Consider the following 57,075-nt stretch of genomic DNA (forward strand, 5'->3'; position numbering starts at 1 on the left):
TCTTCAACCACCAACCATAATTTAAATATACTTTAGGAATTTCATCATTATCAATATCTATTCCTAATTTTTCCATTTTGTCAAACCATTTATCTCGTTTTGATTTTGGTAATTTTGTACCACAAAAAGGGCAAAATTTAATTGAAATACTACTTGTGCCACCATCGTGAATAATAATTCCATATTCATCAAATTTAGGATAATACGAGATAAGCACGTCTGGGCAATCATAAATATTGTTATGAATCTTGCAATTTAATTTCGTTGCCTCTTTCATTTGAGAGCAACAATGTTTTACCTTAACCATTTTTCCTTTATTTGTGCTATTTGCTTTTTTTCAAATTTTTACTTTGAAATTTCATCTTTTATCTTTTGATAAAGCTCCAAAATTTCATCTTTTTTGATGATAAAACTATTTTTATTTGCGATCAGATAGGCTGAGCTTTGCATGATATCGCCAGCCACTTTTAGCCCATTTTGCTTCATGGTTGAGCCAGTCTCGACCACATCGACGATCGCGTCACTTAGCCCAACAAGCGGTGCTAGCTCGATCGAGCCATAAAGCTTGATGATCTTGACGCCAACTGCAAGCTTGGCAAAATAGTTTCGCGTGATATTTGGCATTTTTGTAGCGATCTTTAGCTCAGACCTTGAAAAATCAAGCTCATCTTCGTTTTTTATGCCGATGCAGACCTTGCACTTGCCTATTTGTAGATCAAGCAGCCTCACCACATTTGGCTTATGCTCTTCAAGCACATCAAGGCCGACCACGCCGATATCTGCAGCGCCTTCGGTGACGTATGTTGGTATATCTTGGTTGCGAACCATTAAAAATCTAAAATTTCCCTCTTCAAGGATAAGCTTTCTATCCTCAAACATAAAGCTAGAACCAAAAATTTTTCTAAAAATTTCAAGTGTATCTTCTGCGATCCTGCCCTTTGGCAAGGCTACTGTTATCATTTTAAAATTTCCTTTTTCTCGTCGATTATTTTTTGCATGGCACGAAAGATCAGCATCTTGTCGCAAATGGCATTTTTAAAAAATTTAGATAAAAAGTCACCATCTCCGCCAGTAAAATATACTTTTTTGCTGCCTGCAAGCTTTGAAATGAGCGTGATAATGGGCTTTATGATGCCATAGCTCACAGCGTCGCTCGTCTTTTGAGGCAACGCATCGATGTCTATTTGCGAATTTAGTGTCACATCAAGGCGTGGAGAGATGCTTTTATAGGTATTTAACATAGTTGCGATGCCTGGCAAGATGTAGCCGCCAAGATGAAGTGAGTTTGCCATTATATCGACAGTAATAGCACTTCCAGCATCTACTATAACGCCATCATTTATCATATAACAACCCGCTTTTCTATCTACGCCTAGACCTTGATAGATCGTGTCTATCTCAAAGTAAGGCTCCAAATTTACAAACATTTCATCCTTATCTATCATCCGCAAAATTTCTTCATTTACACAGATATAATAGACCTTTTCGTCTGGCTTGTAGTTTTTAAATTCACTAACTTTTATGTGTGTGATCTTGCCATTTTGCAAAAAAGAGGCGTTGGTGTTGCCGATATCACACAAAATCATAACAGCTCCAACCTTCTTCTTTAAAGTAGTTTAGAGATTTTGAGCAAATTTGAGAGTTGTAAAAAATAACACGTTTTTTGATCTTAGTTTGAAATTTCTCTTCAAATTTAGCGCAAATTTCATTTATCTCACCGGCTTCTTTGAGCAAAAGCCTACTCTTTGCACTTCTTAAAAAAACGATCTCGTAGAAATTTTTTGTATCAACACCAAAAAACGCCTCAAGCGAGCGTTTCTTGGTAAATTCGCTAAGCTCAAGCCTTTTTAGATCCCTTAGCAAGATCTTTTTAGCTTCAAAAAGCTCCCAAATTTTTTGGTTCATTGTCCCAGATTAACATACTCGTTATCGTAGTAAAATGCGCCATTTCCCATGAAGCTTTTATCTTTTATCTCATCGCTAAATTCATAAATTTCAGCTCCACTAAGGTCTAAATTTGTCTTTATAACATAGCCTGTTTTTTCGATGACATAGAGCTTATTGTTGATGATAGTAGCCGCTGAGAAGATAGCAAATTTGAAATTTACCTTATTTTGCTCTTTTAGCATGAGGTCTGTTCTTACTATCGTGCCATCTTTTTTAAAGATGTAAATTTCATCGTTATGAACTAGCACGTCTTTGATCTCACCGTCATAATAAACTGTCTGGCTTGGGTTGATGACGATTAGTTTTTTAGCTGTTGCTGCGATTAGATTATCGCCCTCAACGCCTAAAAATATGATGTTGTTAAAGAAATTTTCAGAGCTTACGACAACGTCGCGTAAAATTCTACCAGTCTCTTTTTGTACGATGTAAATTTTACCATCAAGCGCTGGATAGACGATGAGTGAGCTCATAAAGTAAGGTGCCACAACTCTTGAATCAACCGCTGCGATGTCAGATGAGCTATACTCCATTAGTGTCGTAGCTGTGTTGATATCGATTAGATAGATGTGGTTTGATGCGCTGATAGCTGCAAGTTGGTTTTGATCAAGCGAAGCTGCTACGATCGCAGTTGGAAATTTACCGCTATAAACGCTGTGGCCACTAGGATCAGTCACGTTTAGGTCTCCATTTATACTAGCCGAGATGACAAAGCCGTTGTTTTCGTTTAAGAAGTTGAAATTTTCAGGCAAAGTAACGCTTTTGTTTAGCCCATTTTTAGTGATGATGTTGCCATTATCCAGCGTTGCGCCATTTGCATTTGCTGATTTGATGTAAGAAGGAAGATCTTTTGACAAAGATATCTCACCAGAAGTTTGCGCAGGCTCAAAATATTGTCTTTTTGTGCCGCATCCGCTTAGAACTAAAGCCAAGGCAAAAGCCAAGAATAGTGTAAGTTTTTTCATTATTTTATTCCCTGATAGTGTTTTAAATTTTTAACTAAAGTTTGTAGTTGTGAGTCAAGTGCGATCTTGTTAAATTCGTCGTTTGCCTCTTTGATCTTGTTTTCTTTTAAAAGCTCAAAACCTTTTAAAAGTGCGTTATATTCTTTTAAAATTTCAGCATTTGCATCACCAGTTTGTGAAAGGATGATATCTTTTACGATCGGATTTACCTTTAAATTTGCAAGCTCGCTAATGCCTTTTGTATCATTTTTATCAAGCATCTGCCCAAGTGAAAAAAGTGCATACATATTTGGCTCTTTCTCCTTTAAAACATTTAAAGCGCTTGCGTCATTTGGATTTAAGATAAGCTTTGAATAGGCTAAATTTGCCTCCTCAACTCTGTTGTCGTTTAAAACCTTACTAGCGTAAAATCCAATGAGTGCGACGATAGCTGCCACGCATAGCACGATCAGCAAAGTTTTGTATTTCCTAAAAAAACGCTCTCCCTTTATCATACTCTCAAGAAACTGCTCTTGGGCGTCGATCTCTTTTTTTATCTCGGTTAAGTCTTCTTTTATAGCCAACGTTTTTCCTTGCTTTTGAAAAATTTTAATTCGCAGATTTTAGCATAATTAAATTAAAAGTAGCCCAAAATTAAAGCTTGAATGTGATATAATGCCTCAAAATCAATTAAAAGGTTGCTTAATAATGCAAATAGACGACACTCTTTTAAATAAATTAGAAAAACTCTCCGCATTACAAATTAATGATGAAAAAAGAGAAGAGATCAAGAAGCAATTAAGTGAAATCGTATCTTTTGTCGATGTTTTAAACGAGCTCGATCTAAGCAGCGATGAGGCCGTAGTCAGCTCTATAAAAGGTGGCACTCCATTAAGAGAAGATGAGCCACATTTAAGTAACGTTGTCGATGAAATTTTAAAGCACGCCCCTTCACGCGAGGGACACTTCTTTGCCGTGCCAAAGATCATAGAGTAAAATATGGATCTAATCGAACAACTAAGAGCGCAAAGCTCGGATGTCCAAACCAAAGCATCAGAGAGCAATCTCTCTGGTGACATCCAAACGCTTCTAAAAACCGTTGTTTTCAATAAAGCCAGTGACCTCCACCTAGTCTCAAGGTCTGAACCTCAGATAAGGATAGATGGCACTTTAAGGCCGCTTGAATTTGGCGTGCTAAGCGGCAAAGATATAGAAAATTTATGCTACGCTCTAATCACAGATGCCCAAAAGAGCGAACTTGAAAACAATAAAGAGCTTGACTTTGCCATAGAGCTTCCAAATATCGGTCGCTTTCGTGGTAACTACTACTACACGATGAATGGCGATCTAGCGGCAGCTTTTCGTATCATACCTATCGATATCCCTTCGCTTGATGATCTAAAAGCACCACAAATTTTTAAATATATCACCAAACGAGAAAAGGGCCTTATTCTGGTTACTGGACCAACAGGCAGTGGTAAATCAACAACGCTTGCTGCGATGCTTAATGAGATAAATTTAAATTATAGAAAGCACATCATCACCGTTGAGGACCCAGTCGAGTTTGTGCATAACAACAAAAAAGCCCTATTTTCACATAGAAATATCGGCACCGACACACACTCTTACTCGAAGGCGCTAAAATTTGCACTTCGCGAAGACCCAGATATCATACTTGTGGGCGAGATGAGGGATAGAGAGACGATCTCTACGGCTATTACAGCAGCTGAGACTGGACACCTAGTCTTTGGCACTCTTCACACAAACTCAGCTATACAAACTATAAACAGGATCGTTGATAGCTTTGATGGAAGCGAGCAGCTTCAAGTAAGAAATATGCTTAGCGTTTCGCTAACTGCTGTCATCTCACAAAGTCTGATACCAAAAATAGGCGGCGGAAGGTGCGCTGTGCATGAAATTTTGATAAATAATATGGCGATATCAAACTTGATACGCGAAAACAAAGTGCATCAAATTTACTCTCAAATGCAGCTAAATCAGCAACAAACTGGCATGAGCACGCAGACTCAAGCGCTGATGAAAGCACTAAAAGAGGGCTTGATCACAAAAGAAAACGCGCTAGCCTACTCAACTAGCCAGCAAGAACTTCAAAATTTAATAGGAACTGTATGATGGATTTAGTAACTTGGTTTGACATTATCGTCATCGCCCTTGTCCTGATACTTGGCGTAAAAGGCATAATAAACGGGCTTATAAAAGAGGCATTTGGGCTTATTGGACTTATTGGTGGCCTAGTTGTCGCTAGTAGATTTTCAGATGTAGCTGAGAGCTTCATAAGCAAAAACATCTATAAATTTGAAAATCCTTCATTTTTACAATTTGTCGCATTTATCGGACTTTGGCTGGTCTTTTGGCTAGTTTGTCTGCTAGTTGGCAAATTTTTATCAAAGATAGTCTCAGTAAGCGGACTTGGCTTTTTAGATAGACTTGGTGGATTTGTCATGGGAAGTGGCAAAATTTTCCTCACATTTTCTGCAGTCGTCGCCGTAATGTCAGGCACTTCGCTAAATAAAATGATCGAGCCATACTTCACAAACAGCAAGGTCTATCCGCTCCTACTTGAAACTGGTAGATGGATAACAAATATCGATGTAAAAAACATCAAAAATGAGCTAGATGAGATGGTAGTAAGACCAAAGGATACAAACAAGAGTGATGCATTTATATCAATGGATGCAAATGCAAGCACAAACACCGACACAAATGTCACCAAAGGGGAATAAAGATGATAGAAAATTTAGAATACGATGCCTTGCTTGAGAAATTTAAAAGAGTTCTTCGCGACAACGGTTTAAAATATACAAAACAACGTGAAATTTTACTAAAAACGCTTTATAACAACGACGAACACTTTACGCCAGAGAGGCTATATCTTTTTATAAAAGAGACCTATCCTGAGCTAAATATCGGCATAGCAACTGTTTATAGGACGCTAAATTTACTAGAAGAATCAGAGATGGTAACATCAATCAGCTTTGGCTCACAAGGCAAGAAATTTGAGCTTGCCACAAAGCCACACCACGACCACATGATATGCAGAAAGTGCGGCCTTATCATAGAGTTTGAAGATCCTATGATAGAAAAAAGGCAGATAAGCATCGCAAAAGAGCATGGCTTTAAACTAACTGGTCACATGATGCAGCTTTATGGAATTTGCGAAAAATGTTCAAAAAATAATATAAAGGGAAAGTAAGGTGATATTTGACAACCAACACGAAATTCAAAGATTAGAAAGCATAGATGAGCTTAGAAATTTAGGCATAAATCCATATCCACATTTTCTTAGAAGAGATATGAATATCTCTAAATTTAGACTTAAATTTAACTATATAAAAGATACAGAAGAGAAAAAAGCAGAGGGGCAGCTAGTTGGCCTTGCAGGTAGGATAAAGCTGATCCGTGACGCTGGTAAAGCGGTCTTTGCAAACATCGAAGACGAAAATGGAAATTTACAAATTTACTTTAGCAACAAGACGCTTGATCCAGAGTGGTTTAAAATCGTTAAGAAATATGTAGAAATAGGCGATATCGTCTATGTTAGAGGCTACGCTTTTATAACAAAAACTGGCGAATTTTCAATGCATGTAAATGAGCTTAGCTTAGCTACAAAATCAATAAGTCCGCTTCCTGAGAAGTACCACGGGCTAGTTGATGTTGAGACAAGATACCGCCAAAGATATCTTGATATGATAATGAACCCTGAAGTTAGGGCTGACTTTAAAAAGCGCTCGGTGATTATAAGCACGATTAGAAGATTTTTTGAAGAAAAGGGCTTTTTAGAGGTTGAAACTCCGATGCTTCACCCAATAGCTGGCGGCGCAAATGCAAAACCATTTGTGACATTTCACAACGCTCTTGGAGTTGAGAGATACCTAAGGATCGCACCTGAGCTATATCTAAAACGTCTTGTAGTTGGCGGTTTTGAGGCTGTTTATGAGATGAATAGAAACTTCAGAAATGAGGGTATGGACCTAACCCACAACCCTGAATTTACAAGTATCGAGTTTTACTGGGCATACCATAACTACCACGATCTAATGGGCATCACAGAGGATCTATTTAATGTCATTTTAGAAAAACTTGGCATGGAGAAAGTGATAAATTTTGATGGCATGGAGATTGATTTTAGCAAGCCATTTAAACGCATAAGCTATAAAAAAGCCTTAGTTGAGATAGGCGGACTTGCCGAAGATGTGGTAAATGATAAGGATAAAATTTTAACAAAACTAAGAGCTGATGGCTTTGAAGCAAACGAGAAGCTTGATCTTGGCCACTTGCAGGCTGAACTCTTCGATAACTACGTAGAGAGCAAGCTAATACACCCAACTTTTGTCATCGACTATCCGATCTCTATAAGCCCACTTTCAAGAAGAAGCGACACAAATCCTGACGTGGCAGAGAGATTTGAGCTATTTATCGCTGGTAGAGAGCTGGCAAATGGCTTTAACGAGCTAAATGATCCGATCGATCAATACAACCGCTTTAAAGCGCAGATCGATGCTAAAAACGCAGGCGATGACGAGGCACATGAGATGGACGAGGACTATGTAAAAGCCCTAGGATACGGCATGCCACCAGTTGCAGGCGAAGGCATAGGCATCGATAGGCTTGTCATGCTTTTAACAGATAAAAAATCAATACGCGACGTTGTCCTCTTCCCAGCGATGAGGCCACTAAAAACTGAGACAAAGGAGAACGAAAAATGAGTTTGCAAAGCTATGATAAAGATATTTACGACCTAGTAAATTTAGAGTTAAAACGCCAGTGTGACCACCTTGAGATGATCGCTAGCGAAAATTTCACATATCCAGAAGTCATGGAAGTAATGGGTTCAATCCTAACAAACAAATATGCCGAAGGCTATCCTGGAAAGAGATATTATGGTGGCTGCGAATTTGTAGATGAGATCGAGCAAATCGCGATCGATAGATGCAAAGAGCTTTTTGGATGCGAATTTGCAAACGTTCAACCAAACTCAGGCTCACAGGCAAACCAAGGCGTTTATGGAGCTTTGCTTAACCCAGGCGATAAAATTTTAGGCATGGATCTAAGCCACGGCGGGCACCTAACTCACGGCGCAAAGGTAAGCAGTTCTGGCAAGATGTATGAGAGTTTCTTTTACGGCGTCGAGCTTGATGGTCGCATAAACTACGATAGAGTTATGGATATCGCAAAGATAGTAAAACCAAAAATGATCGTTTGTGGCGCTAGCGCATACACAAGAGAGATCGAGTTTAAGAAATTTAGAGAGATAGCTGACGCTGTTGGCGCGATACTCTTTGCAGACGTTGCTCACATCGCTGGCCTAGTCGTAGCTGGCGAGCATCAAAATCCTTTCCCACACTGCGACGTCGTAAGCTCAACTACGCATAAAACTCTAAGAGGCCCAAGAGGCGGTATCATCATGACAAACAACGAAGAGTACGCTAAAAAGATAAATTCTTCTATCTTCCCGGGCATCCAGGGCGGACCACTAGTTCATGTCATCGCTGCAAAGGCAGTTGGCTTTAAGCACAACCTTAGCCCTGAGTGGAAAATTTACGCTAAACAAGTAAAAGCAAACGCTAAAAAACTTGGCGAAGTGCTAATAAGTAGAGGCTTTGAGCTAGTGAGTGGCGGCACTGATAACCACCTAATCCTAATGAGCTTTCTAAACCGCGAATTTAGCGGAAAAGACGCAGATATCGCTTTAGGAAATGCTGGTATAACTGTAAATAAAAATACAGTTCCAGGCGAGTCAAGAAGTCCGTTTATCACAAGTGGCATACGTGTAGGCAGCCCAGCTCTAACAGCTCGTGGCATGAAAGAGGCTGAGTTTGAGCTAATAGCAAACAAGATCGCCGACGTGCTAAGCGACATCAACAACGCATCTTTACAAGAGAAGATCAAGGGCGAGTTAAAAGAGCTAGCTCATAAATTTATAATCTACGATAAAGCGACATTTTGATGCAAAGTATTGATACATCTCTTATAAAGATAATAACGACCCACTACTACATCAAACGTGACACGATCGTCAATAAGATAGAGTATAAGGGCAAAATTTTCTTTGATAAATTTGAAAAGATCAACGAACCACTAACTTATAGTGTCATGAAAGAGCATGAGGATGGCAAAGCTATAATCGCCCACTCGCTAATCAATGCAAGCGACAAGGTCGAAAACATAGTCTTTGACTACAACGGCAGAACTCCAGATAGGTTTTGGCATAGAGCGCAGCTTCTTTTAAGAGAAGAAGGCTTTATAAATTTCACAGCCTACGAGACCAAGACCCCAGGACATTTACACCTTTATGTGCATAAAGGTCACACTACGCTAAATGAAGCTTGCACGCTTGCAAATATGCTAAGCGCAAAGCTCTCGCAAAAGTTAGCCAAAGAGTGGAGAATGTTCCCAAATCAAGATATGCCAAAAGAATTTAACATCCTAACTTTGCCATATAACCTCTATCAAAAAGAGCGCGGGGCAAGTTGGTCAAAATATATGTAAGGAGAGATAATGGAAAACGAAGAGTTAAAAGATATACTTTTAGAAAAAGATGATGAGGCAAAGGGCGCAAAACTAAAGAAACTTCTTATGTTTATAGCAGCTCTTGTTATACTATTTTTAATCATCATCGTAGCCATGAAGCTTATAAACTCAGGCGACTCAACACAAGCACAAAACGAAGCTGACTCAAGACTAGTTCTGCCTCCAGTGCCAGCAGAGCAGCCAGTCGATACTCAGGTGCCTGCACAAGATACAAATTCAGATGTTAAAAAAGGCGATACTCAACTTTTCGAGCAAGTGCCTATCGTTCCTGAAAATAAGCAACAAGATGATTTTGAAGATATGATCAAAAAGCTAAAAGATAAAGAAGGTGCAAAATCAGCTCCTAAAACTGAAGAGCCAAAAGAGATAGTAAAAGCTGTCGAGCATCCAGCTGAAGCACCTAAAAAAGCTGAGACAAAGGTAGAAGCTCCAGCTAAAAAAGCTGAAACAAAAAGCGAAGCTAAAGCAGAGAAAAAAGCTGAAGCAAAGCCAGCCAAAACTGAGGCAAAAGCAGAGAAGAAAGCTGAAACTAAAGCTGAGAAAAAACCTGAAACAAAGGTAGAGAAAAAGGCTGAAACTCCTGCAAAAGCAGAAAAAGCTGAGAAAAAAGCTGAAGCTCCAGCAAAGGCTGAGAGCGTCGCAAAAGGCTCTTATGTTCAAGTATTTGCAACTAGCAAATTTAACCCAAATGCCGACTATATGAAAAAAATAGCAGCTAAAGGTTATAGCTACAAAACTATAAAAGCTGGCGAGCTAACTAAAATTTTAGTTGGTCCATTTGATGAAAAAGGGCTACAAAAAGCCGTAAATGACATAAGAAAAGATGTCAATAAAGACGCTTTTGTCTTTAGAGCAAAATGAAAACCTTCGCAGTTTTTGGAGATCCGATAGCTCACTCGGTATCTCCAAGACTACACAACAAAGCCATTGCCGATCTAGCTCTTGATGCCCTATATACTAGGGTTTTGCTAAAAGATGGCAATGAGCTAATCAATAAATTTAAATCCCTAAAACTAAACGGCGCAAATGTCACGCTCCCGCATAAAGAATTTGCTCTAAATTTAGCCGACGACGCCTCAGAGGCAGCACGTAAAATAGGCTCTGCAAACACTTTAGTGCTAAAAAATGAGAAAATTTATGCCTACAACACTGACGCACCTGGCTTTTTAAAAGCGATATCAAATTTCAAAGAGGCAAAAAGCGCCATCATCCTTGGAGCTGGAGGCACCGCAAATGCCCTAGCCTACGCACTTAAATCACAAAACATAGATGTTTGCATACTAAATAGAAGCAAGGCAAGACTTGATAAATTTAAAGATCACTATGAGTGCTTTAGCTGGGATGACTATAAAGAGCACAAATTTGATCTAGTGGTAAATTCGACCTCAGCAGGGCTAAAAGATGATCTTTTGCCAGCACCAAAAGAGATTTTAGATGGCATTTTAAAAAGCGCTAAATTTGCATTTGATGTGATATATGGCAAAGAGACGCCATTTTTAAAAGAGGCAAAAAGGCAAAATTTAGCATGCAAAGACGGAGCTGATATGCTCTTGTACCAAGCGGTTTTAGCGTTAAATTTATTTTATAATGGCAGCCTTGATGAGAAAAAGATAGAAATTTCTATGCGAGAGGCTTTGAGTTTATAAATTTTAAAATTTAAATTTTATTTTTAGAAAAATTTACCTCATATTACAACACTTTGTTGCTTTTTTATTTTGTTAATTTTGCTATATCTTTCAAAGTATATCCCTAATACTACGCATTTTATATCTATTCAAGAAGCTATTTGTGACATTTTATAATATAACGTTATATTGTACTCTAGTACAATTGTGACATATTTTCAAAGGGATATAATCAAACTTAGAATATAAAACTACATAAAAAGGGGAATTTATGGCAAGTATTATAGGCGTGGTTAAAAGTGTTTCAGACAAAAATGCAAGGGTTGTAAATAACCTAACAAAAGAGGAGAGAGCGCTAAATGTAAGCGATATACTCTTTCAAAATGATACTATCATCTCAGATGATGCAAATTTTAAAGTTGAAGTTGCCAAAGTTGGTGGCTCGGACAAAGTTTTTACTGGAAAGCGTGTCGATCTTACAAATTTCGCAGATGATAGCTCTAGCGCACAAAGTAGCGGTAACGACGAGATCGCTAGCTTGCAACAAGCCATCTTAAAAGGTGAAAATTTAACAAATTTAGAAGAGACAGCAGCTGGTGGTGGTAACCAAGCTGGCGGTAACGCTAGTGATGGTGGCGTTAGTCTTGGAGCAGCTAGCTTTGCTCAAGGTGGTCACTACTCAAACATAAATGCAAATTTTCAAAATCTAAGCGACATATCAAGAGCTGAAGCGCCAAGCGTGAGCTCTGTATCAGGCTACGCAGATGCTGGTGCAAGCGGCACAGCAAGACCTGATGAGATAGAAATTTTACACGTTGATAAAGAGATATTTGCCAAATTTGCAGCCACAGAGCTAGATATAACAAATATCGTAAAAGCAAGGGTTGATGAGGCAAAAGCTAAGATCGAGATAGCTAAAAACGCAACATACGATAACGAAACTTTTACCAAAGAGTACTCATGGAGCTATAAAAAAATGCCAGATGGCTTTTTAGACAAGACAAACAAGGCAGTCGCGACTAATCACCTTGACTGGATGGATATAAAAAACACAACCAACGATAACCTAGTAGATCTAAGGATAGGCGGAAGGGAATTTGCACTATTAGGTGGCTCATCAGGCAACAACGTCGTCTTAGGTGGTGGCGATGAAAGAGCGCCTAGTGAGATTACGGTCGATGACACCGTAGCACTTGGCAACGCTTCAGGCAACAACATCATAAGCTTTGAGACAAATGACCCTACATTTCGTGCCTCTATCGAGAGCGATGCTACAAGCGGAGATAACACCATCTTATCTGGCGGAAGCAGGCTAAATGCCGGCCTTTACGCAGTGTCTGGTCACAATGTAGTAGACGGCAGCCACTCATCTAGCATAGAGGTAAAAATAGGCGGTAGGTCGTATTCAGACGCGGGGTCAGCGTGGGGGATAAACGACAAAGATGACTCTTTCATCTCACAAGCTGACAATACCGTGCTTGGAAGCGACAATGCTGATTATGTAAGTTTTATAAACGCAGCAGGAAACAACCTTATCGATCTAGCTGGCGGCAATGATGAAGTCTTTATCTCAGATAGAGCTGGCGGCACAAATGCTACCATATATTTAGGTGATGGCGATGATGTTTTATCAGCAGGACCGGTAACTAGCTACTATACACATGTAAGGCAAAATTTAAATATCGATGGTGGAGCTGGCAATGACGAGATAATAACCATCAGCAAGCAAGGCACCTACCATATAAATGGCGGAAGTGGTGACGACACGATAATAATGAGCGCGAACAACTTTAATGGCGTAGTTGATGGCGGTGAAGGCTATGACACGCTAAAGCTTGCCACGCAAGGGCAGGCTGAGACTATCGACTTTAGAGCACTTGCTAACGGCGAGCTCGACGCTAAGATCAATAACATAGAAGAAATTTCATTTGACACAAGACAGAGCGTAAGCTACGATGGCATTAGCGGTGACGGCTCAGGCGTACATATCAAAAACATAAACGCGCAAGACATTCTTGATATCACGGACGATAAGGATGTGGTGCTTAAATTTACAAGCGGCAACACAAGCGGAAATTCGCTTTCGCTTGATGGCTTTAGTATCTCAAGCGACCAAGGCGGCGCGCAAGCTGGCTACACTAGATATGAAAGCAAGCTAGTTAGGGTGCTAAACGACGACACTGGCGAGCTCTCAGCTCCAATGACTGTAAAGATCGATATAGAAAATACAACAACAGTTGATCTTTAAAATTTAGAAGTTAAATTTAAAAAACCCTTTCTCGAAACTGAGAAAGGGTAAAATTAGGATGGTTTATTTTTCAAAAGCTTTTTGCAAGCTAAATGGAAACGCCTGATAGCCCATAGCATTTGTCATCTTTATCTCGATGCTAGGCTCTTTTGCACCCCACTCAAACTCATCGATGTGCGGGCTAGGAAGTCCTACTGGGCGACCTTTTGCGATGTCAAACTGCATGCCAGCAACGGCTGAATAGACCATCACGCTATCAAGGTCATCTTGATACTGCGTAAGGCTAGTAACCGAGCTATACCACTCTTTACCGCGCTCTTTGCCGTACTCCCAGATCTGCTCAACGGTCTTTTTGTTCTCATCGATCTTATAAACGACCGCGCGAGAGTACTTCATGCCAGCGATGGCTGGTTGCTCCATGCCCCTTGTGTCGCCGTTGTCAAAGACACTTAGATAAATTTCGCCTTTTTTAGACTTGCTATCTATCCTAAATGCCGTATGTTGCGTCCATTGCCAGTCAAAACCGCCCTTCTCGCTCTCGTATCCTGGGCATTTTGAGTACTCATCTTCGCAGACGATCTTGTTGCCTTTGCTATCAACTGGCTGAAGCAGCTTATCTTTAAATTTATCACTCCAGCCCTTGTGAGCGCCCATGATCCATTTTACTTGTTTATCACGGCCGATCTTTATAACTGCGTCTTGATGGCGGCTTGAGATGATGATGCTATCATCGCTTGGGTCGTAATCCACACTATTTACGTGTGCCCAGTTACGTCCTGGACCAGCGCCAACTATGTCGCCCCATTTATCGTGTGTATCCATAGACTGAAGTTCATCAGAGCTTGCTGTGTGGCCTGCTTTTTTAGCGTCTATGTTTAAGCAAACTGCACCTTGATCAAGTGTTTTTAGCACGATATCGCGGTAAGGATCTAAAATTTCATATAGTCTAAAGTCATCAACTACGTTGCCGTCGCGGTCAAGCTCAACGATGACGTCGCGCACTGTTCTTACGTTTTTGCCATCAGCCCTTTTGTAGTCGGCATTTGCCACGCGCAAGAAGTAGTGTCCGTTTTGTGCTACGTCCATTGAGTGTGAGAAGTCGTTGTAGCTAGCTGGTAGCTCGCGGTTGAAAATTTCTCTACCCATGATGTCGTATTTTGCGTATCTTTGGCCGTAACCCCAAGTCATCGCGCCGTCGTCATTTTGCTTAAAGCCCATCATAACGCCAGCGTGAAATGGCTGTTTTAGGTCGTAAATTTTGCTTGGTTCAAGATACCATCTAACCTCGCCTTTTGTATCAAGGATGAAGTTATTTGGGCTGTAGTTCCACTCGATCGCACCGCCAGCTGGGTTGTTCCAAACGACTTTTGTGCCCTTGCCTGTTTTATTTACAAAGTTATTTACATAGTAAAGGCGGTTTGCAAATTTAGCGCTAGCAGGCTTAGTAACCTCGATCTTGTCAAATAGCGCTCCCTTTTGATTTGGCGTGCCAGCGCTCTCTAGGTAGATAGCTGGGGCATAAATTTTATAGCTCTCTTTTATATGCTCAGTCTTGCCCTTGTAGCTCTTGTCGTACTCGACCTCAACGGTGTTTTGATAGTCAGGATACATGCCAAAAACTGGGATGCCGCCATGTGTGCGAAGATGCTTGTCAGCCACTTTGTAGCTTATAGTTTGACCACCTTGTTTTGGCACGATAGTGACCTTAGCGTTGCTTAGTGTGTAGCCGCCATTTTTGATGACTGCTGTAAGAGGCGCTGTGTCGTATGGATTTACTACTACTTCGCCGATAGCTCCTGTTATAGCGTAGTCAAGTTTAGCTCCGCTTGGACCGCCTATCGCAAAAGCAGCCGTACAAAGTGCAGAGGCTAGTGCAACACAACTCAAAGTCTTTATCATAACATCTCCTTTAAATAAATTTTATAAACTCTACTCATAAAGCTTATAAAATTTAGAAAAAGCCTTGGCAAAAACCAAGGCCTCAATCAGTAAAAGGAATAACAAAAATGATTTGCTTTGTGTGTAATTGTAGTAAATCTTTATAACATAAATTTAACGCTAAGATTAATAATAGCTTAAAATTTAAAAATATATTTAAAATTTATTAAATAGCGTATTCAACCTCGTTATCTTCGCCATTTATGAGGTCAAAAATTTTAGCTTTTAGCTCAAAATACTTTAGATCATGCACGCCAAAATTTGGATTGATTATCTCTTTTATAATCACGCCATCGTGCAGGATCACGATCTTATCAGCCAAAAATAGAGCCTCATCAATATCGTGCGTGACAAAGATAGTGGTTTGAGTCTTTGACATCTGCTTTAAGCTTTTTTGTAAATTTGTCCTTGTTATTGGATCAAGTGCAGAAAATGGCTCGTCTAAAAACAGCACCTCAGGGCTTAAGCTAAGCGCCCTTGCTATAGCGACACGCTGCTTTTGGCCGCCACTTAGCGAGTGTGGGAAGAGCTCGGCCTTATGAGAAAGGCTAACAAGCTCCAGAAATTTGCTAGCTCTCTTTTCTTGTTCAAATTTATCCTTTATACCAGAGCATTTTAGGGCAAATTTGATGTTGTCTTTTGCGCTTAGCCATGGCATTAGTGAGTAGGTCTGAGTGATGATCTGGCGCGATTTGTCTAGTGAAATTTTCTTTGTATAAATTTTATTTTGCATCGAAATTTCACCGCTACTAAGCTCGCTCGTGCCGCTTAGGATGTTTAAAAGTGTCGTCTTGCCAGAGCCACTGCCGCCAAGCAAAACGCAAAATTCATTCTGCTTTATCTCTAAATTTATCCCTTTTAAAATTTTAGCGTCCCCAAAAGATTTGGTTAAATTTTTTATCTTTATCATCGTCCAAGCCTCTCCCCTGCGTATCTTTCAATGAGCGAAAAGATGAAATTTATCACGATGCCTATCACGCCGATCACAAAAATCACCGCCATTACACTATCTATCCTAAGCTGGTTTCTAGCGTCTATTATGAGATATCCTAGCCCGCTTTGCGCTCCCACCATCTCGCCAACTACTAAATTTATCCAAGCAAGGCTCGCTGCTAGCTTTAGCCCTGAGATGATGCTAAAAAGGCTTGCTGGCATGATGACGCCAGTGATTATTTGCATTTTGCTAGCTCCAAAGCCACGAGCCGCCAAAACAAGCTCATTTGGCACGCTTTTTACGGCATTTATAGTAAGAAGCAGCATAGGGAAAAATATCGCATAAGCGATGATGAAAATGGTCGGTTTATCGCCGATACCAAAGGCAAGGACTATCAAAGGTATCCACGCAATCGGCGAAATAGGACGCAAAAGCCCGATAAGTGGCTCAAATGCGTTTGCAAATTTAGGAAAAAGTCCAAATATAAGTCCGACCAAAACCGCAACAAGCGAGCCGACGAGAAGTCCTATGACGTATCTAATGAGTGAGTCAGTGACGCCAAGAAGCAGTTTGCCGCTTTTTGCAAGCTCGAAAAATGCGCCTACCACCTCTTTTACGCTTGGTACTAAGTCCCCACTAAAAGCTTGCCAGATAAGCAAAGCTAGGGCTAAAACGAGAATTTGAAAAAGGTATTTCATCTTTGCTCCAAGTATGAGTTTATATCTAAATTTGCTAGTTTTTGATTGCCTAAATTTTTGCTGATTAGAAATTCTTTTAGCTCCTCTAGCTCCTCTGCCCTTAGGCTTAGATCATCGTAGCTTACGATCTCTTTATCAAGCACTAGCTTTAATAAATTTGCATTTTGACTTAAGATCTCATTGCCCAAAAGTGCGCTTTTTTCGTGATCTTTTGTGATAAAGCTTGCTGCTTTTCTAAAAGCATCTAAAAGCTCGTTAAAATAAGGCTTTGAGAGAATTTCTTCTTGAAAATTTAGTGTGCAGCAGATGTGGTTTGGCTTTATATCTTTTGAAAAGAGTAAATTTTTCGCCCTGCCTTTAAAATTTACCGCCATTTGCCCAAATGGCTCAGCCACGATGTAAGCATCTATCTGATGACTAAGAAGCGCAAAAGGCATCTCAGGTGGCGCCATCTCAATGATATCTGCGCTCATATTTTCACGCTTTAAGATCGTATCAAGTAAAAAATAGTGCATGCTAAATTTTGAAGGCACAGCGATCTTTTTGCCAGCAAGCTGCTTAAGACCGGCCACGTCGCTTCTAGCCACAAGGGCTGAGCCATTTTTGTGAGCTGATAGCACAGTCTTTATCTTTGCGCCATTTGCTCTTAGCATAAGACCTAGTGGAGCTAGCATAAAAGCCCCGTCAATCGCCCCTGCCCTAAGCGCCTCAGCTAGATCAACCCAGCTGGCAAATTTAATAGGCACTATCATGAAATTTTCACTTTTATGAAGCTTTGAAGCGATGATGCATAGATGATCGCTTATCGGCACAAAGCCTATTTTTACGCCGATCTTTGGAGTGCTTGCTAGAGCTTTTTGGCTACTAAGAGCCAAGAAAGAGCCTAAAATTTGTAAAGCATAACGCCTGGTCATAAATTTTCCTGAATTTTATTTTAAGTGTGTAATTATAGTAGCCAAAGCTAAAATTTACACTAAATTTATCCTAAATCAATCTCTGTGAAAATTTTTGATGATATAATCCAAGACTTATCCAAAAGATAAAATTTACTTGCATAAGGAGCAAAAATGCAAACAAACGACGAAATTTTAGGCATCAAGATCCAGAAATACGGACTTGATAAAGAGGCTAAGCCAAATGAAAAAGGCTTTTATGACTACAAAGACGAGGCAGAATTTACAGACTACTCAAATGCTATCTCACTTTATAAAAAAACCTTTCCAAATAAGCAAAAAGTAATAGAAGAAACACCTGATCCAGCCGTTAGCGAAATGCTCCTAAAAATGCAAGATATGGGGATCGAGACTGTTTTTGATAGATTTGACAAGCAAAAGCCACAATGCACATTTGGCATGGCTGGAATTTGCTGTAAGATCTGCTTTATGGGACCATGTAAGATAACATCAAAGGCAACTCGTGGCGTGTGCGGCGCTGATGCAGACGTCATCGTGGCTAGAAATTTACTCCGTCACGTAGCTGGCGGTGCTGCGGCTCACGGCGCAAGAGGCAGAGAAAACATGCTAGCTCTTAAAAACGCAGCAACTGGCAAGCTAAATATCCCAATAGAAGGCGAAGAGAAAGTGCGTGCAGTTGCAAAAGCTTTTGGGCTTGATGAGAGCAAAAGCATAAACGAGCTTGCCTCACAGATCGCTGATATCTTACTTGAAGATCTATCTCGCACCTTGCCACAAGAGCACAAAGCCATAAAGACCTTTGCTCCAAAAGAGCGTCAAGAGGTGTGGAAAAAGCTTGATATCTTGCCAATAGGCGTCTATCACGAGGTTACAGAGAGCCTTCATAGAACAAGCACAGGCACAGATGGCGACTGGCGAAATGTAATGAAGCAGTTTTTCCGCACAGGTCTAGCTTACGCTTGGTCAAGCACGCTTGGCACATCTATTGCGATGGATTGTCTATTTGGTCTGCCAAAGCTAAATGACTCTAAGATAAATTTAGGCGCTATCAAAAAAGGCTACGTAAATATCGCGCTTCACGGACACTCTCCACTTTTAGTAAGTGTCGTCGTTAAGCTTGGCAAGAGCGAGAAATTTCAAAATTTAGCCAAAGAGAAGGGTGCGCTAGGCATTCAGTTTTATGGTGTTTGTTGCAACGGACTTTCGGCTATGTATCGCTACGACGGCGTTATACCACTTTCAAACGCAGTTGGCGCAGAGCTTGTCGTTGGCACAGGAGCGCTTGATCTTTGGCTAGCTGATGTGCAAGATGTCTATCCTACCGTTATGGAGGTAGCAAGGTGCTTTAAAACGACAGTCATCACTACAAGCGACTCTGCAAGGCTTCCTGGAGCTGAGCACATAGGTTTTGATCATCATCACTCAAATATGAGTGAAATTCACGAGATCGCAGAGAAAATTTTATATAGAGCACTTGAGAGCCATGAAGCTAGAAAAGGCATACCAGTGCATATCCCGCAATACGAAGTCGAAGCTAAAATGGGCTTTTCACTAGAAAATGTAAATAAAATTTTTGGCTCAATACAGGTTATCGCTGATGCGATAAAAGAGGGCAAGATACTTGGACTTGTAAATTTAGTCGGCTGCTCAAATCCACGCGTAGTCTATGAAAAAGCTGTCGTAAACGTAGCTAGAACGCTTCTAAAAAACAATGTCTTAATCATGACAAACGGCTGCGCCTCATTTCCACTACTAAAAACAGGACTTTGCAATGCAAATGCGCTTGAATACTGCGGCGATAGCTTGAGAGAATTTTTAGCCCCTTATAAGATCCCACCGATCTGGCACATGGGCGAGTGCTTGGACAACGCTAGGGCTTCAGCGATGTTTAATGCGCTTAGTCAAAACTTAAGCACTGACATCAAAGACCTGCCATACGCATTTTCAAGCCCTGAGTGGTCAAATGAAAAGGGCATAGATGCCGCACTTGGCTTTAGACTACTTGGAATTTCATCTTACCACTGCGTATTTGCCCCAGTTCAAGGCTCAAAAAATGTTGAAGATTTTATGGCAAATGGTACATTGCCGATCCTTGGCTCAAAAATGGTAGTAAATCTTGATCCTGTCGCACTTGCTGAAAATATCGTAGCTGACATGAAGGCAAAACGAGAAAAACTTGGCTGGAGAGTGTGAGATAAATTTACACGCTAAGCACTTTAGTCTGCTCCAAAAAGCCACTTTGGCGGAGCAGATCTTAAATATGATGAAATTTGTCTCTAAAATGCTTTTGTGATTTTGTCAAAAAATAAAGCAAAGTCTTATCTTAGAAGATTTTTTTGCATCACAACTTTAAACATTTATATAAAACTCTAAATTCATCTAGTTTTGCAATACTGCCTCTCTTAAAAACCTATACTCTTTAAAAAATTTGCGGAGTGATTTTTGCTCTTTTGGACCGATCTTGTAGCTTATAAATTTCAAATACCACTTGATATCTTGCTCGCTTATGTCACGGCTTTTAGCGTACTTGGCTAAGATGTAGTTTGGGATCTTTACGTTTTTTTGTAAAAATTTTGCGACCAGCCTTTTGTAAAACGAGCCATTTTTTACATAAGAAAATCTACCAAAAACAAATGGCAGATTTGTCTTTTCGTGCCAAATTTTACCAAGGTCATAAAAGCACTCTTTGCCCTCGCTTAAGTATGCCTTTAGCGCCCTGTCGCCTATGATCACCTCGCCATTTAGCTTAAGCACCTTGGCTAGGGCGTTTGAGCTAGCTGAAGCAGGATCTGGCTTTGGGGCTGAGTTTTTGCGCACAAGCACGCTTTTTACATCTTTTCTGGCGACTATTCCAAAATTTAGCTTCTTTAAATTTGCCTTTTTGCTAGCTATGCTTGAGATCACCGCAGCGTCGATCTTTCTGGCATTTAGGGCTCTATTTAGTTTGCTTGGCACGCCCTTTTTAAACTCGATCGCCTTTTTTATCTGAGAGCTTAGTGGGGCTGATTTTAAAAAAACGTGAAATGGGAGTAAATTTAGATAATCAATCTTTCCAAATATCATTTTTCATCTTTTACAAGCTCAAATTTAACCATCTCATTTTCGTTGCAAACGTCGCGAAATAGCTGGGTTAAGCTCTCTTTTGTGGCACCATCCAAAGCATTTTCATTTTTTAGCTTTATAAGCGTTGGCTCATTTATCTCACAAAGGCAGTCAAAGAGTGCGTCTAAATTTTTGCCGTAGTACTCTGGCAGGTCAAATTTCTTCGCAAAATACTCATGCATCTTCTCTTTTTCGAGCATATTTTTGGCATCTAAGATCACGCTTTTCATTGCATCCTCTTCTCATAAAGCAGGTAAAAATGCTCGTAGTGATCGGGCGTGTAGTAGATAAGCCCGTCGTTTGAGTATAAAATTCTCTCAGCGCCACGCCTGCCGCCATTATAATTCACATCACACTCAAACCACTTCCTACCATCAGCCTCAGGCAGCCTCTTTTCTCTGTTTGAAAATCTATCTCCACCGATGCTTTTGCCGCCGCTTATCTGCCATAAATTTCCGCTTTTTGCGTCCCAGCCAAGTTCAAGTGCCTCTTTTTTGGTTATAAAATTCTTTGGCAGCTTGTTAAATTTATAGATATAAAGCGCGACCTCATCTTTTGAGGTGTATGAGCCGTTTTCTGCGAGGCTCTGGCTCTTTTGTCCCTCTTTGTTTAGCTGCTCAAGTAAAATTTGAGCGTTTTTGTTTGCCTCGCCACCCTCTTTTGAAAAAAAGAAAGTACCGATGATAATAGCAATGACAAAGGCGACTAGAGCTGGCAAAAGTCTTTTGTTCAAATTTAGCCCTTAAAGAGTGTTGAAAACTCTATCGCCAGCGTCACCAAGGCCTGGAACGATGTAGTTTTTCTCGTTTAGTTTCTCATCGATCGATGCCGTATAGACCTCGACGTCTGGGTAAATTTCACTAAATCTCTTTAGCCCCTCAGGTGCGGCGATTATAGAGATAAATTTGATCTCTTTAACGCCCTTTTCACGCAAGAACTTAACCGCGTCTATCGCCGTGCCGCCAGTTGCAAACATAGGGTCGATGATGATCGCCATGCGCTCTTTTGCGTCTTTTGGAAGCTTTGCGTAGAAAAACTCAGCCTGCGCTGTCTCTTCGTTTCGCTGAAAGCCCAAAAAGCCAACACTCGCGTCTGGAATGATGGTAAAAACGCTATCAAGCATGCCAAGAGCAGCCCTTAAAATAGGGCATATCATCACCTTTGTAGTGAGCCTTTTTGCGTCTGCCACCGCAACTGGTGTTTGGACTTTGACATCTTTTACCTTTAAATTTCTAGTCGCCTCAAAGATCATAAGGTAGCTGATCTCATCAACTAGCATGCGAAACTGAAAAGGCTGGGTGTTTTTATCACGTAAGATTGTTAATTTATGCTCGATCAATGGGTGTGAGATGAGCTTCACGTTTTGCATTTTTTGTCCTTAAATTTACTGTTTTTACAAGGTTTGTCTTTTACAAAATGCCAAGAGGAGAATTTAGCCCAAATTTGGGCTAAATTTGATTAAAAACCTTTTGCAAGTTTAGCTTTATAAGCCTCAACATCAAAATCTTTTACTCTCGCTACGCCATCTTCAACTGCAGCTTTTGCAACTGCTGGAGCGACTGCTGTTAGTACGCGCTTGTCAAATGGTTTTGGGATGATGTACTCTTTGCCAAATTTTAGCTCGCTAACGCCACTTGCTTTTAAAACTTCAGCTGGCACTGGCTCTTTTGCAAGCTGTGCAAGCGCTTTAGCTGCTGCCATTTTCATATTTTCAGTGATCTTTTTAGCCCTAACGTCAAGCGCGCCTCTAAAGATAAATGGAAAGCCCAAAACGTTATTTACTTGGTTAGGATAGTCGCTTCTGCCTGTGCCCATCATAACGTCATCTCTTACAGCTACGACGTCCTCTGGGAAGATTTCAGGCACTGGGTTTGCCAAAGCAAAGATGATAGGCTCTTTGTTCATCGACGCAACCATCTCTTTTGTCACAACGCCAGGCTTAGAAAGACCTAAAAACATATCAGCGCCTTTCATCGCATCAGCCAAAGTCCTATCCTCGGTCTCAAGCGCAAATTCGACCTTTTCTGGAGTTAGGTCTGTTCTTTTTGAGTGGATGACACCTTTGCTATCTATCATCACAATGTGTTTTGCGCCAAGCGCTTTATACATCTTTGCGCAAGCGATGCCAGCTGCACCAGCGCCGCTAACTACGATCTTTATCTTAGATATATCTTTGCCAGAAATTTCCATCGCATTTATAATGCCAGCGCTTGTTATCATCGCTGTGCCGTGCTGATCGTCGTGCATTACAGGGATATCGACTGCTTCTTGAAGCTTTCTTTCGATCTCAAAGCACTTTGGAGCGCGGATATCTTCTAAATTTATACCGCCAAATGTCGGAGCTAGAGCTTTGCAAATCTCAACGATCTTATCAGGATCATGCTCATCTAGCTCGATGTCAAAGGCATCAACGTTTGCAAATTTCTTAAATAGCACCGCCTTGCCCTCCATAACTGGCTTACCAGCGATAGCGCCGATGTCACCAAGTCCAAGAACAGCCGTGCCATCAGTGATGACAGCTACTAAATTTGCCTTATTTGTATATTTATAAGCTAGTTCAGTGTCTGCATTTATCTCTTTACAAGGCTCAGCAACGCCTGGTGTATAGGCCATTGAAAGGTCTCTTGAAGTCTCGCAAGGTGTCTTTACCATGATCTCGATCTTACCGCCTATGTGGTAGTTTAGTGCCTCTTCTTTAGTTACATGTGTCATTTCTCTTCCTTTAATAAATTTTGTATTCTGTTTTTGATCTCGTTGCTACCTACTACTTCAAGCACTTCAAAGATACTTGGGCTCACGCTTGAGCCAGTTAGCGCTATCCTTAGAGCCTGAGCTAGGTCTTTTAGTTTTAAGCCGTTTTGCTCTAAAAATTTATTAGTTAGCTCCTCGTAACCTTTAGCATCAAGGTCGCGGTCTAAAATTTGAGCAAATTTCGCCAAAATTTCTTTGCTATTTTCATTTATAAATTTAGCCCAAGCTTTCTCGTCGTAGATTTTTGGAGCATTGATGATCGCATTTGCGCTGTTTGCCATCTCAATTAAGGTTTTTGACCTCTCACGGAGCGAATTTAGCAGTAGCTCGCCCTTTACCAAAGCCTTAAAATCCACGCCAAATTCAAGCATATCGTGCGCTAGCCTCTCGTAAGGCAAAGTTTTTATATAGTGGGAATTTAGCCAGTCAAGCTTTTGAGCGTTATAGGTGCTTGAACTTTTGTTGATATCGTTTGGATTGAAGTATTTAAGCATATCCTCGATAGTAAAAATCTCATCATCGCCGTGGCTCCAGCCAAGACGAACGAGAAAATTTAAGAGCGCTTCAGGCAAGTAGCCCATCTTTTTATACTCCATAACGTCAGTTGCGCCATGCCTTTTGCTAAGCTTTTTGCCGTCCTCGCCGTTTATCATAGCGACGTGATAAAATTTTGGCACCTTAAAGCCAAGTGCCTCGTAAAGAACGATCTGTTTTGGGGTATTTGAGAGGTGGTCATCGCCGCGAATAACGTCAGTTACGCCCATTAGCGCGTCATCTATCACGACTGTGAAGTTGTATGTCGGTGTGCCGTCACTTCTTGCGATGATGAAGTCATCTAAGATATCTTCAACCTTAAATTTAACCTCGCCTTTTATGCCGTCATGTATGACGATCTCGCCGCTAAGTGGGGCTTTTATACGGATGACTGGCTCGATGCCAGCTGGAGGCGTGCCAGTAAAATCTCTATATCTATTATCATATTTTGGGCGCTCTTTTCTTGCCTCTTGGCTGGCTCTAAGCTCCTCAAGCTCCTCTTTGCTCATGTAGCATTTGTAGGCTTTGCCCTCATCAAGCAGCTTTTTAACATACTCTTTGTAAAGATCAAACCTCTTTGACTGATAGGTCACTTCGCCGTCGTGATCTAGCTTGCACCAAGCAAATGCCTCTTTTATCGCTTGCGTGGCCTCTTCTGAGTTTCGTTTTAAGTCAGTATCTTCGATGCGGAGCAGAAATTTTCCATTGTTAGCTCTTGCGTATAAATAATTATAAAGAGCTGTCCTAAGTCCGCCTATATGTAGGTATCCAGTAGGCGACGGAGCAAATCTAGTAACTATCATTTTGTGCCTTATTTTTATGTTATAATTGCCCAAAATTATATTTACTAAATACTTAAATAAAGGTTTCATTATGAAAAAATTGCTCTTTTTGGCTGCTGGCGTGTTAAGTGCCTTAAATTTATATTCAGCTCAGATGATAAACGGCATCGCAGCTATCGTGGAGAACGAACCTATCACGCTTTACGAGGTTTATAGCTTAAAAGAACAGCTAAAGACAACAGAGCAGGACGCTTTAAATTTGCTTATCAGAGATAGACTTGAAGATGCACAGATAAAAAACTTAAATTTAAGCGTTACGCCTTTTGAGCTAAACGACAGGATCGAGGCGATCGCAAAGCAAAATGGCATGACAAATTCGCAGTTTAGAAGCTCTATCCAAGCTCAAGGTATGGACTTTTTGGATTTTAAAAACAACTTAGAGCACAAGATGCTTCAAGAAAAACTTTATAAAAGCATAGCTGCTGAGGCTGGCAAAAACATAAATGAGCAAAAAGCAAAGGCGTATTTTGACGCTAATCCTGATAAATTTAAGGTTTTTAGCACCGCTAGAGTCGTAGTTTATAGAGCAAAAGACCCTGATCTGCTTGAAGCCCAAAAGACAAGCCCAAAGCTACTAGACGGCGTGCAAACACAAGAGGTTAGTTTAGACTATCAAAGCATAGATCCAAGGCTTGCTGCGATCATCTCAAGCACAAATAACGGCGACTACACACAGCCTTTGCAAGGACCTGATAGCTTTGATATGTTTTTAGTAAAAGAGAAGATCGGCTCATACACACCAAGCTTTGCTGATGTAAAAGATAACGTTATAAACGAGCTTTACCAAGGCGAGCAAGAAAAATTAATGAGTGATTACTTCGAAAAACTTCGCGCAAAAGCAAAAATTCAAATCCTAAGATAACTTCAAATTTAGCCACTTTGGTGGCTAAATTTCTCTAAAATTTAAATTTAAAATTTATAAGTAAAAACCTGCAAAAGCAGCCAAATTTATTTAAGCTTTTTTAGTGAAAAATCCAACGTAAATAGCGTAGATAAAGCCTATCACTACGGCATACGGGGCATAAGGTGTGATGCCAGCTCCTGAGCTTGCTAAGATAAAGTTATGACTTATTGCAGCTCCAGCTCCCATGCCTAAAACAAAAAGAGCTGAGCATCAAAGCCAAATTTGTATTGATTTAGCACTAATTTTGTGATGCTTGTGCAGACAATGATAGCGATGACGCCATAAAGCATCGAAAAGTCACGCTCAAAAATCTTACTGATCGCACCAACTGAGCAAAATTTACTTATTTGCATAAATGCACCATTTTCGCCAAGTTTTAGACCAAAGATAAGTGCTATCAAAAATAAAATAGCAATGATAGTTGGCAAAAGTCCTATCGCCTTTGTAGTGGTTTCGCTCTCAGGCAAAACGTAGCTGTTTTTTAAATTTATCTTAGAAAAGCCAGAAGTGTCGGTTAAATTTAACTATTTGACGACAAATGAGATTAGTGAAAATTTTCTATAAGGTCTTTAAAAACTTCATAAAGTTTATTTATTTCATCAACGCTAACTCGTTCGTTTTTGGCGTGTATGCGGTCGTTTATGACGCCAAATTCTATCGCATCTACGCCAAACTCAGCAAAGTGCCTAGCATCGCTCGTGCCGCCCTTTGTATTTAAAAGTGGCGTAACGCCAGTGATCTTTGTGACAGATGCCATTAAATTTCTTACGATCTTGCTATCTTTGTTGGTTAAAAATCTCTTCGAGCTTTGCTTTATACTAAGCTCGTAGTCTAGGCCCTTTAAAACGCCTCTAAGATAGCTCTCAACGTCATTTGCGTCAGTTAAATTTGAGTTTCTAACGTTAAACATTATGCTAAGCTCACTTGGAGTAACGTTGCAAACCTGCATGCCACCACGAATGTCCGTCACTACGATCTTGCTTGGGCTAAAAAACTCGCTTCCGCCGTCCATATCGTGATCAGCTATCTTACTTAAAAGTGGAGCTATTAAATTTACTGGATTTACGCATTTTTCTGGATACGCTGCGTGACCTTGAACGCCCTTTATTACGATCTTGCCATTTATCGAGCCACGTCTGCCAACCTTTATACTATCGCCAAATTTCTTATCGCAAGTTGGCTCAGCCACGACGCAAAATTTTGGCAGATCCCTTATCTCACGAAGATATTCAAGTGCTAAAGGCGTGCCATAAGTGCCATCGCCCTCTTCGTCACTTGTTAAAATTAGGCTCAACTTACCATTAAATTTTGCATCTTTAGCAGCACAAACAAAGGCAGCCACGCCACTTTTCATATCCTGCGCGCCTCTTGCGTAGATGTAGCCATCTTTTTCAAGTGGGTTAAATGGCTCACTATCCCAGCCATCTCCTGGAGGCACGACATCGACGTGTCCTGCAAAGGCTAAGTGCTCGCCGTTTCCATAAATTTTAGAAAGTATGAGATTTTTTGTGCCATTTTTTTCTATAAATTTCGCCTCAAAATCAGGCATAAATTTAGCGATAAACTCCAAGCTACCTGCATCATCTGACGTGATAGAGCGAAAGCTTAAAAGCTCTTTTAAAAAGCCAACTACCACTAAAACGCCTTTTTAGAAGGAATTCCCAAGTAAAATCCCTGGAATTCGTCGATGCCTATCTCCTTACAGACGTTAAAGATTTCTTTAGAATGAACATACTCTGCGATCGTTTTTATGCCAAGATCCTTTGCAAATGCCACGATAGCGCTAGCGATGGCGTATGAGTCTTTATTGATATCGATGTCTTTGATGATAGAGCCATCGATCTTCACGTAGTCTGGCTTGATCTTTATGATGTAAGAGAAATTTGAGTAGCCAGAGCCAAAGTCATCGATCGCTATCATAGCGCCCATGCTCTTTGCTCGCTCGATAAAGACTGAGACGCGCTCAGCACTCTTTAGCTCCTCGTCTTCAACTATCTCAAACACTATCCTGCCAGCAACATTGTGCTTGTTTAGCAAATTTAAAACCAGCGCAGAGACGTCGCCATCTATCATATCTCGGCTGCTTAAATTTATAGAAAGAACCAAATTTGGATCTTCAATGAGGTGCTCAAAGCACTTTTTGATGAGCTGTTTTTCAAGGTCTGCGTAACGCTTGATACGCTTTGAGATATCCAAAAATACACTTGGCGAGATGACGTCGTCGCGGTCTAAAATTCTTATCAAGCATTCATATTTTATAGGGATCTTTTTCTCGTCAAATATCGGCTGAAAATACGGCACAATGTTATCATTTATCGTGGCGTTTTGGATCAGCTTTGAGCGCTCGATCTGATTTGCGTATTCATCTTTTTGACTTAGTCCTTTAAAGTAGCAAACATAGTCTTTATCAAGCGTCTTAGCTGATTTTAGCGCGATGGTTGCCTTTCTTAAGGTCTGGTCGCTATCAAGCGCAAAGCCTATGGTGTTGTGAATTTCTATGTCATCGACCTCTACGCCATTTTCATCTTTTATGCTAAGCATCCTGCCTTTAAAGATATCTAGTAAATTTTCAGCAAGCTCCTCGTATCTGTCGATAAAGTCGTTATTATCTTCGACCAAAGCAAATCTGTCCGCCTCGATACAATAAGCCTTCATATTCTCATTTTTTGCAAATTCTTTGATGAGATTTGCCATCTGTTTTAGTATCTGGTCGCACACGTATTTGCCGTAGTAGTCGTTCATCTTACCAAAATCATCAATATCCATAAGTATCACTTTTGGATATTTATACTCGCTCACATCTTTTATGAGCGCTGCCTTGTTAAAAAGCCCAGTCATCGGATCGATATATAGCTTCTCTTGTAACTGGGCGATCTTAGTAGTGCTCTCTTCTTTTACTTTTAGATAGTCAAATTTGATGTTTAGATACTTAAATACAAACCAAAGACAGACTGCAAGCCCTAAAAATAGACCGATCGAGCTTAAGATCAAAGTAAGAGCCATATTTTTCATCAGCCACTGAAAATAAAATTCATCGCTAGTGCCAGTTATCCTTTGATCTATATGCGCTTTAAAGCCTAAAATATATTCATTTACTGCGACAAACATACATACTTTGGCGCTATTTTCTGGCAAAATTTCAGCCTTGAAATAATTCGTTTGAAAATCATGTGAATAGATGTCGCCACAGCTATTGTCTTCGTAGTCTTTACCAACGAGGCTTTTGTCTGACGATGCCTCTATCTTAAAGCCGTTTTTGCCATTTTCTTTTAGCAAAAAGACTTCGCCAAAAGCGTTGTCGGTTATATAATTTTGAAAATCTATAATGTTAAATTTGCTTATATTTTTAAGATAATTTACATATTGAGATGTTAGATACTCGGTCTTTTTTTTGAGGCCAAAGTTGTTTGTAGAGAGTGCGTTGTTGTATTTATACGAATAGACGATTAAATTTTCAGTTAAGAAAAATGCAAAAAGCAAAACCACGACCAAAGTGACGGTTTTAACCATACTAAAGTGCTTTTTTTGCGATTCGTCACCTGGCATAAAGTTTAAACTTCCTTTCTTAAATTTAAATTTTTCTACTGGATTATATCCAAGCTAAATAAAAATTTTCTTTCATTTTTTAATTAAAAATTTAGCTCAAAGCTTAACGATCTTTGCACCGTATCCGCCTTGATTTGCCGGTGCATCGTGAAATTCTTTCACGCTTGGATGCTCTTTTAAGAAATTTTTAACCGCAAAGGCGAGCTTGCCAGTGCCAATACCGTGAAATACGCTAACCTCATCAAATCCCATAACAAGACTATCTGAGATAAATTTATCAAGCTTAGCTATCGCCTCGTCAGCTCTCATGCCGTGCAGATCAAGCGAGAGCGAGGCCGTTTTTGGCTTATCAACACTTAAACTTACGCCGCCTTTTTTAGGCAAGACCACTTCGTTGCCATTTTTTCTTAAAAGCTCGAGTGGCACGCGCAAATTTATACCATTTGACTCGATCATCGCGTCATTTTTTGAGATACTTAAAACCGTGCCTTTGATATTTTCATACTTCACTCTATCGCCTACTTTCAGGTTCTCACGCTCAATTTTTTTAGGCTTAACGATGGCGGCTTTTTTCTCATTTGCCACGTTTAGCGCCCTTTGCTTGTCTTTAATGTCCTTGAAATTTATAACAGCTTTTGCCGCATTTATCGCTTCATAATACTCTTTTTCGAGGCGCGCAATAGTCGCATTTAGCTTGATCTCATTTTTCTCTTTTAGCTCTTTTTGCTCCTCAAGCAAGCGCTCCAGCCGCTCCTCTTTTGACGTGACCTCTTTTATCCCCTCATCAAGCTTGGTTTGTAAATTTAGCGTCTTTGTGATGATCTCGTTTAAATTCTCCTTATCTTCGCCGTAAATTTTCTTAGCCTGAGCCACTAAATTTTGAGATATGCCGTATCTTGCCGCCGTTTCAAAGGCGTAAGACTTGCCGATCGTGCCTTTTAAAAACTCAAATTTAGGCCTTTGGGCCGCCTCGTCGTAAAGTGCCGCCACTAGCTCAACCTCGGTGTTTTTAGCTAGCAACATCGCAAGGCGCTTGTGGTGGGTCGTGATGATCATTTTGATATCTTGAGTGATGAGACGCTCTATCATGACGCCATACAAGCTCGCAGCCTCCTCAAAATCGGTGCCAAGCTCGATCTCGTCGATACCGATGATGATCGATTTTTTAGTAAAAAGCCTTGCAAAATGCACCATCCTGCCAGCAAAGGTCGAGATGTCGTTTTTCACACTTTGCGGATCTTCTATGATCGCGTCAAATTCTTTAAAAGAGCCGATCGTTGAGCGGTTTGCGTCGATACGCATAGGCAGCAGATACTTTGCAAGTAGCGTGGCTGAGATGATTGATTTTAAAAGCATCGACTTACCGCCAGCATTTACGCCAGTTATTAAAAGCACCTTTTTACTAAAATCTACGCTCACGCTCTTTGGGTTTTTAAGCGCTGGATGGGCAAATTTCTCAAGCTTTATTACGTGCGAGCTATTTGGCAAAACAAACTCATAGTCACGCGATCTAGCCAAATTTACGCGCGCTTGATATGCGTCAAACTGATCAAAAGCGTTATTTATAAATTTCAAAAAGAGCAGGCTCTTGCTCATCTGCAGGCTAAATTTCTTGCAGTGCTCAAAAATGATCTCCTCTTTTCTATCAAGTAGCTCGCTTTGCTCCTTTTTTAGGCGCTCGGTGCTTGCAGGTGCGACGTAGAAGTAGCCGCCTGAGCTTCTAGCGATCACGGTGCCTTTTAGGGCGTGATTAAAGCCGCCACGCACCAAAAGTGCCTCTTGTGAGTTGATGTAGTGCGTCTGGGTATCGACTAGATAGGGCGTGATGTGCTTTGAGTAGATGAGCTTTTTAAGTTCAGCGTCGATCTGGCGCTTTTTCTCGCTAAATGCCTGCTTTATCGCGTAAAATCTCTCATCCACGCTGTCGCTAAACTCGCCGTTTTCATCAAAGCTGTTTGCCATCTGGCTCATCACTTCAGGGATTTCAACCTTTGCGATCCACTCGCCAAGCCTGCCTTCAAATTTTTGCTTTTTTAGATATGAAAAATACTTAATGATCTTTGCAAACTCGTAAATTTCACTGATGTGAAGCACCGCTTGCTTGCTAAGTCTCATAAGCGCATCATCAAGCTCTTTTATCTCGTCAGGCGCCTTAAAATCATACTTTGAAAGCTCGCTAATGTTTTCAAAGTGGATTTTGCTGTCGCCTTGTAAAAATAGCGGTTTTTGCCTTGCTAAAAAGGAGTTAAATTTCTCTAAATACTCGCCTAGATCGAGCTTTGCAAAGATATCGTTCATTGCTCGCAGCTCGTTATAGGCACGATGAGACCTGAAAGATCACTAAATTCTCGTTTTGGCAAAAATGACGCAGTGCCAAATTCGTAGTTAAATTTCTCAGCGCTCACGTTGTATTCGCCACATTTTAGTGTTTTACCCTGCTTAAAGTCGGTCACTAGCTTTGAGATGGCGTCCTCGTTTTTTGATAAATTCTCCTCGTAAAAATAGACGCAAACAAGGATCACTACAAGGACTGCGCTAACGAGCGCTTTTATGCTTTTGCTGATCTTTTCATCTTTTATCGCCCAGATCGCTCCAAAAAGCAGCATCACGCCGGCGATTATTATCAAATTTCTTACCATTTTACCCCTTTATATTTTGCGATGAGCTCCTTGTAAAGCTCAGCATGAGGCTTGATCTTTTCTAAAATTTCAGCTCTAACCTCGCTGATATCTTGCTTTTCAACCAGCAAGCAAACGGCTAGATACGGGGCATTTGGCAGCATATCTTTTATCTGAACACTACTTAGCTTTTGTGACCTTGCAAGGGCTATTAAAATATCTTTTTTGCCTAAATTTATAAGGCTAGAAATTTCATCCTCGCTTAGCTCTTTTTCCTTTATCTCTTTTAAAATTTCATTTTCATCTTGATGCTTAAAGTTGCTTAGATCCATTAATATCCGCCTCTTAGCTGCACGCTGATATCGCCCGCTCCAAAGCCAACTACGATGCCGTCACTTAGGCGGTTTTTCACGCCAAATTCATCTGTAAATTCTATCCCCTCTTCAACCCTCTCAACCTTGTCTGTAAAGATCGGGTTATACTCGCTAAATTCGCTCTTCATATCAACTTCGATCGGATTTTCTCCAGCTGCATAAACTGGCAAGATGACAAGCTCATCAACGCCCTTAAAGCACTCTTTAAAGCCAGCTAAATTTGTGCTAAGCCTTGTGTAGCGATGTGGCTGAAATATCGCTGTGACGCTCTTTATACCTAAAATTTTAGCGTATTCAAAGACTGATTTTAGTGTCGCTTTTATCTCGGTTGGATGGTGTGCATAGTCGTCGATTAGGACGAAATTTTTATTTGCGCTAAGTATGTCAAAACGCTTTTTGATGCCTTTAAAATTTAGTAAATTTTCTCTTATGTCTTTAAGCGGCGTCTCGTGCATCGCAGCTAGAATAGCCAAAGATGCATCTATGGCGATGTGCTCGCCCATGCCAAAGGCTTCAAATTTGCCTAAATTTTTAAGGTTAAAGCTGGTGTATGGCTGGTAGTCTCTCACAACCATCGTTAGCTCAGTTATATCACTGCTTGGATAAAGCCTGATCGCATCAAGCTTAAGCGTGCTTAAAAACTCATCCTCAGCGTTTATCACTCTAACCTTTGCACGCTCCAAAAAGCCCTTGTAGGCTGCGTAAAATTTAGCTAGATCGTAGTCGTAGTGCTCCATGTGCTCTGGCTCTGCGTTTGTGACGATGGCTAGATATGGGTTTGAGTTTAGAAAGCTTGAGTCGCTCTCGTCGGCCTCAAATACGACGTTGTCGCTTTTAGCGTAGCGCATATTTGAGCCAAACTGCTTTGAAATGGCGCCGATGATGACTGAGCCTTCAATGAGGCTTGCTAGCATCGCTGAAGTCGTACTTTTGCCGTGCGCGCCAGCTACTGCAAAGACGCACTTGTCTTCAAGCACATAGGGCAAAATTTCTTTTCTTGAAAAGCACTTTATGCCCTTTCTTCTGGCCTCCACTAGCTCGATGTTGTCCTCTTTTATCGCAGCTGAATAGACCACAAAGTCTTGGTCTTTTATCGCCTCTTTGCAGTGCGGTGTGATGACCTCGATGCCTTCATTTTGAAGTTCAAGCGTCGTCTTGCTCTCTTTGATGTCGCTGCCGCTTATCTTGTGGCCTTTTTCGTGTAAAAATCTAGCGATGGCTGAGATGCCGATGCCGCCGATGCCTATGAAATGGACTTTTCTAATCTCGTTGTTTAGCTCTTGCAAATTTTATCCTTAAGTTTTTCGTGATTTTAACAAAAACTACTAAATTTAAGGCTGAAAAATGGCTTTTATTTGCTTAGCGTAAAGCTTTCATCTATCAGGTCAAAAACTGTTTTTTGTGGGATTTTTGAGTTTAAATTTACACTTATCCAGTGCTTTTTATTCATGTGATATGCTTTAAAAATTTGCCTCTCATCAACTAGCACCATCGCTAGATCAGGGCTGCATTTTAGGTTTAAAACTTCTATCATCTCGTCACTTTTAAGACCTAGCTTGCTAGCGTTTAGCTGCATAAGTAGCGCAAACCACTTCTCATTTTTCTTGTGACGAAAGACACTAAATTTTGGATATTTTGGGAAAATTTGCTCACCAAAAATGTCAAATTTCTCTTTTATATATTTTTCAATCTCACTTCGTTTCAAATTTCACTCCGAAAGGCTAAATTCACAAAATTTAAATTCATGCGGTGCGAAGCACTGAAGCATGCACCTCTAACGTCGTAAGGGTCGGGGGTTGTTAAGGGGGAAGGGTACGACTTCGTAATTCAAGTCCCTTCCCCCTTATATCAAATTTGCCCTAGAGTTTTAAGCAAGAAAGCAAATCTATTTGTCCCTGAAAGCTGGCATATCGCTCGCATAAACTCCGCTCGCAGCCCTGATAGCTCTTGCTAAACTCGCTCTTTTCAGCCCAGGCGCAGCGTTTCACTTCCTACTTCCTAAATTTCGCCTCTATCTGCATAAAGCCCCAAGTGCTTCTAGCCTCGCTAAGCTCCTTTTTGCTAAGCTCATCGATCATCATCTCTTCATTTTTGCCAAGTCTGTTTTTCACCTCGCCAAATGGGCTAATAAGCATCGAGTCGCCGTAAAAACTCCACTGCTCGTCCTCGCTCTTGTGGCTTCCCACGCGATTTACACGAAGCACATAGAGGTTGTTTGTAAAGGCTCTAACCTTTAAAAGCTCCTCCCAGCGCGCCTGCGAGAAAAACGTGCAAGCCGTTGGCACAAGCACGATATCGACCTTTTTAGCGCTCATATACGCCCAGCACACGTCAAAATGCGCCTCGAAACCAAACATAACGCCAACCTTAAATTTCTCATAGGTAAAGATAGGTAAATTTAGCTCCTCGCTTGCGTTGCTAAAAAATTTAGCCTCGTTCCAGTGCGCGTAAGGCATGAGAATTTGCTGATCGTAGAGTTTTACTTGGGTTGGACTAAATTTGGCTAGGCTCTTAAAAATTTCCTTGCCTTTTAAATTTATGATAGGCGCGATGATGTTTAGATCATACTTTTTTGCCATCGCAAATAGCGCCTCTTTTTTGCGCTCACTCTGCTCTTTTATGAGGCTTTTTGGCATGGTGGCAAGCTCTTTAAAGAAGCTATTTAGCACGTATTCGCCAAGGACAACTAGCCTTGCATTTTCATCCGCGCAAATTTTAAGGTAATAATCAAGCCTGGCCTCGCTTAATGGCTGCGTTGGTAGCTGAAGGGCGCAAATTTTACTCATCATCCACCTGCTTTATGCTAAGTTTTGCATTTTCTAAAATTTCTCTTGCCTCATTTAAGAGTTTTTTGCCCTGTTCGTGCAGCTTTATGCTGTTTTCTAAGCTCACATCATCTTTGTTTAGATCGTTTAAAATTTTATCAGCAAGGGCTAATTTCTCTTCAAAACTTTGCTCTTTTTGCTCCATTTTCTATCCTTTTAATATATTTTTTATATATCCATCAAATTTTTCTATCTCGACCAAAAAGGCGTCGTGGCCGTAGTTGCTATCTATCTCAACAAAATTTGTTTTTGCGCCTCTGCCCATCTCGCAAAGTGCGTCATAAATTTCTCTCATGCAGCTTGGCGGAAAGAGTAGATCGCCTTTAAATGCGATTAGATGCAAATTTGCTTTGATCGGCGCAAGAGCGTCTTTTAGGCTATCGTAGTGCCTTGTGCAGTCAAAGATATTCATCATCTTTACGATATATAGGTAGCTTAGCGGGTCAAACCTCTTTGGGAAGTTGTAGCCGTTATACTCCATGTAGCGATCGACCTGAAAATGCCCAAAAAGATCGTAAAGGCCGTCAGTTTCTACGTAGTTTCGTCCAAATTTTTTATCCATGCTATCAGGGCTTAAAAAGCTGATGTGCCCTGCCATCCTGCCGTAAGCCATGCCTTTTAGCCCATTTTTTCTTATAAATTCCACGTCGTATTCGCCGTTTTTGAAATTTTCATCGTATAAAATGGCTTCTATGGCGATCTTGTTAAACGCTATCGCCCAGGGCTTCGTCTGATAGGTGCTTGCTAGCATTATGATATCTTGTGCAAATTCAGGAAACTCGATAGCGTAGCAAAGTGCCTGCATGCCGCCAAGACTGCCGCCTATCACGGCTCTTGCCCTTGTGATGCCAAGCTCGCTAAATAGCCTCATCTGCGCCTTTACCACGTCGCTTATGGCAAGGACTGGGAAATTTAGCCGATACTCTTTGCCGCTACTTCTATCAACGCTTAACGGCGAGGTCGAGCCAAAGCACGAGCCTAGGATATTTACGCAGATGACGTAAAATTTATCGGTATCGACCGCTTTTTTACTGCCTATTAGCCCGTCCCACCAGCCAGCTTTCTCATCGCCTGCGTAGGTGCCAGCTGCGTGGTGCGAGCCAGTTAGGGCGTGGCAGATCACGATAACGTTGCTTTTATCAGCATTTAGCGTGCCGTAAGTCTCGTAAATAAGCTTGAAATTTGATAGCATACGGCCACTCTCAAGGTAGAGTGGCTCGTTAAATTTAATAGTTCTAGTTTGCAGGTCTAACACTAATTAACTTTGTAGTTTGGTGCCTCGTGAGTGATAACTACGTCATGGACGTGGCTCTCTTTTAGTCCTGCGCTTGTTATCTCGACAAATTCGGCTCTTTCTTGAAGAGTTGGGATATCTTTTGCGCCGACATAACCCATAGCACTTCTTAGGCCGCCTATTAGCTGATGTATCACATCTTTTATACTGCCAGCAAATGGCACACGGCCCTCGATACCTTCAGGCACAAGCTTGTCTTGAGCGGTGCCCTCTTGGAAGTAGCGGTCAGAGCTACCCTTTGTCATAGCGCCTATTGAGCCCATGCCGCGATATACTTTGTACTGGCGACCTTGGAATGTTATAAGCTCACCTGGGCTCTCTTCGCAACCTGCAAGCAAGCTACCTGCCATAACGCAAGCAGCACCTGCTGCAAGAGCTTTTGCCACGTCGCCTGAGTATTTTAAACCGCCGTCTGCGATAACTGGGATGCCATATTTTGCTGCTTCGCTTGCACAGTCGTCAATCGCTGAAATTTGAGGCACACCAACGCCAGCAACGATCCTTGTAGTACAAATAGACCCTGGTCCGATGCCCACTTTTATGCCGTCAGCTCCTGCTTCTGCTAGGTCTTTTACGGCTGCTGGGTTTGCGATATTGCCAGCTACGACATCAACTTTGAAATTTGCTTTTACCTCTTTTAAAGTGTCTATGATGCCCTTTGAGTGACCGTGAGCCGAGTCGATGACGATGACATCTACGCCAGCATCAACAAGTGCTTTAGCGCGCTCTATCTGACCCACGCCAATAGCCGCAGCCACGCGAAGTCTGCCGTAGCTGTCTTTGTTTGCGTTTGGATACTCTTTGCGTTTTTTTAGATCTTTTATGGTGATAAGACCGTCAAGTCTGCCGTCTTTATCGACGATAGGTAGTTTTTCAACCCTATTTTGAGAGAAAATTTTCTCCGCATCATCAAGCGTGCAGCCCTTTGGTGCGGTTATAAGCGGTGCTTTTGTCATGCGGTCTTTTACCAAAACGCTCATATTTGTCTCAAATCTCAAATCGCGGTTTGTTAAAATTCCTATTAGTTTGCGGTCTTTGTCGATGACTGGAACGCCTGAAATATGAAGATCTGACATAAGGCTTAGAGCTTCAGCCACGGTCGCTTCTGGATTTATAAAGATAGGATCGATGATAACGCCACTTTCACTTTTTTTAACGCGCTTGACCTCTTTTGCTTGGCTTTCGACGTCCATATTTTTGTGGATGACGCCGATACCGCCGAGCCTCGCCATCATGATAGCAGTTCTATGCTCAGTCACCGTATCCATCGCAGCAGAGACTATCGGGATATTTAGCGTGACATTTTTGCTGATCCTGGTTTTCACATCAACTTGCTTTGGCAAAATTTCAGAGTATTGTGGCACAAGAAGCACATCCTCAAATGTTAAAGCTCTCTTTACTATCTTCATATTTTTATCCTTTTATTAAATTTTCTAGGCTCTTAGCACCATTTATCAAGGTCTGTTCGTCCCACGCTTTTGCGATGAGCTGGGCGCTCACGTTCAAATTTTGATCATCTTTGCCAACTGGCACAGAGATAGCTGGTAGGCCTGCTAAATTTACGCTGATCGTGTAGATATCGCTTAGATAGGCTTGAAGCGGATCGCTGTGTGCTCCAAATTTATAAGCTGTGCTTGGAGCAACTGGCATGAAGATAAGGTCATTTTCTTCTAAAATTTTCTCATACTGAGCTTTTATATGCGCTCTTGCTTTTTGCGCTTTGATGTAGTAAGCATCGTAGTATCCGCTACTTAGCACAAATGTACCAAGTAAAATTCTCCTCTTCACCTCGTCACCAAAGCCCTCTGAGCGTGAGTTGATATATAGCTCTTTTAAATTTCTAGCCTCTGCACGCCTGCCGTATCTTACGCCATCGTAGCGGCTTAAATTTGCGCTTGCCTCTGCGGTTGCGATGATGTAGTAGGCAGCGACGTCATATTTTGAGTCTTCAAAATTTGTGTAAGTTACGCTGTGACCGTGTGATTTTAGCTTTTCAATAGCTAAATTTAAAGCGACTTTTGTCTGCTCACTTGCGTTTTCTACGTAGTTTTTGATGACACAAATTTTTAGCTTTTTGTTGCCATCTATCTTGTCGCTAATGCTAACAAACGGCACATCTGCGCTCGTGCTATCTTTTGGGTCGTGTCCAGCGATCGCGTCATATAAAATGGCTGCGTCTTCTACGTTTTGAGCGATAGGGCCTATTTGATCAAGGCTGCTTGAGTATGCGCCAAGGCCGTATCTGCTCACTCTACCGTAGGTTGGCTTAAAGCCCACACATCCGCAAAATGCCGCTGGCTGACGGATCGAGCCACCAGTATCGCTACCAAGTGCTGCGACTGCAAGACCAGCTGCGACTGCTGCTGCTGAGCCGCCACTACTGCCGCCTGGAACGTGAGCGTGATTTAGTGGATTTAGTGTTTTGCCGTAAAATGAGCTCTCAGTCGTGCTTCCCATCGCAAATTCATCCATATTTGTGCGGCCAAATGGAGCTAAATTTTTGCTAAGTAGCTTTTCGATGACAGTTGCGTTATAAGGTGCTACGTAGCCTTGTAAAATTTTTGAGGCACTTGTTACGTTCCAGCCTTTTACTTGGATGTTGTCTTTTATAGCGATAGGCACGCCCTCGCCTAGTTTTGCGATCTCTAAATTTGCTAGCTGCTCGACATAAGCGCCAAGCTCTTTTTCTTTTATAATCTTTGCCTCAAGCTCGGCTCTTAAATTTCTTATCTCTTCAGCTGAAAATTTCAAAGCTTCTTTTAAAGTTACCACTATTTTTATCCTTTAAATTTATTAACCAAAAATATGCCAAACAAGCTAACAACGACCACCGCAGCGATCGTTGTGACTATGATAGTTGCGCTTACTGGCTCACTTAGCACTTATGACCTCTTCACATCTTGGGCATAGCGCATCTTCTTTGCTAGCGTTAAATTTCCAGCATCTTGGGCATTTGTGAAGGTTGCTTGCTATGATCTTAAATTTATCACCCTCAAGCTCAAACTCAGCTAGTGGCTCGCTATCATCATAAGCTCTAACTGAGCTTACCATGTAAAGATCGGACACTTCGCGCTCGTCGTAGCCTGTGATGTTGTGGCTAGTTGTCTCTAGGCTTAGCTCTAGAGTTGATTTTATCTTTTTATCCTTTTTAAGAACATCCACGATCTCGTTAAATTTCTCCCTGCTGGCAAAAAGCAGCTCATCTTCAAAGCTAAGGTCAAATTTGATAGGCTCATAGACTAGATCAAACGCGTCTTTTGCGTCGCCTTTGATGATCTTTGGAGCATAGTCCATCACCTCATCAACGGTGTAAGTAAGCGTTGGAGCGATGAGTGGCAAAAGTGCCTTTGTGATGATAGCCATCGCGCTTTGAGCAGATCTTCTTCTTGGGGTGTCTTTTGCATCGCAGTAAAGCCTATCTTTGCAAACGTCAAGATATACGCCACTAAGATCGGCTGAAAGGAAATTTAAAAGGATGTTAAAACCCTTTGAAAAGTCATAATTTTTAAAGCAAGCGCTCGCCTCGTCAAAGACCTTTTTAGCGCGCGCTAGTATCCATTTATCAAGGATGTTAAACTCTGTATTTAGGCTCTCAAGGTCATTTACGTTTGCTAGTAAAAAGCGGATCGTGTTGCGGATTTTGCGGTATTGCTCGCTTATTTGTTTTAATATATCTTCGCTTATTTTTAGATCACTTGAATAATCACTCATGCCAACCCAAAGGCGTAAAATTTCGACGCCGTGAGTTTTAGCCACGTCTTGTGGAGCGATAACGTTGCCCTTACTTTTACTCATCTTCTCGCCTTTGGCATCGACGGTAAAGCCGTGAGTTAGTATGCTCTCATAAGGTGCGTGAGAATTTACAGCCGTGCTTACTAGAAGTGAGCTTTGAAACCAGCCTCTGTGCTGATCTGAGCCCTCTAAATACATGCTTGCAGGGTATTTGCCAGCGTCGTAGTTGTCGCTTTGCAAGACCGCATGCCACGTCGAGCCACTATCAAACCAAACGTCAAGGATATCCATCACTTTTTCTAAATTTTCAGCCTTGTATTTTGAGCCCTTTGGTAAAAGCTCGTCTATGCTTAGCGCCCACCACGCATCAGCGCCTTTTTCTTTGAAAATGCCTGCGATGTGGTCTAAAATTTCACTATCAAATATAACTTCTTTTGTCGCTTTGTCTCTGAAAAACGCGATCGGCACGCCCCAGTCACGCTGACGAGAGATACACCAGTCTGGGCGATTTTCTATCATCGAGCCTATTCTTTTTATGCCAACGCTTGGGTAGAATTTAACCTTTTCAAGCTCTTTTAGCGCTGTTTGCCTAAGCGTTTTGCCACCTAGTTTAGCCTCGTCCATAGCTATAAACCACTGCTTTGTCGCTCTATAAATGACAGGCTTGTGCGTTCTCCAGCAAAATGGATAAGAGTGTCTAAATTTAGAGACGCTAAGTAAATTTTTGCCAAGTAGCTCTAAAATTTTCTCATTTGCTTTAAAGATGTGCATACCGACAAACTCATCTACCACGTCGCTTCTAAACAGTCCGTGATGCTTCAAGCTCTCATCGTAGCAGCCACCGTCATCAACTGGCATCAAAATTTCACTAAAGCCATATTTCAAACATACGTAGTAGTCGTCCTCGCCGTGTCCTGGCGCTGTGTGAACAAGTCCAGTGCCGCCGTCCATCATAACGTGATCGCCTAGTAAAAATCGCGACTTTCTGCCGTTTAGTGGATTTATCGCGTGAGCATTTTCAAGCAGGCTTGATTTAAACTCTTTTTTGATCTCGCCCTTGCTTAGACCACTCTGCACAACGCTTTCAAGTAGTGGCTTTGCAAAGATCAAATTTTCAGCTGTTAGCACGTAAATTTCATCTGGATTTAGGCTTATAGCTTGATTTGCTGGAAGTGTCCAAGGCGTAGTCGTCCAGATAACTGCACTCGCCTCTTTTACGCCAAGCTTTTCTAGCGCGTCGCTATCAAGCTCAAATGCTACGTAAATAGAATAGTCCTCTTTTTCCTCGTACTCGACCTCAGCTTCAGCCAGCGCTGATCTAGCCGCCCAGCTCCAATAAACTGGCTTGCTTCTCTCTACTAAAAGCCCCTTTTTAGCGATCTCGCAAAGTGCTTTGTAGATGTCAGCCTCAAACTCAAATTTCATCGTCATGTATGGATTTTCAAAGTCGCCGATGATACCAAGGCTTTTAAATTCATTTCTTTGAATGTCTATAAATTCTCTCGCGTGCTGCCTGCAAAGCTCCCTGATCTCGACCTTGCTAAGCTCTTTTTTCTTATCGCCAAGCTTTACTTCGACTTGCTGCTCGATAGGCAAGCCGTGGCAGTCCCAGCCTGGCACATAGCGGACGTTTTCGCCGTAAAAATAGTGCGTTTTTGTGATGATATCTTTTAAAATTTTATTTAATGCGTGGCCGATGTGTAGGTGTCCGTTTGCATACGGAGGGCCGTCGTGGATGTTGAAGCTTTTAGCCGCATTTTGGCGGTTTTTCTTCATTTTTTCATAAACCTTGCGCTCTTCGTACCATGATTTTAGTCTTTGTGGTTCATTTTGTGGGAGATTTCCGCGCATCGGGAAATTTGTCTCTGGGAGTAAAAGTGTCTCTTTGTAGTCCATTTTTTACCTTGATTTTAAAATTTGCTAATTTTACACCTGTGCTGGTTAAATCACACTGAAAAATAGTATAATGAGGCAAAAAAAGGAGCTAAAAAATGAGACAAAGTATCTTGATAATAGGCGAAGATCTTGAGATAAATAGAGAATTTCTAAACTACATTTTTCAAAGTTACGAGGATCATTTTGGCGAGCTTGGAGTGGTGAGCTTTGCTCCCAAAAATAGCAAAGAGCTACCTTTTATCATCGAAAATTTATCAAAAGATTACGACTTTGTAAGCATTTTTGGCTCGGATGAAAATTTTGCCATCGCTGCAAAGATCATAGCGACGCTAACTGGGGGCTCGCTTGAGCTAAAAGATAGCACGACACTTGCGCTTAAAGATAGCTTAGACTACTCAAAAAATAGCTTTTTAGCTAGCTTAAATAACGCTCAGATAAATCTCATAAAAGCTAATCCAAATGAAGAGCTAGGTGAGTTTCTCACCGAGTACGAGCCTGATTTTAGCTACTTTCATCTAATAGACATCGACGCAGATAGTGCTAAGATCCTTATGTTGCCACTTGCTAAAACTTATGAGGTCGATATCACCCTTGCGCAGATCCTGCCAAATTTGATACTAGTAAGGGCAAAAAGCAATAAATTTGGCCAGATCGAAAGCTTTTTACAAGGGGTAAAAACACTATTTTCGCAAAAATTTATCCCGCAAAAAGATGTGATCAAATTTGTAGCAAAAAGGCTCATGCAAAAGGGGCTTAAAATTTCATTTGCCGAGTCTTGCACGGCTGGGCTTGCGGCGGCTAAATTTGCAAGATATGGCGGCATCTCGGCTAGCTTTGATGGCTCGTTAGTAACTTATGCAAACCATATAAAGCACGAGTGGTTGGGCGTTGAGGATGAGATTTTAGATACTTACGGAGCTGTGAGCGAGCCTTGCGTAAAAGCAATGGTAAAAGGCACGCTAAGCACGACAAATGCGGACTTTGCGCTTGCTATTAGCGGTATCGCAGGACCTGGTGGGGGCACAGCTAGCAAGCCAGTTGGTACGGTATATGTCGCAGCTGGCGATAGAGACGGCAACATCGAGGTTGAGAGGCTACTTTTAAAAGGCGAGCGCAACTACGTTAGAGAGCAAAGCGTGCTAAGCGCCTATCTATGCCTACTTCGCCTAAAAAGCGAGATATTTTTCGCTTAAATTTAGCTAGCTAAAAATATGACAGCAATTTTAAAAAGCCAAATTCAGTAAGATTAAAATTTAAATTAATATTTGCTATTGATGCCAAGGCGCAAACAGATAAGACAAAAGCAAATACTTGACATTTTAGCGCGGAGCGGCATTGAGATAGAGCAAATTTGCCATATACTTGCCTTAAAAGAGCTTTATAAAGTACGCTAAAATGGGTGGCTACACTATCTTTTTAGGTGGTTTTATCGCGTCCAGTAAAAAAATAGCGGCTGGGTAAATTTAGCAGCTGGAAAATTTAAATTTATGCAGCATTACGGCGCTTTATTCCGTGCAAATTTAGACAGCTCACAAGAGCTAAATTTGCAGAATTTACTAAAAAAGCAAACACCATATAAATTTCCAAACCAAAGCTAACAAAATACGAATGCGCTACACTATGGGCTAAATTAACTCTAAATTTCTATCTTTTTACAAGATAAAACGCTAGCACATAGCCCATATATCAGCACGCAAAGGCTAACACTTAGCCCAAAAACGCTAAGAGCGGCGGTCTGGCTAAACGAGAGTGTGAAAAACGAGATAAAACTCGTGATAAATGCGCAAAATATCCCATAAATTCGCTCTTTTTCGCTAAGGCTCTCATTTAGCGCAAATATCATGTAGTCAATCCCCACAGCGCTTGCAAGGATGAGCCCAAAGACGCCAAAAATGCTTAAATTTACGCCAAAAATGGCAAAGATAAAGAGCGTAAGAAGCACGCCAAAGATGATGATGCCCATGACAAGCGCCGAAACAAGCGCACTAAAGTAAAACCACAGCAGTAAAAACGCGACCACAAGCGCTGCTATTTTTAGTTTTAGAGCTAGCTCTTTTGCCTGCGTTAGGCTCTCATTTAGCGAGTCAGCAAAATTTAGGCTAAAAGCGTTGTTGCGAGCTAGCACCTCATCACTTTGCGCCCCTTTTACAAAGCCACTCGCGTAGGATACACTTGCATTTTCATCAAGTATAAATTTCTTAAAATCTTTCATCGATTTTAAAGCTAAAATTTCACCAACACCAAGCTCTTTTTCGCTCAAAACCTTTAAAATTTCACTTCGCACTTCATCTTTGCTAAAGCCAAATTTCTCATAAATCGCGTAAATTTGCTCATCATCAAGTGCCTTTTTAAAGGCCTCTTTTAGCTCAGACTGCTCGCTTTTACTTAAAAATATATCGCTTAGTGAGCTCTCATCTTTTATCAAATTTCTCTTTTTTAGCTCATCTAAAAGGCTCTTTTCATCTCCTAAAATGTCACCGCTAGATCTTGTCACTATCATCGTGTTTTGGTTGTTGCCAGTTAAGCTTAAGATATAAGAAGAGTCCGCTAGCAGGCTCTTTGGCATATTTGAGTAGTCTTTTACATTTTCGCTTTTTGATAAATTTTTAAGGTCAAATCCAAGAAAAATAGCTAGTAAAACAAGCGAAATAGCTAAAAATTTAGCCCCCAAATACCTTGCAACCAAGTCTGAGAGATCACAAAATTTAGTTAAGAACGCGTCAAAAACCTTTGATCTATAAAATTTCACCCCGTCAAAGACCAAAGGCATGAAAAAGTAGCTAGCTAAAAAGGCAGCTATAAGCGCAAATGCCGAAAATAGCGCCACCTCTTTAAGTAGCCTAAGATCAGAAAATGTAAAAGCAAGATAGCCACTAAGCGTGATAAGTAGGCCTAGCAAGAAAATTTTTAGCATATTTTTTATGCTGCTAGCCCTGATCGCTTCGCCCTCGTTTTTGCTAAGCCAGTGCAAAATGTAGTCAAACATGAGGCCAATGAGGCTTGTGCTTATTAAAATAGTAAGTATATTTAGCTCATTTAGGCAAAGCAAAGTACCTGCAAATGCTACGCTAAAGCCAAATGCAGCGATAAATATCACATAAAAAATTCGCAAATTTCTAAAAGCAAGCATCAAAAATATAGCGGTTAGGCTAAGCGAAACCACGCTCATATAAAGGCTCTCGCTCTCGTTTTTTTGCTTTGAAAACGCCTGATAAAGCGCACTTGAATGCACAAAAAGCTCGTTTTGCCCGACTTTTAGCGCATTTAGCTCGTTATAAAATTTTATTAGCCCCTCGCTCGAAGCTCCCTTTTTTAGTTCGCCTTTTAGCAAGAAAAAGCTCTTTTTGCCGTCCTTTGCCTCAAGCATGAGATCTGCTAAATTTAAGCTTACGTTGCCATTTTTTGCGCTAAAACCGCTACTTAGCGAGAAAAAATCATCATTTACATTTAAAAGCCTAAAGCTAAAGCTATTAAAAATTTCCTCTGCGCGCTTTTTAAAAAAAGCGTTTTTATCGTTTTTTAAAAGCCCCAAATCAGCCCTACTTAAAAGTGCGATCTTTGAGCGGTTGATGTCACTTTTTATATCATTTAAATTTATGTCAATCTTCGCCTCAAAGCTCTTAAAAAGCGAGCTTTTAAGCGCTAGGCTTTGTACGTTTTTGGCTAGCTCTTTGGAATTTACTAGCACTAAAAAATTTGACGCCATCTCATCTTGCACCTCTTTTAGCACCTTTGCCTCTTTGGCGTCTTTGAAATTTATCAGTGAAAAGATGTCGGTTTGGACGTTTTTTAGGCTCGCAAGCGAATATCCAAGAGAGGCTAAAAAAACAAAGATAAAAGCCAAAATCGTGGCTAGTTTTTTCATTTTATACTAAACTCATTTAGCGTTTTATCGCCGCTTACCTCATCAAGCTCGATCTTTTTTACCGCCTTGTCGCCACTTATCTTTATGGTTTTAAAAATTTGTTTAAAGAGTAAATTTTTAGGGCTTAGCTCTATGCTCCACTCTTTTAGACTGCCGCCTGTCTTTATGTCAAATTCTTTCCTAAGCTCGCTCTCATCAAGGCTGATGATAGCAAGAAATAGCTTTTCATCAAAATTTGCGCTCGTCTTTTCAAGCTTGCCATTTTCGTTTTTGAAAATGCCATCTTTATTTATAAAAACCTTTGAGATGACTGGCTCAAGCGTATCCCAGTAAAGACCGCCATTTTCGAGCCTAAACTCGCCCGTGCTTTTTATGCTTTTGTTAAAGCCAGCCAAGCTCTTTGTCTGCGTGAAATTTCCACTTACGCCATCTGTTTTTACTATATTTTTAAGCTCAGCTAGCTCATAGCCAAAGCAAGATATAAAAATGGCTAAAAAAAGAGCTATTTTTCTCATCTTTTCTCCTTTTCATTGTAGGCTTTAAGCGCCTTTTTTAGGGCGTCTGGCATCTCAAAGCAAGTTTGCAAGTTCTTCATCTCGATGACAGCTTGCGCGGTATTTGCCTCGCTTAGTTTTTCGCCCTTTTCATTTTCTATAAGGTAGTGAAATTTCAAAAAAGTTTCACACTCGCTAAGCGTCGTTGTAACCTTTATGACGTCGTTAAAAAAGGCTGGGCGCACGTACTTTACGTCAAGCTTTACGATAGGAAAGGCGTAACCATCTTTTTTCATAGCGATGTAGTTGTATCCTAGTTTATCAAGTAGCTCGCAGCGCGCCATTTCTAGGTACTTGACGTAGTTGCCATGCCACATCACCTCCATGCTATCAACGTCAAAAAACGCCACTTTAAATGTGCTAACGTGTGAAATTTCCACTCTCATCTCCAAAAATCAAAAAAGTTAAACCACTGCGACGGGCTCTTGCACGCTCGCTCTTCAAGCTGCCTTACATAGCTTTGCACGTATGGCAGGACGCTTGCCTTGCGGTCGCGACCTAGCTTTATCTCATCAGCGATATCGCTTAGTTCGATGTCAAATTTATCGCCATTTTTTATGCACCAAAGTGCACTCACTTTTACACCCAAAATGCCAGCTAGCAAGTATGGGCCGTAGTTAAATTTAGCCTCTTTACCAAGAAAGCTAAGCCTTATAAATTTATCTCCATTAAGCGGCGTCCTATCGCCCATTATGCCGATATTTACGCCATCTTCAACCGCCTCTTTTAGCTGTATCATCGCTGCTGCATCAAGCTTTTCAACGCTTATTAGTTTGATCTGCCCCTTGCTGATCTGCTCTAAAATTTTATAAAAATTCTCACTACCCTTGCTATAAACCAAGATGATCATGCGAAAATTTGGCGATCTAAGCGAGAGTGCCTTGCAAATTTCTACATTTCCAAGATGGCTTGTAAGCACGATCCTGCCACGCTTTGAGGCTTCAAACTCATCTTTGATGCTGTTAAATTTACTAAGTTCTAGCTCGCTTTCAAGCACGCCATTTTGCCAGATACGAAATTTATCACATATTGCTATGCCAAAGTCATAAAAGTTACTAAAAACGCTAGTTTCCAGCTTTTTGCCGCTAAATTTCTCTACATTTAAAAGAAATTCTCTTATATTTTCTCTCTCAACTTTTGAAAAGAGATAGTAAAAGCAAACAACGATGATAACGATAGGTTTTATGAGAAATATAGGCAAATTTCTAGTTAAAAATAGGCTAACTCTAAGAAAAAATTCGTTCGATCTCTCGCCCTGTTGCCACCATGCGTATTTTTGCCCATTAAAGGCTTTGCCAAGCAAAAATGGCACTAAACTAAAAAAATATCTTGCATGCATGAGGCTTATTAGCGCGTTATCTTTTAGCATTTTAAAGTGCGAAACGCCGCCAGCTTCGTAGCTCACTTTTAGCGCTATCCACTTGATCTCTACGCCAGATCTTATGGCATTTACCAAGATCTCCATGTCAAATTCCATTCTATTTGAGCTGCTTTTAGAGATCGCACTCTCAAGCTCTTTTAGCGGATAAATTCTAAAGCCACACATCGCGTCTTTTATGTCAGAGCTTAAAGAGTTGATCTTGACCCAAAAATTTGTGATCTTTCTACCATAAAACCTCGACTTTGGCGCGTCCTCGCCATATACTGGGTCAGCTAAGATCATATCATGTGGATACTTTCTGCTAAGCTCCAAAAACTCAGCCACCTCGCCTACATCGTGCTGAAAGTCAGCGTCGATCTGAAACGCGTGCGTATAGCCATTTTGTAAGGCGTGCCTAAAACCATCTTTTAGTGCAGCTCCCTTGCCGCCGTTTTGGGCTCTTGTTAAAATTTCTACGTCAAATTCGCTCAAATTTTCCAACGCTTTTTTTGAAGCCTCGTTTGAGCCATCATCGACTATCAAAATGGGTATATTGTAGCTTGCAAGCGCCTCGCAAAGGGCTTTTATCTTCTCTGGATGGTTGTAAAATGGGATGAGAAAGAGCGTCTTCATAAGCCCAGCTTTATCCTACCGCCAGCACTCTTGGTGCCGTTGCAAAATATCTCAAAGTAAATCTTTTCATCTTTTTGCGAAATTTCTATGCAAAGCTCGTCATTTGGCCTTACAAATTTTAAAAATTTCAAATTCTCCACCACGCATTGATCGCCTATTTCTGCGCCAAGCTCTCTTGCAAATTTAAATACAAAATCAAGCTGCACAAAGCCAGGCAAAAGCGGTAAATTTGGAAAATGCTCCATAAAAATACCAAGTGCTGGGCTAAGCTTTGTCTTAAATTTATAAATGCCCTCTTCGCTACTTTTTTCCCAAGAAAGCTCCTCGTTTTTTTCTAAAAGCAGCTTAAAATTTGCCTTTAAAAACTTGCCCTGAGCGTTTTTACAAAGAGAGCTAACGATCTTAAAGTATCTAACACTATTTTTAAACTCAGGCCTTAAAAGCTCATTTAGCCTTGCTACAACGCCCTTTTTACCGCTATCTCTAAAGAGCTTCACACCCTCTTGGCTAAGCTCCAAAAGCGCAACTATACGCTTAAATTTAGGATGCGTGTCGCAGTAGCAGTCTTTTAAAAGACCACTTTCAAACATCTTATTTTCTATACTTATTAGATTGACCCTTTTGTCATTTAGCTTAACGATCCTATCGATCCTGCCTTTTAGCGTGAGCCTGCTGCCATCTATCTGCGCCCAGTCACTAGTTTGAAAAAACTCACACCACGGCGAGCTCACATTTAACGCCTCGTCCTCGTTTAAAGCGGCCTTTACCTTGCTAAAAAGCAAAAGCTCATCGCCTAAATTTCTAGCAACTATGCCAGTTTCGGTGCTACCATAAATTTCAATTATCCTAGCGCTGCTTAAGCTTTCTATTTTTGCTCTTAGCTCGCTCTTTAATGCAGATCCCGCACAGATGATATTTTTTAGACCTGAAATTTCAGCTGCTCTTGGACTAGAAACTAGCGTTTGAAGCAGGACTGGGCTTGTTACAAAGCTTAAATTTGTAAGGTCAAGCTCAAAGATCGCTTCTGGGTAGTTTAACTCCTTGCTAACGGCTTTTGCGCCAGAGATGAGAGGTAAAAAGACTTTAAATGTAAGGCCAAACATATGCTGGTGCGAGACGCTAGCAAAAAATTTATCTCCCTCGCCAAATCCAAGCTCATCTTTTAAAAATAACCCCTCATCTATCATCGCGCCAAGTTTTTTTGGGATATTTTTGCTATTTCCTGTTGAGCCTGAGGTCTGAAGGAAAAATGTAGAATTTTGATCAAATTTTAGATCCATGCTCTTACTAAAGTCTAAAAAATCACCAAAATTTTCATCATTAATGACAAATTTATCCACGCTATATATCGGCTTTGCAAGCAAGATAGGTTTTACGCCAACCCCAAGTGCTCCAAAAAAAGCGGCGCAAAAGTCAAAGCTCTGGCTTAGATAAATTTCTACCTCGCTTAAATTTTTCTCTTTTAAATTTGCCCCAAAAGTAGCCGCATACTCGTAAAGATCCTTGTTGATATCCACAAATTTAAATGTCTTTAGACACTTTTTAAAATCCATTTTCCCTCTTTAAAATAAAAATTTTACGATATAAAATTTCGCCAAAAAACAAAACTCCCATCAAGATATAAGATACAAATGAGCAGTAAATGCTCCAGTAAATTTTATCCTCAAACTGCGCCAAAACAAAGGCGAGAACTGCATTAAAAACGAAAAAACAGCACCAAATTTTAGTTAGTCCTCTTGTGTAGCTAACAACCTTTTCATCCATGTTTTTCTCTTTTAGCCTAGCAAGCCTTGTTATCACCGCCTCGCCCTTTAAGCTGTAAAAAAATACCGCCAAAAAGCCAAGACTTACGATACTTGGATATAAAAGCGCTAAATTTACACTTCTAAAAATAGCACAAACTGCGAAAAATAGCCCAGCCGCTAAGCAAACCTGCCTTGTTTTACCGCTTTCAAAATACGCCCTAGCCAGCCAAAGAGCGCATAGCACGCAAAAGATAAGAGTTGCACCCTTTTGCCAAAAAAATAGCACCAAAGGATAGGCGATGCTTGCTAAAACTAGCGCTATTTTTACTATCTTATGCTTCAAATTTCTTTGCAACGGCTTTTACGATATCATCAAGCGTTTTTACGTTTTTAAAGTCCTCTGGCATCAGCCTATAGCCAGTTTGGCGCTTGATGTAATCAATCATATCAATAGCATCTATACTATCTATCTGTAAGTCCTCATATATCCTAGTTTCAGGCTTTATCTTGCTCTCGTCTATCTCAAAAAGCTCTATCAAAGCCTTCTTTAAAATTTCAAAAATTTCTACTTCGCTCATTGTTATTTCCTATTTTCATAAATGTATTTTGCAAGAGAAGATACACTAAAGAATATATCTTTTAAATTTGCTGTCTTTGAGTCAAGCACGAGGCCATATTTTTTCTGCACGGCAAGCCCAAGCTCTAGTGCATCTACGCTGTCAAGGCCTAGCCCCTCGCTAAAAAGCGGCGCATTCTCGTCGATATCGCTTGGCTTCATATCCTCTAAATTTAAGCTTGTAATGATCAGCTCTTTTATCTCATTAACTAGTTCTTTCACTAAATTCCTCCTTATAAATTTTACTTATCTCTTCGTGTAGCGCCCTCGCCCTTACTGGGCTTGGCCTATCTTTTAAAAACTCACTAACTTCAAATTTCTTTAGCTCTTTGAAGACGTACTTTATCTTTTCATCTGGCGTTTTGTACCATGGCTCATTTTTTCTAAGGCTTCTTGGAGCCATATTTATACCCACGCAAAGCACGATAGACGCGCCTTTTATACCCATATACGCGGCTGCTTTATGAAAGATGATCTCCTCTTTTGTGCGTGTGCCCTCTGGGAAAATGAGCAAATTTTCGCCGCTTTTTAAAACATCTACGCTTTTTTGTAAAAATTCCTCGTTATTTGTGTTTGGTATGTAGTTGCACGCCCTAATGGCAGCAAATAAAAATATATTTTTGCCAAGCTCGCCCTTTACGATGCAGTTTATCCTTTTAAATATTGAGACCAAAAAGACCACATCAAGGAGCGACGGGTGGTTTGCGATGACTAAATTTGAGCTGCCATTTAGCTTAGTAAGCTCAAATTTATAGTCCAGATACCCACAAATTTTAGTAACTTTTATAAAAAATCCCCAAGAAACTCTAACTAGATCTCGGCATAAATTTTGCACAAATTTAAATTTATTTAGCCCAAGAAGCATGACTGGCACTAGTAAAAGATCGCCACTTATGCAAATGAGCGCAAAAAAGAAAAATAAAAATCCAGCTCTTAAAATTTTAAGGCTCATAACTAAAATTCCAAGATGAAAAATGGCTACTGCTTTGCCACGTTTTTGCCAAATTTGGGTCAAAATTTACGATAAAGCTTTGCAGTAAATTTTCTGAAATTTCTTCTTCTTTTTTTACTCTTTTTAGAGTTAAGACTCTCTTATCTTTTGCCTTTGAAACGACGAGCGCTAGCATAAATGATGGCTTTTTCTCATCAAAATAGCTCTGCGATATCGACTCATGATAGGCAAGGATGAGCACTCTCTCGTATCCATCATTTAGCCTTAAAAACGCAGCTTGTAGCGCATCTTCGACTGGACTAAAAGAGGAAATGGCTAGAATTTCATTGTGATTTTTAGCTTCGATGCCAAGAAGCGACGATATAGCGTTATGCACAGAGAGCGAAAACGACGTTGGCGATACTGGCTCAGCCTTTGCTAGCGCAGTTTCTAGCTCAAAGCAGCGATTTATCTCGCCCTCATAGGAGCTAAAAATGACTGGCATGTCAATCTTATCAAAGTCACTAATCAGGCTAAAAGCGCACTTTGCAGCACTACTTAGCCTCCTTCTTTGCATTGGCGGGATCTTTGCTAGATCAAATTCTTTTTTGTATCTAGCTAAATCCTCGCTGATCTCGCCATAAGCTACCACGTCATAAAAATCAACTTGAAATTTCATTATTTCGCGATGTCACCTTTTAGTGTAACGCCAGACATCAAAGAACCGCTGCCGCACTGAAACTGGGTTTTAGAGTTAAATGGCTGTTTTTTGTAATATCCAGTCAAATTTACAACCTTAGTGCCGCCCTCTTTCACCGCTCTTTCTTGAAATGTCTTGATAGCAGAGAGAAGCGCGATCTGGCAAGCCTCTTCGTCACTTTTGTTAAAGCCATTTGTCTTTTTATTGGCTGTTAGGTCTTTAACGATTATGTTGCCTGTGTAGCCTGTGCCAAAGCTAACGCTAATGTTTGGTAGCAAAAATTCTTTAGCCTTTGGACCATTTAAGAAATCTAGTGAGTGATACTTCACGTCATCTCTAGCGCTAAGGCTTGAGGCAAATGCCAAAACGGCAACTAATGAAACTAATCTTTTCATTTTCTATCCTTTTTAAAATTTGTTATCTACTCTTTTAAATATCAAAGATGTATTTACACCACCAAATGCAAAGTTGTTACTCATCACAAAGTCCGTCTTTATCGGCGTTGGCTCCTTTAAGTAGTTTAGCTTTGCACACTCAGGATCAGTTACGTTTAAATTTATAGTTGGGAAAAATAGCTCTTCTCTCATCATCATTATGCTAGCTATCGCCTCCAGCCCGCCACAAGCGCCAAGCGTGTGACCAAGATAGCTTTTAAGCGAGCTAATGGCGATGTCCTCTCCAAAAAGCTCGTTTGTAGCGATACTTTCAGCTATATCGCCATGTTTTGTCGCGGTCGCATGGGCATTTACGTAGCCTATGCTTTTTGGCTCTAGTTTTGCCGCGCGGAGTGCTAAGCTCATCGCCGCTTTCATAGTAGCACTTTGTGGTCTAGTGATGTGCGTGCCGTCACACGTAGAGCCAAAACCAACGACCTCAGCGTAAATTTTAGCTCCTCTTTTTAAAGCGCTCTCTTCGCTTTCAAGCACTAAAAATCCAGCCCCCTCGCCAAGCACCAAACCATCTCTATCTTTTTCAAACGGCGTTGGTGTCAAATTTGGAGTGCTGTTTTTGACACTTGTGGCATAGAGCTTGTCAAAGACGTACGCCTCGCTCACACAAAGCTCCTCAGCCCCACCAGCTAGCATCATGTCTATGCCGCCATTTTTTATGCTCTCGTATGCGTAGCCAATGGCGTGTGAGCCGCTCGTACATGCCGAAGATGTAGGGATGATGCGCCCTTTTAGCGAGTAAAATAGCGCGATATTTGCCGCCGTGGTGTGAGGCATCATTTTTATGTAGGTATTTGCGTTAAAGCCACTATCCATGTCCAAAACTAGCTTTGCCATGTCAAGGATAGAGTCGGTGCTACCAGTGCTTGAGCCACTTGCCACGCCCATCCTGCCATCTTGCACGCTTGGGTCTAAATTTGTAGCCTGCAAGCCTTCGCCATTTAGCAAACCAGCGTCTTTTAAAGCAAGTCCAGCCGCATGCACGCTATAACATGAGACCTTACCAAGGCTTCTTAACTGCTTTCTATCCCACTCCTGCGGGTGTTTGTAGTCTATAATAGGTGCTGCAAGGCGCGTGTTTAGGTCCTTATAGCCCTCCCACTCGCTCATATATCTCACGGCGTTTTTGCCCTCAAGAAATTTAGCTCTCATCTCCTCCCAGCTGTTGCCAAAAGCACTGACTGCGCCGATACCTGTGACAAATACACGCATTAGCAAAGTCCTCCATTTACGCCGATAACCTGCCTTGTGATATAGCTAGCCTCGTCGCTTAGTAGAAATTTAACAAGTCCTGCCACCTCATCTGCCTCGCCAGCTCTTTTTGCAGGTATGGCCTTTAGCACTTCGTCTAAGAAGTCGCTATTTAAAATTTCTTCGCTCATATCTGTCTTTATAAGCCCAGGTGCTACGCAGTTTACTGTTATGCCTCTGCTGGCAAGCTCGACTGCAAGGGCTTTGCTAGCTCCTATGATGCCTGCCTTGCTAGCTGAGTAGTTCACCTGACCTCTGTTGCCAATGACCCCTGAAACAGAGCTTAGTGTCACTATCCTAGCTGGCTTTCTAGCCCTTATCATGGGCATTAGCGCTGGCCTTAGCACGTTGTAAAAGCCATTTAAATTTACATCTATCACGTCAAACCACTCTTCGTCACTTAGCCCCACAAAGGTATTATCCCTTGTTATGCCAGCGTTTAAAATAACGCCGTAGTAGACGCCATTTGCCTCCATATCAGCCTCTATGGCCTCTTTTGCCGTAGCAGTGTCAGCCACGTCAAATGTCAAAAATTTAGCCCTAAGCTCACTAGCCATCTTTAAAAGCTCATCGCTCTTACTTCTTGCGTGAAGCACCACTTCGTATTCATTAGCAAGGCGCCTAGCGATGCTAGCTCCTATACCTCTACTTGATCCAGTTATCAATACTCTCTTACTCACTAAGTGCCTTTTTTACAAATTCTTCATCAGGGCTCATCACGTTTAAAACCGCCCTTGCGCCAAGCTCGCCATTTACAAAAAGCTCGCTGTCATAAACGCCAAATCCGCTCTCATCTTGGATAGAGCACTTTGAGACGATCACTATATCATCGCCCACTTTAAAATACGGCCTAAAAATTTCAAATTTTCTACTACCAAGCAAAAAGCCAAATATCGCCTTCTCGCCGCGCAACTCACGCATCTTTGAGTCGTAGATGCCAAGGCTTTGAGCCATCATCTCTATCGCCTTTTGCGTCATAAATTTCCCATCTTCTAAAAATGGATTTTGCTCATTTATCACGCTTCTTACTTTTATGCTCTCGCCAGGAGTAAATTCTAAAATTTCATCGATCAGGGTTATGGCGCTGCTGTGCGGCAAATAATCACTTATCATCATCTCACTCTTTTAAATATTATCGCGGCGTTATCTCCGCCAAAGGCAAAAGATAGCGACATCGCCGTCTTTACGTCAAATTTCGTGCCGCTTTTTACTAAATATATAGCTTCCAAGCTTTCATCATACTCGCCGTCATAAACATGTGGTGGCAAGGTGCTATTTTCCTCCATGCAAAGCATGGCGCAAATGGCGCTCTCAATAGCTCCAGCAGCCCCAAGCGTATGACCGATCTGTGGCTTTAGCGTGCTTGCAAAAGTGGCGCCAAGCGTTAAATTTACAGCTTTTGCCTCCATTTTGTCATTTGCCTGCGTGCCGGTGCCATGCAAATTTACATAGTCCACGCAGCTCATGCCAGCTCGTTTTAGCGCACCCTCTATGCAATTTACCGCCATTTTTGCGCTAAAATCAGGCTGCGTCATGTGAAAAGCATCGCAGTTTGAGGCTGAGCTAGCGACTACGACGTTTGAAATTTCATCACGGCTTAGCAAAAATAGCCCAGCTCCCTCGCCGATATTTATCCCCTCTCTGTTTTTAGAAAAAGCCTGACTTGGGGCGCTACTTAGGATACTAAGCGAGTTAAAGCCATTTATCGTAAGTGTATTTAGGCTGTCTACTCCGCCGCAAATGACCGCGTCACAAAGCTCGCTTTCAATGAGCCTTTTTGCCTCAATAACCGCCTTGACGCCCGATGTACACGCAGTCGATACGCAGTAGCTTGGACCACTAAGCTCGTAAAAGTCGCTCACAAACTCGGCCACATTTGCAAGGCAGTTTCTGTTTATGCCAAACCTGCTTTTATCAAAAAATCCAGTCGCGATATAGCCTTTAAATGGTTCGAAATTCTCCTCGACGCCACTTGTTGTAGTGCCAAGAACTACTCCCACTCGGCTTTTGCCATATTTTTTGATCGCTCTTTTTATCTCAGCATCGATCTCAAGTATCGTGCTAAGAAGTAAGGCGTTGGTGCGAGTTTTGAAGTGCTCTTTAGTTTTGCTTGAAAAGCTAGGCAAAGTGCCGTTAAATTTACCCACCAAAAACTCATTTTGTGGGTGAAATTCGCAGCTTTTACTTAAAAATCTCTTGCCGCTTAAAAGTGAGCATAAATTTTCATCACTACTGCTACCTGCGGCGCTGATAATGGCTGGTTTGCTAACGTAGATCAACGCTTATTACCTCATAAATTTGATCATCTATCATAAATTTTTGCTCATTTTTTTCATCTTTTATCATCTCAAGCACCTTGGTAAAAAGCTCATTATAGGCGCTATTTGGCGGCAAAAAGCCCAAATTTGCAAACGTGCCGTCCTTTAAAACTCGCCTAGCTTCTGGTGCGCCAAGTGCGTTTACAAGGCTAAATTTATACTCACTTTCACTATTTTGCACATAGAGCATTAGCGGCCCTTTTGAAGAGCCAACCTTAAACGCTTTTAAACTAAAATCCGCCAGCTTTGGCGCATCAAATTTCTTCGCACAGCCAAGAGCTAGAAGCGTTACCGCAAGGATCATAGCTATCTTTTTTACAAGCACTTTTTACCTTTTTAGTGTTCTAAAATCATAAAAATTTAACAATTATATCTTTGCAATGCTTAAATGCAAGGCAAATGATAAATAGATTATTAATAATCAAGTATCTTCTATCC

Annotated in this window: 60 protein-coding genes; 13 read left to right on the forward strand and 47 right to left on the reverse strand. The window is 41.0% G+C overall.

Annotated features, from left to right (window positions below):
* The 6 genes from CYP77_RS03700 to CYP77_RS03725 form a co-directional block, all read right to left on the reverse strand.
* A partial coding sequence (locus CYP77_RS03700; protein WP_103599694.1) for a DUF6980 family protein occupies nt 1-277 on the reverse strand: 277 nt, incomplete at its 3' end.
* A gap of 68 nt (nt 278-345) precedes the next feature.
* Complete coding sequence (hisG, locus tag CYP77_RS03705) at nt 346-960, reverse strand: ATP phosphoribosyltransferase (RefSeq protein ID WP_002941288.1); 615 nt, start codon at nt 958-960, stop codon at nt 346-348.
* Nucleotides 957-1,586 carry a type III pantothenate kinase gene (locus CYP77_RS03710; protein WP_103566596.1) on the reverse strand — a complete coding sequence of 210 codons (630 nt, stop codon included), beginning with the start codon at nt 1,584-1,586 and terminating at the stop codon, nt 957-959. Before CYP77_RS03710 ends, hisG begins: the two co-directional genes overlap by 4 nt.
* Nucleotides 1,573-1,905 carry a hypothetical protein gene (locus tag CYP77_RS03715; RefSeq protein ID WP_103566592.1) on the reverse strand — a complete coding sequence of 111 codons (333 nt, stop codon included), beginning with the start codon at nt 1,903-1,905 and terminating at the stop codon, nt 1,573-1,575. Before CYP77_RS03715 ends, CYP77_RS03710 begins: the two co-directional genes overlap by 14 nt.
* On the reverse strand, nt 1,902-2,909 hold the full coding sequence (locus tag CYP77_RS03720) for an L-seryl-tRNA selenium transferase (RefSeq protein ID WP_012140326.1): 1,008 nt from the start codon (nt 2,907-2,909) through the stop codon (nt 1,902-1,904). The genes CYP77_RS03715 and CYP77_RS03720 overlap by 4 nt, the downstream gene beginning before the upstream one ends.
* Nucleotides 2,909-3,472, reverse strand: a complete 564-nt coding sequence (locus CYP77_RS03725) for a hypothetical protein (protein ID WP_103566589.1) — start codon at nt 3,470-3,472, stop codon at nt 2,909-2,911. Before CYP77_RS03725 ends, CYP77_RS03720 begins: the two co-directional genes overlap by 1 nt.
* Before the next feature lie 124 nt (nt 3,473-3,596).
* Here CYP77_RS03725 and gatC point away from each other — a divergent pair, with 124 nt between their 5' ends.
* From gatC to CYP77_RS03775, 10 genes are all read left to right on the forward strand, one after another.
* Nucleotides 3,597-3,884 (forward strand): Asp-tRNA(Asn)/Glu-tRNA(Gln) amidotransferase subunit GatC, encoded by a 288-nt coding sequence (gene gatC / locus CYP77_RS03730; protein WP_002941258.1) that lies wholly within the window; start codon nt 3,597-3,599, stop codon nt 3,882-3,884.
* A 3-nt stretch (nt 3,885-3,887) separates the two neighbouring features.
* Nucleotides 3,888-5,021 (forward strand): type IV pilus twitching motility protein PilT, encoded by a 1,134-nt coding sequence (locus tag CYP77_RS03735; protein ID WP_103566585.1) that lies wholly within the window; start codon nt 3,888-3,890, stop codon nt 5,019-5,021.
* Entirely contained in the window at nt 5,021-5,632 is a 612-nt protein-coding gene (locus CYP77_RS03740; protein WP_103566703.1) for a CvpA family protein, read from the forward strand. The genes CYP77_RS03735 and CYP77_RS03740 overlap by 1 nt, the downstream gene beginning before the upstream one ends.
* Before the next feature lie 2 nt (nt 5,633-5,634).
* Nucleotides 5,635-6,102, forward strand: a complete 468-nt coding sequence (locus CYP77_RS03745) for a Fur family transcriptional regulator (RefSeq protein WP_002941362.1) — start codon at nt 5,635-5,637, stop codon at nt 6,100-6,102.
* A gap of 4 nt (nt 6,103-6,106) precedes the next feature.
* On the forward strand, nt 6,107-7,615 hold the full coding sequence (gene lysS, locus CYP77_RS03750; protein WP_223227457.1) for a lysine--tRNA ligase: 1,509 nt from the start codon (nt 6,107-6,109) through the stop codon (nt 7,613-7,615).
* On the forward strand, nt 7,612-8,856 hold the full coding sequence (locus CYP77_RS03755; RefSeq protein WP_103566575.1) for a serine hydroxymethyltransferase: 1,245 nt from the start codon (nt 7,612-7,614) through the stop codon (nt 8,854-8,856). The genes lysS and CYP77_RS03755 overlap by 4 nt, the downstream gene beginning before the upstream one ends.
* Nucleotides 8,856-9,398, forward strand: a complete 543-nt coding sequence (locus tag CYP77_RS03760; RefSeq protein WP_103566701.1) for a DUF1882 domain-containing protein — start codon at nt 8,856-8,858, stop codon at nt 9,396-9,398. Before CYP77_RS03755 ends, CYP77_RS03760 begins: the two co-directional genes overlap by 1 nt.
* A 9-nt stretch (nt 9,399-9,407) precedes the next feature.
* Nucleotides 9,408-10,301 (forward strand): SPOR domain-containing protein, encoded by an 894-nt coding sequence (locus tag CYP77_RS03765; RefSeq protein WP_103566568.1) that lies wholly within the window; start codon nt 9,408-9,410, stop codon nt 10,299-10,301.
* Nucleotides 10,298-11,086, forward strand: coding sequence for a shikimate dehydrogenase (locus CYP77_RS03770; RefSeq protein ID WP_103566564.1), 789 nt, complete (start codon nt 10,298-10,300; stop codon nt 11,084-11,086). Before CYP77_RS03765 ends, CYP77_RS03770 begins: the two co-directional genes overlap by 4 nt.
* A 250-nt stretch (nt 11,087-11,336) precedes the next feature.
* Nucleotides 11,337-13,313, forward strand: coding sequence for a hypothetical protein (locus tag CYP77_RS03775; protein ID WP_103566558.1), 1,977 nt, complete (start codon nt 11,337-11,339; stop codon nt 13,311-13,313).
* A gap of 63 nt (nt 13,314-13,376) precedes the next feature.
* On the opposite strand, the gene CYP77_RS03780 is transcribed toward CYP77_RS03775, so the two are convergent.
* From CYP77_RS03780 to CYP77_RS03795, 4 genes are all read right to left on the reverse strand, one after another.
* The gene (locus CYP77_RS03780; RefSeq protein ID WP_103566554.1) at nt 13,377-15,212 is read right to left on the reverse strand and encodes an aryl-sulfate sulfotransferase; all 1,836 of its coding nucleotides are present in this window, start codon (nt 15,210-15,212) and stop codon (nt 13,377-13,379) included.
* Nucleotides 15,213-15,417: 205 nt separating this feature from the next.
* Nucleotides 15,418-16,161 (reverse strand): ABC transporter ATP-binding protein, encoded by a 744-nt coding sequence (locus CYP77_RS03785; RefSeq protein WP_012140336.1) that lies wholly within the window; start codon nt 16,159-16,161, stop codon nt 15,418-15,420.
* Entirely contained in the window at nt 16,158-16,883 is a 726-nt protein-coding gene (locus CYP77_RS03790) for an ABC transporter permease (RefSeq protein WP_103566546.1), read from the reverse strand. Before CYP77_RS03790 ends, CYP77_RS03785 begins: the two co-directional genes overlap by 4 nt.
* Nucleotides 16,880-17,797 carry an ABC transporter substrate-binding protein gene (locus CYP77_RS03795; RefSeq protein WP_103566541.1) on the reverse strand — a complete coding sequence of 306 codons (918 nt, stop codon included), beginning with the start codon at nt 17,795-17,797 and terminating at the stop codon, nt 16,880-16,882. The genes CYP77_RS03790 and CYP77_RS03795 overlap by 4 nt, the downstream gene beginning before the upstream one ends.
* A gap of 153 nt (nt 17,798-17,950) precedes the next feature.
* Here CYP77_RS03795 and cooS point away from each other — a divergent pair, with 153 nt between their 5' ends.
* The gene (gene cooS / locus CYP77_RS03800) at nt 17,951-19,990 is read left to right on the forward strand and encodes an anaerobic carbon-monoxide dehydrogenase catalytic subunit (RefSeq protein ID WP_103566538.1); all 2,040 of its coding nucleotides are present in this window, start codon (nt 17,951-17,953) and stop codon (nt 19,988-19,990) included.
* Nucleotides 19,991-20,176: 186 nt separating this feature from the next.
* Here cooS and CYP77_RS03805 read toward each other — a convergent pair whose 3' ends face one another.
* The 6 genes from CYP77_RS03805 to gltX form a co-directional block, all read right to left on the reverse strand.
* Nucleotides 20,177-20,860, reverse strand: coding sequence for an MqnA/MqnD/SBP family protein (locus tag CYP77_RS03805; RefSeq protein WP_103566533.1), 684 nt, complete (start codon nt 20,858-20,860; stop codon nt 20,177-20,179).
* Entirely contained in the window at nt 20,857-21,129 is a 273-nt protein-coding gene (locus tag CYP77_RS03810; protein WP_103566529.1) for a barstar family protein, read from the reverse strand. The genes CYP77_RS03805 and CYP77_RS03810 overlap by 4 nt, the downstream gene beginning before the upstream one ends.
* Nucleotides 21,126-21,632, reverse strand: a complete 507-nt coding sequence (locus CYP77_RS03815; protein WP_021092069.1) for a ribonuclease domain-containing protein — start codon at nt 21,630-21,632, stop codon at nt 21,126-21,128. The genes CYP77_RS03810 and CYP77_RS03815 overlap by 4 nt, the downstream gene beginning before the upstream one ends.
* A gap of 9 nt (nt 21,633-21,641) precedes the next feature.
* Nucleotides 21,642-22,268 (reverse strand): uracil phosphoribosyltransferase, encoded by a 627-nt coding sequence (upp, locus tag CYP77_RS03820; RefSeq protein ID WP_004317747.1) that lies wholly within the window; start codon nt 22,266-22,268, stop codon nt 21,642-21,644.
* Between the two features lie 89 nt (nt 22,269-22,357).
* Complete coding sequence (locus CYP77_RS03825; RefSeq protein WP_103566523.1) at nt 22,358-23,611, reverse strand: malic enzyme-like NAD(P)-binding protein; 1,254 nt, start codon at nt 23,609-23,611, stop codon at nt 22,358-22,360.
* On the reverse strand, nt 23,608-24,987 hold the full coding sequence (gltX, locus tag CYP77_RS03830; protein WP_103566519.1) for a glutamate--tRNA ligase: 1,380 nt from the start codon (nt 24,985-24,987) through the stop codon (nt 23,608-23,610). The genes CYP77_RS03825 and gltX overlap by 4 nt, the downstream gene beginning before the upstream one ends.
* A 70-nt stretch (nt 24,988-25,057) precedes the next feature.
* On the opposite strand from gltX, the gene CYP77_RS03835 reads away from it, so the two are divergent.
* On the forward strand, nt 25,058-25,888 hold the full coding sequence (locus CYP77_RS03835; RefSeq protein ID WP_021084537.1) for a peptidylprolyl isomerase: 831 nt from the start codon (nt 25,058-25,060) through the stop codon (nt 25,886-25,888).
* A gap of 90 nt (nt 25,889-25,978) precedes the next feature.
* Here the strand turns inward: CYP77_RS03835 and CYP77_RS10135 are convergent, their stop codons facing one another.
* The 15 genes from CYP77_RS10135 to ileS all read right to left on the reverse strand — a co-directional run bounded on the left by CYP77_RS10135 (nt 25,979) and on the right by ileS (nt 42,215).
* Nucleotides 25,979-26,116, reverse strand: a complete 138-nt coding sequence (locus CYP77_RS10135) for a hypothetical protein (protein WP_258032361.1) — start codon at nt 26,114-26,116, stop codon at nt 25,979-25,981.
* A gap of 2 nt (nt 26,117-26,118) precedes the next feature.
* Nucleotides 26,119-26,397 (reverse strand): hypothetical protein, encoded by a 279-nt coding sequence (locus tag CYP77_RS10140; RefSeq protein ID WP_258032360.1) that lies wholly within the window; start codon nt 26,395-26,397, stop codon nt 26,119-26,121.
* Nucleotides 26,398-26,474: 77 nt separating this feature from the next.
* The gene (gene dapE, locus CYP77_RS03845) at nt 26,475-27,566 is read right to left on the reverse strand and encodes a succinyl-diaminopimelate desuccinylase (protein ID WP_103566514.1); all 1,092 of its coding nucleotides are present in this window, start codon (nt 27,564-27,566) and stop codon (nt 26,475-26,477) included.
* Nucleotides 27,566-29,476: an EAL domain-containing protein gene (locus CYP77_RS03850; protein WP_103566509.1), complete on the reverse strand. Its 1,911-nt coding sequence runs from the start codon at nt 29,474-29,476 to the stop codon at nt 27,566-27,568. The genes dapE and CYP77_RS03850 overlap by 1 nt, the downstream gene beginning before the upstream one ends.
* Before the next feature lie 96 nt (nt 29,477-29,572).
* The gene (locus CYP77_RS03855) at nt 29,573-31,774 is read right to left on the reverse strand and encodes an endonuclease MutS2 (protein ID WP_181001420.1); all 2,202 of its coding nucleotides are present in this window, start codon (nt 31,772-31,774) and stop codon (nt 29,573-29,575) included.
* Complete coding sequence (locus CYP77_RS03860; RefSeq protein WP_103566499.1) at nt 31,771-32,115, reverse strand: hypothetical protein; 345 nt, start codon at nt 32,113-32,115, stop codon at nt 31,771-31,773. The genes CYP77_RS03855 and CYP77_RS03860 overlap by 4 nt, the downstream gene beginning before the upstream one ends.
* The gene (locus CYP77_RS03865) at nt 32,109-32,426 is read right to left on the reverse strand and encodes a hypothetical protein (RefSeq protein ID WP_103566495.1); all 318 of its coding nucleotides are present in this window, start codon (nt 32,424-32,426) and stop codon (nt 32,109-32,111) included. The genes CYP77_RS03860 and CYP77_RS03865 overlap by 7 nt, the downstream gene beginning before the upstream one ends.
* Nucleotides 32,426-33,733 (reverse strand): UDP-N-acetylmuramate--L-alanine ligase, encoded by a 1,308-nt coding sequence (gene murC, locus CYP77_RS03870; protein WP_103566698.1) that lies wholly within the window; start codon nt 33,731-33,733, stop codon nt 32,426-32,428. Before murC ends, CYP77_RS03865 begins: the two co-directional genes overlap by 1 nt.
* A gap of 86 nt (nt 33,734-33,819) precedes the next feature.
* Entirely contained in the window at nt 33,820-34,173 is a 354-nt protein-coding gene (locus CYP77_RS03875; RefSeq protein WP_103566490.1) for an MmcQ/YjbR family DNA-binding protein, read from the reverse strand.
* A 286-nt stretch (nt 34,174-34,459) separates the two neighbouring features.
* Nucleotides 34,460-35,254: a carbon-nitrogen hydrolase family protein gene (locus tag CYP77_RS03880; protein WP_103566695.1), complete on the reverse strand. Its 795-nt coding sequence runs from the start codon at nt 35,252-35,254 to the stop codon at nt 34,460-34,462.
* Nucleotides 35,247-35,438: an exodeoxyribonuclease VII small subunit gene (gene xseB, locus CYP77_RS03885; protein ID WP_004317712.1), complete on the reverse strand. Its 192-nt coding sequence runs from the start codon at nt 35,436-35,438 to the stop codon at nt 35,247-35,249. Before xseB ends, CYP77_RS03880 begins: the two co-directional genes overlap by 8 nt.
* Nucleotides 35,439-35,441: 3 nt before the next feature.
* Nucleotides 35,442-36,548 carry a homoserine O-acetyltransferase MetX gene (gene metX / locus CYP77_RS03890; protein WP_103566486.1) on the reverse strand — a complete coding sequence of 369 codons (1,107 nt, stop codon included), beginning with the start codon at nt 36,546-36,548 and terminating at the stop codon, nt 35,442-35,444.
* Nucleotides 36,548-37,996, reverse strand: a complete 1,449-nt coding sequence (gene guaB, locus CYP77_RS03895) for an IMP dehydrogenase (protein WP_103566481.1) — start codon at nt 37,994-37,996, stop codon at nt 36,548-36,550. The genes metX and guaB overlap by 1 nt, the downstream gene beginning before the upstream one ends.
* Nucleotides 37,997-38,000: 4 nt before the next feature.
* Nucleotides 38,001-39,359, reverse strand: coding sequence for an Asp-tRNA(Asn)/Glu-tRNA(Gln) amidotransferase subunit GatA (gene gatA, locus CYP77_RS03900; RefSeq protein ID WP_103566477.1), 1,359 nt, complete (start codon nt 39,357-39,359; stop codon nt 38,001-38,003).
* A gap of 99 nt (nt 39,360-39,458) precedes the next feature.
* Nucleotides 39,459-42,215, reverse strand: a complete 2,757-nt coding sequence (gene ileS / locus CYP77_RS03905; RefSeq protein WP_103566471.1) for an isoleucine--tRNA ligase — start codon at nt 42,213-42,215, stop codon at nt 39,459-39,461.
* A 95-nt stretch (nt 42,216-42,310) separates the two neighbouring features.
* Here ileS and CYP77_RS03910 point away from each other — a divergent pair, with 95 nt between their 5' ends.
* Nucleotides 42,311-43,408 carry a CinA family protein gene (locus CYP77_RS03910; protein WP_103566467.1) on the forward strand — a complete coding sequence of 366 codons (1,098 nt, stop codon included), beginning with the start codon at nt 42,311-42,313 and terminating at the stop codon, nt 43,406-43,408.
* Nucleotides 43,409-43,851: 443 nt separating this feature from the next.
* Here the strand turns inward: CYP77_RS03910 and CYP77_RS03915 are convergent, their stop codons facing one another.
* The 16 genes from CYP77_RS03915 to CYP77_RS03990 are packed head-to-tail and all read right to left on the reverse strand — an operon-like array spanning nt 43,852 to nt 56,962.
* Nucleotides 43,852-46,080 carry a hypothetical protein gene (locus tag CYP77_RS03915; protein ID WP_103566462.1) on the reverse strand — a complete coding sequence of 743 codons (2,229 nt, stop codon included), beginning with the start codon at nt 46,078-46,080 and terminating at the stop codon, nt 43,852-43,854.
* Entirely contained in the window at nt 46,077-46,595 is a 519-nt protein-coding gene (locus tag CYP77_RS03920) for a LolA family protein (protein WP_103566458.1), read from the reverse strand. The genes CYP77_RS03915 and CYP77_RS03920 overlap by 4 nt, the downstream gene beginning before the upstream one ends.
* On the reverse strand, nt 46,592-47,020 hold the full coding sequence (locus CYP77_RS03925; RefSeq protein WP_103566455.1) for an acyl-CoA thioesterase: 429 nt from the start codon (nt 47,018-47,020) through the stop codon (nt 46,592-46,594). Before CYP77_RS03925 ends, CYP77_RS03920 begins: the two co-directional genes overlap by 4 nt.
* A complete protein-coding gene (locus CYP77_RS03930) occupies nt 47,017-48,627 on the reverse strand; it encodes a glycosyltransferase family 2 protein (protein ID WP_103566450.1) in 1,611 nt (536 codons plus the stop codon). Before CYP77_RS03930 ends, CYP77_RS03925 begins: the two co-directional genes overlap by 4 nt.
* On the reverse strand, nt 48,624-50,180 hold the full coding sequence (locus CYP77_RS03935) for an AMP-binding protein (protein WP_103566446.1): 1,557 nt from the start codon (nt 50,178-50,180) through the stop codon (nt 48,624-48,626). Before CYP77_RS03935 ends, CYP77_RS03930 begins: the two co-directional genes overlap by 4 nt.
* Nucleotides 50,170-50,715, reverse strand: a complete 546-nt coding sequence (locus CYP77_RS03940) for a hypothetical protein (protein ID WP_103566442.1) — start codon at nt 50,713-50,715, stop codon at nt 50,170-50,172. The genes CYP77_RS03935 and CYP77_RS03940 overlap by 11 nt, the downstream gene beginning before the upstream one ends.
* A complete protein-coding gene (locus CYP77_RS03945) occupies nt 50,705-50,950 on the reverse strand; it encodes an acyl carrier protein (protein ID WP_012140380.1) in 246 nt (81 codons plus the stop codon). Before CYP77_RS03945 ends, CYP77_RS03940 begins: the two co-directional genes overlap by 11 nt.
* Before the next feature lie 2 nt (nt 50,951-50,952).
* The gene (locus tag CYP77_RS03950; RefSeq protein ID WP_103566439.1) at nt 50,953-51,210 is read right to left on the reverse strand and encodes a phosphopantetheine-binding protein; all 258 of its coding nucleotides are present in this window, start codon (nt 51,208-51,210) and stop codon (nt 50,953-50,955) included.
* Nucleotides 51,194-52,003, reverse strand: a complete 810-nt coding sequence (locus CYP77_RS03955) for a lysophospholipid acyltransferase family protein (RefSeq protein WP_258032358.1) — start codon at nt 52,001-52,003, stop codon at nt 51,194-51,196. Before CYP77_RS03955 ends, CYP77_RS03950 begins: the two co-directional genes overlap by 17 nt.
* The gene (locus CYP77_RS03960) at nt 51,930-52,598 is read right to left on the reverse strand and encodes a beta-ketoacyl synthase chain length factor (protein ID WP_103566429.1); all 669 of its coding nucleotides are present in this window, start codon (nt 52,596-52,598) and stop codon (nt 51,930-51,932) included. Before CYP77_RS03960 ends, CYP77_RS03955 begins: the two co-directional genes overlap by 74 nt.
* The gene (locus CYP77_RS03965; protein WP_103566425.1) at nt 52,598-53,014 is read right to left on the reverse strand and encodes an excinuclease ABC subunit A; all 417 of its coding nucleotides are present in this window, start codon (nt 53,012-53,014) and stop codon (nt 52,598-52,600) included. The genes CYP77_RS03960 and CYP77_RS03965 overlap by 1 nt, the downstream gene beginning before the upstream one ends.
* 12 nt (nt 53,015-53,026) lie before the next feature.
* Complete coding sequence (locus CYP77_RS03970; RefSeq protein ID WP_103566693.1) at nt 53,027-54,280, reverse strand: beta-ketoacyl-ACP synthase; 1,254 nt, start codon at nt 54,278-54,280, stop codon at nt 53,027-53,029.
* Nucleotides 54,280-54,999 (reverse strand): 3-oxoacyl-ACP reductase FabG, encoded by a 720-nt coding sequence (gene fabG / locus CYP77_RS03975; RefSeq protein WP_103566420.1) that lies wholly within the window; start codon nt 54,997-54,999, stop codon nt 54,280-54,282. The genes CYP77_RS03970 and fabG overlap by 1 nt, the downstream gene beginning before the upstream one ends.
* Nucleotides 54,992-55,432 carry a thioester dehydrase gene (locus CYP77_RS03980; RefSeq protein WP_258032357.1) on the reverse strand — a complete coding sequence of 147 codons (441 nt, stop codon included), beginning with the start codon at nt 55,430-55,432 and terminating at the stop codon, nt 54,992-54,994. Before CYP77_RS03980 ends, fabG begins: the two co-directional genes overlap by 8 nt.
* The gene (locus CYP77_RS03985) at nt 55,432-56,598 is read right to left on the reverse strand and encodes a beta-ketoacyl synthase N-terminal-like domain-containing protein (RefSeq protein ID WP_103566413.1); all 1,167 of its coding nucleotides are present in this window, start codon (nt 56,596-56,598) and stop codon (nt 55,432-55,434) included. Before CYP77_RS03985 ends, CYP77_RS03980 begins: the two co-directional genes overlap by 1 nt.
* Nucleotides 56,585-56,962, reverse strand: a complete 378-nt coding sequence (locus tag CYP77_RS03990; RefSeq protein WP_103566409.1) for a hypothetical protein — start codon at nt 56,960-56,962, stop codon at nt 56,585-56,587. The genes CYP77_RS03985 and CYP77_RS03990 overlap by 14 nt, the downstream gene beginning before the upstream one ends.
* Between the last annotated feature and the right edge of the window lie 113 nt (nt 56,963-57,075).

This window comes from Campylobacter concisus, from assembly GCF_002913865.1.
In the GTDB taxonomy this organism is placed as follows: domain Bacteria; phylum Campylobacterota; class Campylobacteria; order Campylobacterales; family Campylobacteraceae; genus Campylobacter_A; species Campylobacter_A concisus_AM.

Bases quoted from the DNA above. Each gene is read 5' to 3' on its own strand.
- ileS (WP_103566471.1), bottom strand. From the start codon at position 42,215: ATGGACTACAAAGAGACACTTTTACTCCCAGAGACAAATTTCCCGATG.
- CYP77_RS03720 (WP_012140326.1), bottom strand. From the start codon at position 2,909: ATGAAAAAACTTACACTATTCTTGGCTTTTGCCTTGGCTTTAGTTCTA.
- CYP77_RS03910 (WP_103566467.1), top strand. From the start codon at position 42,311: ATGAGACAAAGTATCTTGATAATAGGCGAAGATCTTGAGATAAATAGA.
- CYP77_RS03775 (WP_103566558.1), top strand. From the start codon at position 11,337: ATGGCAAGTATTATAGGCGTGGTTAAAAGTGTTTCAGACAAAAATGCA.
- CYP77_RS03860 (WP_103566499.1), bottom strand. From the start codon at position 32,115: ATGGTAAGAAATTTGATAATAATCGCCGGCGTGATGCTGCTTTTTGGA.
- CYP77_RS03965 (WP_103566425.1), bottom strand. From the start codon at position 53,014: ATGAAAAGATTAGTTTCATTAGTTGCCGTTTTGGCATTTGCCTCAAGC.
- CYP77_RS03770 (WP_103566564.1), top strand. From the start codon at position 10,298: ATGAAAACCTTCGCAGTTTTTGGAGATCCGATAGCTCACTCGGTATCT.
- CYP77_RS03980 (WP_258032357.1), bottom strand. From the start codon at position 55,432: ATGATAAGTGATTATTTGCCGCACAGCAGCGCCATAACCCTGATCGAT.
- CYP77_RS03935 (WP_103566446.1), bottom strand. From the start codon at position 50,180: ATGGATTTTAAAAAGTGTCTAAAGACATTTAAATTTGTGGATATCAAC.
- hisG (WP_002941288.1), bottom strand. From the start codon at position 960: ATGATAACAGTAGCCTTGCCAAAGGGCAGGATCGCAGAAGATACACTT.
- upp (WP_004317747.1), bottom strand. From the start codon at position 22,268: ATGCAAAACGTGAAGCTCATCTCACACCCATTGATCGAGCATAAATTA.
- xseB (WP_004317712.1), bottom strand. From the start codon at position 35,438: ATGGAGCAAAAAGAGCAAAGTTTTGAAGAGAAATTAGCCCTTGCTGAT.
- CYP77_RS03835 (WP_021084537.1), top strand. From the start codon at position 25,058: ATGAAAAAATTGCTCTTTTTGGCTGCTGGCGTGTTAAGTGCCTTAAAT.
- gltX (WP_103566519.1), bottom strand. From the start codon at position 24,987: ATGATAGTTACTAGATTTGCTCCGTCGCCTACTGGATACCTACATATA.
- CYP77_RS03780 (WP_103566554.1), bottom strand. From the start codon at position 15,212: ATGATAAAGACTTTGAGTTGTGTTGCACTAGCCTCTGCACTTTGTACG.
- CYP77_RS03865 (WP_103566495.1), bottom strand. From the start codon at position 32,426: ATGGATCTAAGCAACTTTAAGCATCAAGATGAAAATGAAATTTTAAAA.
- CYP77_RS03925 (WP_103566455.1), bottom strand. From the start codon at position 47,020: ATGAGAGTGGAAATTTCACACGTTAGCACATTTAAAGTGGCGTTTTTT.
- CYP77_RS03765 (WP_103566568.1), top strand. From the start codon at position 9,408: ATGGAAAACGAAGAGTTAAAAGATATACTTTTAGAAAAAGATGATGAG.
- CYP77_RS03790 (WP_103566546.1), bottom strand. From the start codon at position 16,883: ATGAAATACCTTTTTCAAATTCTCGTTTTAGCCCTAGCTTTGCTTATC.
- guaB (WP_103566481.1), bottom strand. From the start codon at position 37,996: ATGAAGATAGTAAAGAGAGCTTTAACATTTGAGGATGTGCTTCTTGTG.
- CYP77_RS03760 (WP_103566701.1), top strand. From the start codon at position 8,856: ATGCAAAGTATTGATACATCTCTTATAAAGATAATAACGACCCACTAC.
- CYP77_RS03970 (WP_103566693.1), bottom strand. From the start codon at position 54,280: ATGCGTGTATTTGTCACAGGTATCGGCGCAGTCAGTGCTTTTGGCAAC.
- CYP77_RS03915 (WP_103566462.1), bottom strand. From the start codon at position 46,080: ATGAAAAAACTAGCCACGATTTTGGCTTTTATCTTTGTTTTTTTAGCC.
- CYP77_RS03710 (WP_103566596.1), bottom strand. From the start codon at position 1,586: ATGATTTTGTGTGATATCGGCAACACCAACGCCTCTTTTTTGCAAAAT.
- CYP77_RS03945 (WP_012140380.1), bottom strand. From the start codon at position 50,950: ATGAGCGAAGTAGAAATTTTTGAAATTTTAAAGAAGGCTTTGATAGAG.
- CYP77_RS03850 (WP_103566509.1), bottom strand. From the start codon at position 29,476: ATGCCAGGTGACGAATCGCAAAAAAAGCACTTTAGTATGGTTAAAACC.
- CYP77_RS03795 (WP_103566541.1), bottom strand. From the start codon at position 17,797: ATGACCAGGCGTTATGCTTTACAAATTTTAGGCTCTTTCTTGGCTCTT.
- CYP77_RS03740 (WP_103566703.1), top strand. From the start codon at position 5,021: ATGGATTTAGTAACTTGGTTTGACATTATCGTCATCGCCCTTGTCCTG.
- CYP77_RS03920 (WP_103566458.1), bottom strand. From the start codon at position 46,595: ATGAGAAAAATAGCTCTTTTTTTAGCCATTTTTATATCTTGCTTTGGC.
- CYP77_RS03715 (WP_103566592.1), bottom strand. From the start codon at position 1,905: ATGAACCAAAAAATTTGGGAGCTTTTTGAAGCTAAAAAGATCTTGCTA.
- CYP77_RS03755 (WP_103566575.1), top strand. From the start codon at position 7,612: ATGAGTTTGCAAAGCTATGATAAAGATATTTACGACCTAGTAAATTTA.
- CYP77_RS03805 (WP_103566533.1), bottom strand. From the start codon at position 20,860: ATGATATTTGGAAAGATTGATTATCTAAATTTACTCCCATTTCACGTT.
- CYP77_RS03855 (WP_181001420.1), bottom strand. From the start codon at position 31,774: ATGAACGATATCTTTGCAAAGCTCGATCTAGGCGAGTATTTAGAGAAA.
- cooS (WP_103566538.1), top strand. From the start codon at position 17,951: ATGCAAACAAACGACGAAATTTTAGGCATCAAGATCCAGAAATACGGA.
- CYP77_RS10135 (WP_258032361.1), bottom strand. From the start codon at position 26,116: ATGGGAGCTGGAGCTGCAATAAGTCATAACTTTATCTTAGCAAGCTCA.
- CYP77_RS03810 (WP_103566529.1), bottom strand. From the start codon at position 21,129: ATGAAAAGCGTGATCTTAGATGCCAAAAATATGCTCGAAAAAGAGAAG.
- CYP77_RS03960 (WP_103566429.1), bottom strand. From the start codon at position 52,598: ATGAAATTTCAAGTTGATTTTTATGACGTGGTAGCTTATGGCGAGATC.
- CYP77_RS03735 (WP_103566585.1), top strand. From the start codon at position 3,888: ATGGATCTAATCGAACAACTAAGAGCGCAAAGCTCGGATGTCCAAACC.
- CYP77_RS03880 (WP_103566695.1), bottom strand. From the start codon at position 35,254: ATGAGTAAAATTTGCGCCCTTCAGCTACCAACGCAGCCATTAAGCGAG.
- CYP77_RS03930 (WP_103566450.1), bottom strand. From the start codon at position 48,627: ATGAAGACGCTCTTTCTCATCCCATTTTACAACCATCCAGAGAAGATA.
- CYP77_RS03745 (WP_002941362.1), top strand. From the start codon at position 5,635: ATGATAGAAAATTTAGAATACGATGCCTTGCTTGAGAAATTTAAAAGA.
- CYP77_RS03785 (WP_012140336.1), bottom strand. From the start codon at position 16,161: ATGATAAAGATAAAAAATTTAACCAAATCTTTTGGGGACGCTAAAATT.
- gatC (WP_002941258.1), top strand. From the start codon at position 3,597: ATGCAAATAGACGACACTCTTTTAAATAAATTAGAAAAACTCTCCGCA.
- CYP77_RS03825 (WP_103566523.1), bottom strand. From the start codon at position 23,611: ATGACACATGTAACTAAAGAAGAGGCACTAAACTACCACATAGGCGGT.